The sequence below is a fragment of the Microcoleus sp. PH2017_24_DOB_U_A genome (assembly GCF_020738205.1).
In the GTDB taxonomy this organism is placed as follows: Bacteria; Cyanobacteriota; Cyanobacteriia; order Cyanobacteriales; family Microcoleaceae; genus Microcoleus.
Window position 1 is genome coordinate 1 of record NZ_JAEQCT010000068.1, and the last position, 49,836, is coordinate 49,836.

Annotated in this window: 44 protein-coding genes; 24 read left to right on the forward strand and 20 right to left on the reverse strand. The window is 44.7% G+C overall.

Going from position 1 to position 49,836, the window contains the following annotated elements; genetic code table 11:
* Window positions 1-1,249: hypothetical protein (locus JGK07_RS19570; RefSeq protein WP_293203594.1), on the reverse strand; the 1,249-nt coding region annotated here is incomplete at its 3' end.
* A 670-nt stretch (window positions 1,250-1,919) separates the two neighbouring features.
* Window positions 1,920-2,423, reverse strand: a complete 504-nt coding sequence (locus JGK07_RS19575) for a thioesterase family protein (RefSeq protein ID WP_293183881.1) — start codon at window positions 2,421-2,423, stop codon at window positions 1,920-1,922.
* A gap of 288 nt (window positions 2,424-2,711) precedes the next feature.
* Here JGK07_RS19575 and JGK07_RS19580 point away from each other — a divergent pair, with 288 nt between their 5' ends.
* Window positions 2,712-3,566, forward strand: coding sequence for a universal stress protein (locus JGK07_RS19580; RefSeq protein WP_293183883.1), 855 nt, complete (start codon window positions 2,712-2,714; stop codon window positions 3,564-3,566).
* Window positions 3,567-3,664: 98 nt separating this feature from the next.
* On the opposite strand, the gene psbM is transcribed toward JGK07_RS19580, so the two are convergent.
* The 10 genes from psbM to JGK07_RS19630 all read right to left on the reverse strand — a co-directional run bounded on the left by psbM (window position 3,665) and on the right by JGK07_RS19630 (window position 12,999).
* Window positions 3,665-3,778, reverse strand: a complete 114-nt coding sequence (gene psbM / locus JGK07_RS19585; RefSeq protein WP_096829117.1) for a photosystem II reaction center protein PsbM — start codon at window positions 3,776-3,778, stop codon at window positions 3,665-3,667.
* 358 nt (window positions 3,779-4,136) lie between these two features.
* Window positions 4,137-4,433, reverse strand: a complete 297-nt coding sequence (locus JGK07_RS19590; RefSeq protein WP_293151570.1) for a 2Fe-2S iron-sulfur cluster-binding protein — start codon at window positions 4,431-4,433, stop codon at window positions 4,137-4,139.
* A 348-nt stretch (window positions 4,434-4,781) separates the two neighbouring features.
* Complete coding sequence (locus tag JGK07_RS19595) at window positions 4,782-6,683, reverse strand: TolC family protein (protein WP_293242740.1); 1,902 nt, start codon at window positions 6,681-6,683, stop codon at window positions 4,782-4,784.
* A gap of 140 nt (window positions 6,684-6,823) precedes the next feature.
* On the reverse strand, window positions 6,824-8,302 hold the full coding sequence (locus JGK07_RS19600; RefSeq protein WP_293183891.1) for a DUF512 domain-containing protein: 1,479 nt from the start codon (window positions 8,300-8,302) through the stop codon (window positions 6,824-6,826).
* A 363-nt stretch (window positions 8,303-8,665) separates the two neighbouring features.
* A complete protein-coding gene (locus JGK07_RS19605) occupies window positions 8,666-9,034 on the reverse strand; it encodes a clan AA aspartic protease (RefSeq protein ID WP_293183893.1) in 369 nt (122 codons plus the stop codon).
* Entirely contained in the window at window positions 9,031-9,306 is a 276-nt protein-coding gene (locus JGK07_RS19610; RefSeq protein ID WP_293183895.1) for a hypothetical protein, read from the reverse strand. The genes JGK07_RS19605 and JGK07_RS19610 overlap by 4 nt, the downstream gene beginning before the upstream one ends.
* Before the next feature lie 122 nt (window positions 9,307-9,428).
* Window positions 9,429-9,764 (reverse strand): hypothetical protein, encoded by a 336-nt coding sequence (locus tag JGK07_RS19615; RefSeq protein ID WP_293183897.1) that lies wholly within the window; start codon window positions 9,762-9,764, stop codon window positions 9,429-9,431.
* A 45-nt stretch (window positions 9,765-9,809) separates the two neighbouring features.
* Window positions 9,810-10,178, reverse strand: a complete 369-nt coding sequence (locus tag JGK07_RS19620) for a type II toxin-antitoxin system RelE/ParE family toxin (protein WP_293183899.1) — start codon at window positions 10,176-10,178, stop codon at window positions 9,810-9,812.
* A complete protein-coding gene (locus tag JGK07_RS19625) occupies window positions 10,171-10,413 on the reverse strand; it encodes a hypothetical protein (protein WP_293183901.1) in 243 nt (80 codons plus the stop codon). The genes JGK07_RS19620 and JGK07_RS19625 overlap by 8 nt, the downstream gene beginning before the upstream one ends.
* 27 nt (window positions 10,414-10,440) lie before the next feature.
* On the reverse strand, window positions 10,441-12,999 hold the full coding sequence (locus tag JGK07_RS19630; RefSeq protein ID WP_293242743.1) for a sigma 54-interacting transcriptional regulator: 2,559 nt from the start codon (window positions 12,997-12,999) through the stop codon (window positions 10,441-10,443).
* A 436-nt stretch (window positions 13,000-13,435) separates the two neighbouring features.
* Here JGK07_RS19630 and JGK07_RS19635 point away from each other — a divergent pair, with 436 nt between their 5' ends.
* Together JGK07_RS19635 and JGK07_RS19640 are read left to right on the forward strand one after the other, a co-directional pair.
* Entirely contained in the window at window positions 13,436-14,035 is a 600-nt protein-coding gene (locus JGK07_RS19635) for a sulfite oxidase-like oxidoreductase (protein ID WP_293190608.1), read from the forward strand.
* 761 nt (window positions 14,036-14,796) lie between these two features.
* Window positions 14,797-15,480 (forward strand): PEP-CTERM sorting domain-containing protein, encoded by a 684-nt coding sequence (locus JGK07_RS19640; RefSeq protein ID WP_293183908.1) that lies wholly within the window; start codon window positions 14,797-14,799, stop codon window positions 15,478-15,480.
* An 801-nt stretch (window positions 15,481-16,281) separates the two neighbouring features.
* On the opposite strand, the gene JGK07_RS19645 is transcribed toward JGK07_RS19640, so the two are convergent.
* A complete protein-coding gene (locus JGK07_RS19645) occupies window positions 16,282-17,079 on the reverse strand; it encodes a mechanosensitive ion channel domain-containing protein (RefSeq protein WP_293217148.1) in 798 nt (265 codons plus the stop codon).
* Window positions 17,080-17,231: 152 nt separating this feature from the next.
* On the opposite strand from JGK07_RS19645, the gene JGK07_RS19650 reads away from it, so the two are divergent.
* From JGK07_RS19650 to JGK07_RS19665, 4 genes are all read left to right on the forward strand, one after another.
* Window positions 17,232-17,843: a VTT domain-containing protein gene (locus tag JGK07_RS19650; protein WP_293190606.1), complete on the forward strand. Its 612-nt coding sequence runs from the start codon at window positions 17,232-17,234 to the stop codon at window positions 17,841-17,843.
* A gap of 135 nt (window positions 17,844-17,978) precedes the next feature.
* Window positions 17,979-19,256 carry an adenosylhomocysteinase gene (gene ahcY, locus JGK07_RS19655; RefSeq protein WP_293242746.1) on the forward strand — a complete coding sequence of 426 codons (1,278 nt, stop codon included), beginning with the start codon at window positions 17,979-17,981 and terminating at the stop codon, window positions 19,254-19,256.
* 300 nt (window positions 19,257-19,556) lie between these two features.
* On the forward strand, window positions 19,557-20,171 hold the full coding sequence (locus JGK07_RS19660) for a DedA family protein (RefSeq protein WP_293242749.1): 615 nt from the start codon (window positions 19,557-19,559) through the stop codon (window positions 20,169-20,171).
* A 160-nt stretch (window positions 20,172-20,331) separates the two neighbouring features.
* Window positions 20,332-21,756, forward strand: coding sequence for an NADP-dependent isocitrate dehydrogenase (locus JGK07_RS19665; RefSeq protein WP_293242752.1), 1,425 nt, complete (start codon window positions 20,332-20,334; stop codon window positions 21,754-21,756).
* Window positions 21,757-21,981: 225 nt separating this feature from the next.
* Here JGK07_RS19665 and JGK07_RS19670 read toward each other — a convergent pair whose 3' ends face one another.
* Complete coding sequence (locus JGK07_RS19670; RefSeq protein ID WP_293242755.1) at window positions 21,982-22,596, reverse strand: glutathione S-transferase N-terminal domain-containing protein; 615 nt, start codon at window positions 22,594-22,596, stop codon at window positions 21,982-21,984.
* Between the two features lie 163 nt (window positions 22,597-22,759).
* Here JGK07_RS19670 and JGK07_RS19675 point away from each other — a divergent pair, with 163 nt between their 5' ends.
* The 5 genes from JGK07_RS19675 to JGK07_RS19695 all read left to right on the forward strand — a co-directional run bounded on the left by JGK07_RS19675 (window position 22,760) and on the right by JGK07_RS19695 (window position 26,949).
* On the forward strand, window positions 22,760-23,146 hold the full coding sequence (locus tag JGK07_RS19675; protein ID WP_293190604.1) for a DUF2358 domain-containing protein: 387 nt from the start codon (window positions 22,760-22,762) through the stop codon (window positions 23,144-23,146).
* 247 nt (window positions 23,147-23,393) lie between these two features.
* The gene (locus JGK07_RS19680) at window positions 23,394-24,575 is read left to right on the forward strand and encodes an RtcB family protein (protein ID WP_293197933.1); all 1,182 of its coding nucleotides are present in this window, start codon (window positions 23,394-23,396) and stop codon (window positions 24,573-24,575) included.
* Window positions 24,576-24,713: 138 nt separating this feature from the next.
* Window positions 24,714-25,856, forward strand: a complete 1,143-nt coding sequence (locus JGK07_RS19685) for an AAA family ATPase (RefSeq protein ID WP_293183932.1) — start codon at window positions 24,714-24,716, stop codon at window positions 25,854-25,856.
* Between the two features lies 1 nt (window position 25,857).
* Window positions 25,858-26,613: a hypothetical protein gene (locus tag JGK07_RS19690; protein WP_293197935.1), complete on the forward strand. Its 756-nt coding sequence runs from the start codon at window positions 25,858-25,860 to the stop codon at window positions 26,611-26,613.
* Between the two features lie 99 nt (window positions 26,614-26,712).
* Complete coding sequence (locus JGK07_RS19695; RefSeq protein WP_293225319.1) at window positions 26,713-26,949, forward strand: DUF4070 domain-containing protein; 237 nt, start codon at window positions 26,713-26,715, stop codon at window positions 26,947-26,949.
* Between the two features lie 143 nt (window positions 26,950-27,092).
* Here JGK07_RS19695 and JGK07_RS19700 read toward each other — a convergent pair whose 3' ends face one another.
* The 3 genes from JGK07_RS19700 to JGK07_RS19710 form a co-directional block, all read right to left on the reverse strand.
* Window positions 27,093-27,743, reverse strand: coding sequence for an RNA ligase family protein (locus JGK07_RS19700; protein ID WP_293183938.1), 651 nt, complete (start codon window positions 27,741-27,743; stop codon window positions 27,093-27,095).
* Window positions 27,744-27,927: 184 nt separating this feature from the next.
* Window positions 27,928-28,290 carry a DUF4278 domain-containing protein gene (locus JGK07_RS19705; RefSeq protein ID WP_293206709.1) on the reverse strand — a complete coding sequence of 121 codons (363 nt, stop codon included), beginning with the start codon at window positions 28,288-28,290 and terminating at the stop codon, window positions 27,928-27,930.
* Between the two features lie 348 nt (window positions 28,291-28,638).
* Window positions 28,639-28,983: a BON domain-containing protein gene (locus tag JGK07_RS19710; RefSeq protein WP_293126189.1), complete on the reverse strand. Its 345-nt coding sequence runs from the start codon at window positions 28,981-28,983 to the stop codon at window positions 28,639-28,641.
* Between the two features lie 144 nt (window positions 28,984-29,127).
* Between JGK07_RS19710 and JGK07_RS19715 the strand changes: the two genes are divergently transcribed.
* The 12 genes from JGK07_RS19715 (at window position 29,128) to JGK07_RS19770 (ending at window position 45,952) form a co-directional block, all read left to right on the forward strand.
* Window positions 29,128-29,613, forward strand: coding sequence for a chemotaxis protein CheW (locus JGK07_RS19715; protein ID WP_325315537.1), 486 nt, complete (start codon window positions 29,128-29,130; stop codon window positions 29,611-29,613).
* A gap of 213 nt (window positions 29,614-29,826) precedes the next feature.
* Complete coding sequence (locus JGK07_RS19720; protein ID WP_293291011.1) at window positions 29,827-31,242, forward strand: CheR family methyltransferase; 1,416 nt, start codon at window positions 29,827-29,829, stop codon at window positions 31,240-31,242.
* A 29-nt stretch (window positions 31,243-31,271) separates the two neighbouring features.
* A complete protein-coding gene (locus JGK07_RS19725) occupies window positions 31,272-33,026 on the forward strand; it encodes a methyl-accepting chemotaxis protein (protein ID WP_293183944.1) in 1,755 nt (584 codons plus the stop codon).
* Window positions 33,027-33,118: 92 nt separating this feature from the next.
* Entirely contained in the window at window positions 33,119-34,753 is a 1,635-nt protein-coding gene (locus JGK07_RS19730; RefSeq protein WP_293183946.1) for a CHASE3 domain-containing protein, read from the forward strand.
* Window positions 34,746-36,338 carry a methyl-accepting chemotaxis protein gene (locus JGK07_RS19735; RefSeq protein ID WP_293183948.1) on the forward strand — a complete coding sequence of 531 codons (1,593 nt, stop codon included), beginning with the start codon at window positions 34,746-34,748 and terminating at the stop codon, window positions 36,336-36,338. Before JGK07_RS19730 ends, JGK07_RS19735 begins: the two co-directional genes overlap by 8 nt.
* Window positions 36,339-36,621: 283 nt before the next feature.
* Window positions 36,622-37,602 (forward strand): transposase, encoded by a 981-nt coding sequence (locus JGK07_RS19740; protein ID WP_293217136.1) that lies wholly within the window; start codon window positions 36,622-36,624, stop codon window positions 37,600-37,602.
* A 196-nt stretch (window positions 37,603-37,798) separates the two neighbouring features.
* Complete coding sequence (locus tag JGK07_RS19745) at window positions 37,799-38,005, forward strand: hypothetical protein (RefSeq protein WP_293206718.1); 207 nt, start codon at window positions 37,799-37,801, stop codon at window positions 38,003-38,005.
* A gap of 274 nt (window positions 38,006-38,279) precedes the next feature.
* Window positions 38,280-38,948, forward strand: a complete 669-nt coding sequence (locus JGK07_RS19750) for a chemotaxis protein CheW (RefSeq protein WP_293183950.1) — start codon at window positions 38,280-38,282, stop codon at window positions 38,946-38,948.
* A gap of 221 nt (window positions 38,949-39,169) precedes the next feature.
* Entirely contained in the window at window positions 39,170-42,175 is a 3,006-nt protein-coding gene (locus JGK07_RS19755) for a hybrid sensor histidine kinase/response regulator (protein WP_293183952.1), read from the forward strand.
* 499 nt (window positions 42,176-42,674) lie between these two features.
* On the forward strand, window positions 42,675-43,694 hold the full coding sequence (locus JGK07_RS19760) for a chemotaxis response regulator protein-glutamate methylesterase (RefSeq protein WP_293225323.1): 1,020 nt from the start codon (window positions 42,675-42,677) through the stop codon (window positions 43,692-43,694).
* A 412-nt stretch (window positions 43,695-44,106) separates the two neighbouring features.
* The gene (locus tag JGK07_RS19765) at window positions 44,107-45,438 is read left to right on the forward strand and encodes an adenylate/guanylate cyclase domain-containing protein (RefSeq protein WP_293197944.1); all 1,332 of its coding nucleotides are present in this window, start codon (window positions 44,107-44,109) and stop codon (window positions 45,436-45,438) included.
* A gap of 142 nt (window positions 45,439-45,580) precedes the next feature.
* Window positions 45,581-45,952, forward strand: coding sequence for a four helix bundle protein (locus JGK07_RS19770; protein WP_293183958.1), 372 nt, complete (start codon window positions 45,581-45,583; stop codon window positions 45,950-45,952).
* Between the two features lie 199 nt (window positions 45,953-46,151).
* Here the strand turns inward: JGK07_RS19770 and JGK07_RS19775 are convergent, their stop codons facing one another.
* From JGK07_RS19775 to lpxA, 3 genes are all read right to left on the reverse strand, one after another.
* Window positions 46,152-47,417 (reverse strand): DNA cytosine methyltransferase, encoded by a 1,266-nt coding sequence (locus tag JGK07_RS19775; RefSeq protein WP_293183960.1) that lies wholly within the window; start codon window positions 47,415-47,417, stop codon window positions 46,152-46,154.
* Window positions 47,418-47,440: 23 nt separating this feature from the next.
* A complete protein-coding gene (lpxB, locus tag JGK07_RS19780) occupies window positions 47,441-48,613 on the reverse strand; it encodes a lipid-A-disaccharide synthase (protein WP_293183963.1) in 1,173 nt (390 codons plus the stop codon).
* Between the two features lie 169 nt (window positions 48,614-48,782).
* Window positions 48,783-49,577, reverse strand: a complete 795-nt coding sequence (gene lpxA, locus JGK07_RS19785) for an acyl-ACP--UDP-N-acetylglucosamine O-acyltransferase (protein WP_293183966.1) — start codon at window positions 49,575-49,577, stop codon at window positions 48,783-48,785.
* Window positions 49,578-49,836: the final 259 nt, after the last annotated feature.

Sequence of the window (49,836 nt, forward strand, 5' to 3'; positions counted from 1 at the left end):
GCATTTCCGAGACTTGAGAATTGAGTTGCTCTTCCAATTGCGATCGAGTTTGACGCCCATTTTCTAACTGATTTTCTAAGTCGGATATTTGAGATTGCATTTGAGCTTGATTGTGGTTGGCTGTCTCGATTTGAGTTTGCAATTCTAAGACTTGAGAATAGAGGTGCGAGCGTTCTGTGTTTGCAGTTTCTAAATCTGATTGCAGTTGCGATCGCTCTTGGTATAGACTTTCTAACTGCTGTTCTAATTCGGATACTGAAGATTGCAGTTGAGCTTGGCTCTGATTTGCTGTATCGAAGAGATTTTGCAATTCCGAGAGTTGAGAGTAAATGTGCGATCGCTCTTTGTTAGCCGTTTCTAATTGAACCTGCAATTCTGACAACTGAGACAGCAACTGTTCCCGCTCTCGAACAACCGTTTCTGATTGACTTTGCAGCTCAGATAATTGAGAGTTTAACTGCATTTTATCCTGATTCGCTGCTTCTAACTGCGTTTCCAGCTCTAATGCTTCAGGTTGCGGTTGATTTGGTTGTTGGCGGGCGGTTTCCAATTGAGAGTTGAGGATTTCTCGTTCTTGCTCTGAACTCTCTAGTTGAGCTTGCAATCCCGAAAGTTGAGACTGAAGTTGCTCCCGCTCTTGAATTGAGCGATCGAACTTAATTTGAATTTCTGACAACTGGTATTGTACCTGCAATCTGCCTTGGCTAGCAGTTTCCAACTGACTTTCAACTTCCGAAAGCAGAGCGTTAAATTGAGAACGTTCTGCATTAACCGCCTCTAACTCTGCTTGCATTTCCCGGATTTGGGCGTTAAGTTGCGATCGCTCGTGCTGAGCCAATTCTAACTGATATTGAAGTTCTGCCACTTCTGCTAACTGAGACTCAGCTTGTTGAGTATTTTCTAGCTGAAACTGCAAATCAGCAATCAGAGCATTAACTTGCGATCGCTCCTCAGCAATTCCTGCCAAAAATTCTTCCAATTCCGACACTTGATTGTTTAAAACATCTTGCTCGCGAGTCACAATTTCCAAGCGACTTTGCAGCTCAAACATTTCAGAATTTAGCTGAGTTTCATTCTGCATTTTCTGCCGCAATTCCGAAGTTCTAGCATCCAACTGCGACGCCAACTTCGATATGGCCTCCTGCGAACCCTGCATCCGCACCAAATTGCGTGAATTTCGCTTATTCAAAATAAGCCAGCAGACTAATGCCCCGCCTGCAAACCCTATCAATAAAAGTAATGCTTCCATTTGTTTATTTAATTGATATAAATTGAGTTATTTTGCTGTTTTTCCCAAAATGGGTATTCAAAAAACACTATCTTGTTCAAGGATATCACAATTTTAGCGCCTGTGTTTACCTGGCAAAACACTTTATATTTGTTTACATTGTTTGACATTGTTAAATGTTAACATTAATGTACAATGTTGTTGTGTAGAGCGCATTAATTGGGATATTTGGGCAGCGAATTAATACAATTTTGGAAAATTAATGCAACAATATTGGTAGGGTGTCTCGCCATGTATGGTTCCCAACAACAACAGAACATCAAACTATAGCAGTCTTTGCAGGAGTCGTAAAGTTTTTTACCCCACCCCAACCCTACCCTTATTAAGGGGAGGGAGTAAGAAATTCACAAATGATTTAGGATTTATATAGCGACGCAAAGCGCGGCAATAGTTGAGTAAACAAACTCAACTAATAGTGTTGTAACAAGGATTGTTTCAATTGGTACAAGTAGAAGTTTGGCATAAATATTTGATTGACAGGTCAATGGTAGATTAAAAGTTTATCTAACAAAAATAAAATAGAGATAATTTTAAGTAGAGCGAGCGAATCAGTGCAATCTTGTTTAATGACTGAAATTCAACCACTCTACTTATGATGTCTGGGCAAACTATTTTGGATAATGAACCAAAGTTAGGGTACAGGTTTCACAGAAAGCCTTGTCAAAGCTTCCTTTAGCGCCGGCGGCAATTGACGGATAATCTTGCCCTTGTCCCGATCGACACCTACTAAAGTTACCTGTGCTGTCACGTACAATTCTTGAGCGTCGGGCGATCGAATTTCGTAATCCCAAAGCAGCCGCACGCCCTCGGTAGCAGCCATCCGGGTTCTGACTGCCACAGATTGACCCATTTGTACAGAGCGGTGGTAGCGCAGTGAAAGCTCAACCACCGGCAATTCCACACCCTGCGCCACCCACTCTGCATACTCGATGCCGAGAGAGCGCAAACTTTCCACCCTAGCTTCCTCCATCCAAGTCAGATAAGTCCCGTGCCAAACCGCGCCACTGTAGTCAGTATGGTGGGGGTAGACTCGCACCAAATATTCAAACCAGCCCTCCGAGTCCATCATCCCCGACCGCTTTTGAATAGCGCCAGCCGCTGCAAGTTCTGGTTGAGTTCGATCGTTCTCTAACACGTTACAAATTGTTCCAAAACGCTACATTTCTACAAATCATAAAGCAAACTTCAGGCTTATGCTTAACATTAACCCACTAGAGTAATACCAATTTTTTATGAAGCTGCATATAATCCGATCCCCCCTAGCCCCCCTTAATAAGGGGGGGACAAGATTCCGCTCAAAGTCCCCCTTCTTAAGGGGGATTTAGGGGGATCAAGATATGTGCAACTTCACATTAAATTGGTATAACAACGCCCTAGTAAGAGCGCCCCACAACAAAACTCAACTGTTTTCACACCAAAAACCATGATAGAAAAAATTTTAGTAGCCGTCGCCGGTCGCGGCTTGTGCGAAGAGATGTTTAATATGTTGATGGACATCCCTTCCTTGCAACAAAGCTCTGTCACCGTTTTGCACGTCGTGCCGCAGCAAGTAACTTCCGATGGCATGGCCGACAAGTTGGAAGAAGGAGGGAAGATTTTAGCACAAGCAGTGCAGTCTTTGAAAATAGATCCCAGCAAAGTCAATCCGCGGCTGAAACAGGGAGACCCGAAAACCACAGTTTGCCAAGTCGCAGAAGAAGAACAATCCGACTTAGTAATTATGGGTTCGCGGGGATTTGGACGGCTGCAATCGATTTTGGAAAACTCAGTCAGTCAGTACGTTTTCCAGCTAACATCGAGACCGATGTTGTTAGTAAAAGACGACATCTACGTCAAAAAAATTAGGCGCGTCATGGTGGCGCTCGACAAGTCAGAATCTGCCAAACAGTCATTGCAGCTTGCGCTATCTTTGGTTAAAGAAGTGAGTGGCGGGCAGATAATTCTAGTACACGTCACCAAAGATTTGACGGGAAAATACACCGAAGATGTGACAGCAAATGCTGAAAAAGACCCCGTATTGGCTGAGGGAGTAGCACTGGCGAAACAAATGGGAGTTAGCTACCGTTGCGTGAGTGCTACAGGTAAGCCCGGTGAAGCAATTTGTCAGATTGCAGAGGAAGTGAATGCAGATTTGTTGGTCATCGGTTCCCCGGATCGGCGGCCAAACGTTGCTAAAAATTTCCTGGATCTCGATCGACTCCTAGGAAATTCCCTATCAGATTACGTGCGAGTCTACGCCAACTGTCCCGTCTTGCTAGCCCGGACGATCGTCAGCTAAACTCTCGACACTAACAGCTAACAAAAAAGCGCCCCAGCAAAAAACTGTTGGCGCTTTTTTTGACAATGCACAAAGCTAGACAAAAATAGCAGAAATTACTAATCTTTTCTGCCTTCGCGACTAGCTGTTTGAATGTACAAAATGATTAGAAAAACACTGGGAACCAATACAAACAGAATGGTTGCCACAAACCCTAGCTGATTAACTTCCATGAAGACCCCCGCCTCTATCGGAAAATATGAAAATACACACAACTAGAATACCACTCAAAGGCAAAAGGGAAACTGGAAGACAGAAGGAGCGCCACAGAGCCGGAGCCTCGAAGCTTGGGAGAGTCTCAGAGCATCCCATTTTCGCAAAAAGGATGTTTTTTTATAGTGCGAGCGTCCCCGCTCGCGTGCTGTGTAAAGCACGCGAGCGGGGACGCTCGCACTACAAATGCTTGCACGTTCGATGCACCCGGAGAGTCCGAGAGCAGGAGAATGTCTGCTTCTTCCCTCGAACCTCTTCCCTCATCGCTCTTTTTACCCGCTCGCGAAGCCTTCTTGCTTCTTGCTTCGCCAACCCCAGCTACGGCTTAGTCTTGACGCTCACCGGGCCGTTGACCATGGTTTGACAAGCCAACCGATAGTTTTCCGGCTTTTTCTTGAGCTTGCGGTTCTCAAAGTCAGTGCGGGGCGACAGATTTTCACTACCCTCGACAATTTCCACAATGCAGGTACCGCATTGACCGATGCCCCCGCAATTCATCATCTTTCCCGAAAACGTGTATAAGTCGATGCGGTTTTCTAGAGCTTTGAATCTCAAATTTGCTCCGTCTGCTGCGATGACTTCCTGATTTTCCTTCACAAACTTGATATTAGCCATTGCCGATCCTTTAACGCAGTTGACACAGAACTCTATTACAAAATATTAACTAATGTGTCGGTTATTAAGAATATTTAGGGCGCAGAAAGTAGAAATTGGTCGTGGGGCAACTCAAAATGCAAAAATCAGGAGCCAGATTTTTGCATTGGTGATTTTGACATGACGCTCGGCGTGCGGGGTCAGAAACTCGGTTTATTCCTAGATTTCACGCCGCCAAACGAATATTTTGCCCAGAAACCGGATTTCTGGGTTTTAGTTTTGAGTTGCCAAATACACGATGCCCAATGCCGTTGGCGGTAAAAGGTCGATCGCCCGAACGAACCCAATCCAACCCAACCCAACCCAACCTCAAGGAGCATCCGAGAGGTTATTAGTGGGAAGATTGCTCACAGCGCGCTGGAGAGACGATAGCCCCAGGTTGTAGTTGACAATTGCCGACAATCGGTTTCTCTCAGCCCTAGTCAAATCTGTTTCCGCCTGAATCACATCAGTCTGAGTGCCTACGCCAGCTTGAAACCGGAGTCTGGCCAGACGCAAAGCTTCCCTCGACTGCAAAACTCCGGCTTCAGAAGTTTCGATATTCTCAAAACTCGACTCCAAACCAAAATAAGCTTGTTCAACTTCTCGGCGCACCTGGTTGCGGATTTGGTCAAATCGACTTTCGGCGATCGAGATATCGGCATCCCGCTGTTTCACCCTCGCCTTCACCGCGCCCCCGTCGAAGAAATTCCAAGTCAGATTGGCTTGCACTGCATAGCCACTCGCCCAGCCGCGAGTTGAAAACGGTCTTGTATCGTCAGTAGTTAGCCCTTGAAAGTTGTAGGAACCAGTGACATTAACTTGAGGTAGCCCCCCCGCCCGAATCGATCGCCTTTGTTGCTGGCTGATATTCCTCTGTACTAACTGCTGTTCCAACTCAGGGCGATTCTTAAAAGCCTGCACGATACTCTCTTCCAAAGACAGCCTCCAGGAGCCAGCTTGCTCCACCGGGTCAGCCGCCGTCAAGTTCGCCGACTGACTGATATTCAAAATCTCAGCCAGCCGCCGCTGGGCCACCCGCTGATCGCGACGGGCCACGGACAGTTGCTGCACTTCGTTGGCCACATTTGACTGAGCCTGCAACACAGCAAAGCGGGTTCCCACCCCGGCGCGTTCCAAAGCTTCCGCATCCCGCAAACTTTGCTGGGCATTTCTCACCGAAGCTTGGCGGATAGCAACTTGTCCGTCGGAGTTTTGCAGGTTGTAGTAAGCCTCAGAAGTGTCGAAGCGGAGTTGCTCGGCTTGGCGTTCCAAATCCAGTTCCCGAAAGCGCAACTGTTCCCTAGCCGCGCGGATATTAGCCGTGCGGCGGCCGAAAATGTCTAGATCGTAGCTCAACTGTAAAGTGTTGTTGAGACCGATGGTGCCGAAATTTTGAAACTCGGGAGAATTGGTCGGAAGTTGGCGGCTGACGGGTAAATTTGCATTCTGGCGAAGTCGAGTCTGCACTCCAATCTGTCCGCTGGCGCTGACTTGGCGGGTTGCGGCCATTTGAAAAGTCAGATCTGGAAATAAAGCAGCCTGCTGTTCGCGCACGCCCGATCGATTTTGTTCGACTTGTTTCTGGGCGATTTGCAAAACTTGACTGTTGCGGCGGGCCAGATCGATCGCCTGCTGCAAAGTAATTGACTGAATTTCCTCGATTCTGACATCCTCGGGCTTTGTCGGAAACTGTAGCGGATTCGGGTTGGGTGCTAGGGAAGCCGGGGGCTTGGTGTCTAAAATGCCCTTCGGGGTCAGAGGCGGGAAAGTTTCATTCGGAGTGCCGCGGGGAACTGGTGCTGGCAAATTCGGCACCGGAACATTGTTGGGGTTGCTCGGGACAGGTTTCTGCCGATTGTTTGCCGGTGCTGGTTTTGGAGACTGCGCCAAATACTCCTGCTGCTGGGTTGATGGGGCAGCCGGAGCAGCCTGTTGGGGCTTTGATGCTTGGTCTGACTCGGTTGGGAGAGTTGCTGCCGTAGCTTTCCCAGGTTCCTGAGACTCCGAGGTTGGGGGGTTTTGGGCGATCGACTGTTGTGGATCTTCTGATGTTGGTTCTGAGGATGTGTTCGAGGTTGATCGAATATTCTGCGCTAATTCGATCGGATTGCTAAGGGGGGAACCGTCCTGAGATTGAGCCGGAGGCTGTGCTGAAGCACTCTGTCCGGCGTTGCTGAAAGTAATTGCAGCGCCCACTCCGACCACCACGATTTGACGAAAAACACGCATAATTTTTTAATTACTTTGCAATTCTAGAGACAATTTTAGAGCAAGATTGAGGTCTCAAGTTTCTAGTTTGGTTCCTGAACTCGACAGTTGCAAGTCACAATTACCGTACTTGTCTTGCTTGTAAAGGCTTGATTCAAAATTTACAATTGAACTTCAGCAGTTGCCAGACCGATCGCCCCCGAGATTAGTTCCTCTACGCCACTTACCGGCAAAATCCGGGTTTTCAGCGATTTTTCGAGCTGTTCTACGGTCATGTCGTCAAGAAAACGAGGTTCCCCCTGTTTTAGCATAACCGAGGGCAGGAGGATACCATCTCCCAAGTCTTTTCCCTGCAAAGCTTCGAGTAAATCTTGCCCGGTGAGCAAACCCGTAACAGTGATAGTTTGTCCCCAGTAGCGGCTGGACAGTGCCACCATGTTGACAGACAAGCCGGGAATTTGGTTTAGTTGTTGTGCGATCGGCAAAAAAGCCTTTTCAACAGCATTTCCCACCACCCAAACCAACCGGCGCGGCCCAATAACTGGCAGCGGTTGCAGCTTAGCAAAAGCCGTTTCAAACTGCCCAATAAACTGCCGAATCGAACCCACACCGTTACCAATTTGGGGATAATCTTCATAATCCGCCGCCGACGGCAAATCCAAACCCGCGATTAAAAACCACTCATCAGCCAGCCAAATACAGCGCGATTTTGAATTTCCCCTTACCACAGGGAAGTTTAAATCTTCTAAATCTTCTAACTCTTCTCCCCCCCTTAGTAAGGGGGGGCTGGGGGGGGTGAATTTTGAACTTTTTTTATTAGCCTTTTTACCGCCTTTCCCTTGACTCAAAACCGCTTGAATTTTCTGCACTTGCGCGATAACTTCCCGCGCTTTTTCCGCAGTTACAGCAATCAATTCATCTTCAGCAGGACGAAAGCGAGTCAAACCCACCGGCACCACAGCCACCGACGCTACAGCCGGGATATTTCCAGTATGAAACTTTGCCAAATCCAACAAAGTGCGTTCCAAATGTTCGCCATCATTAATCCCCGGACAAACCACAACTTGAGCGTGAATTTGCAAGCGGCGCTCTTGAAACCATTTAACTTGTTCTAAAATCTTCCCAGCCCGAAAATTTTTCAACAAGCGAATTCGCACATCCGGTTCCGTAGCGTGCACGGAAACATAAAGAGGAGAAAGTCGCATTTGTTCGATTCGGTTCCATTCTTTTTCAGTCAGATTGGTGAGAGTCAGATAGCTGCCATAAAGAAAGCTGAGGCGGTAGTCATCATCCTTGAGATATAAAGTTTCGCGCTTTCCCGGAGGCTGCTGGTCGATAAAGCAAAAAGGACAGCGGTTGTTGCACTGAATTAATCCGTCGAAGAGGGCGGTTTCAAATTCCACACCCAAGTCTTCGTCATACTCTTTTTCTATTTCCAACTTGTGAGTTTTGCCTTTAGCATCTAAAACTTCTAGTTCCAGAAATTCATCGGCGCACAGGAATTGATAGTCGATCAAGTCGCGGGGTTTTTGGCCGTTGATGGCGACGATGGAGTCTCCGGCATCAAATCCCATTTCCGCGCAGATGCTGTCGGGGATAACTTTGGTAATTAGGGCTGGTCTGGTTGATAATTCGCTCATAAGTTCGCGATGATTTTTTATATTTAATAAATTATTTTTGACAATTTTTGGGAGATTAGGACTTACGCACGGGTGGCGATCGACAACCTGGTTTTTATCCAAATACTTGCTTGAGGCCCTCTATCTCGGTTGAGAACCCGGTTTCTTTGTTTGGAGTGGGTCGATAACTATAGCGGTTCTCAGAAAGATGAGGTATGTTGTTGGGCTTGGGCCCTCTTAGTTGAACTGGTTATACAAGCTGTCAGTCATACCTCATCTTTTTGAGAACCGCTATATATATTTGAATGTGTAAATATTATTATCACAATTAGCGTCCTTTGTCAACTTTGTTGCCCAGCATCGAGCGTAGTAATTTGTTAGACTTTATATTTTTTTGAGAGTTACGATACCGCTGTCTACAATCTGAATTGTTAGCTCGTAGCCATCCATCAATGACATACCAATAAGTGGATCTGAATCAGCTTCATCAATTGGTATAGTAACTGGCTGACTATCCCAGAGAATAGTTGCTTCATAGATATCAAATATACTCTCACTGCCGTCAGCTAGTATTGCCCGTCCTCGTCTCTGCCAAGGCAATCCTAAAATAACAACCAAATCTGGTGGTAGAGATAGCCAGCCATTAAAACCCGTATCTACAACAGCATCTCGCTCGTATAGTTCACCGTTATTGCTGTAGATGGATATGCGAAGAATTGGTTCATAATCGCCGTTAACTACTCCTGTAATCATTTGGCTTTTTGGATGCGACCGGCACCAAAACGACGCACATAGGTTGAACCAACGCGCACGATCCATATCTGAGCAGTGGGGTACTTTGTTCGGAGTCGGCTACAGGCAACTATCTCGTTACTATCGATCTCCCATGCAGATGTCTCAATATCGATCGCCACAATTTTACCTTTGTTACTCGGCTCAACTTGCGATCGCACTATGCGATCGTATATCTCATCGCCAAGTCGTGCAAACTCTTGCTTGCTATAACGGGGTTTCAGAATAGTCATCGCAGTTCTCTGTGGTTGTCAACTTAATTATACACTTTTAACTTTCAGACGATGTTTACATTTACCAAATCAACTGAATTAGCTTTAATATAATGCTTAATGTTGGGCAACAGCATAAAGCATTATATTTTTTCCATACACTGCCCTGCAATTTGCACGCGAAAAGTTATTCCCGATCGCATTGGCTGCCATCCGAGTTGCATCGCTTGCCGTATCCATTGTGCTACATCAGAGGGTGTTACTGGTATTACTTTGTTGGATCGAAGACAATCTTGAGGGTGAGGTCGATCGGTAATAATAACTAATACCGAACCAGAATTTTCAGCGTGTTCGACAGCAACATGAAGCTTTCCGCAACCGTAGTCTGCTTGCATATTACTAGCTTGTCTGCGGATGAGCCAGATGAAAGGCTCCCCGTCAACAAGGATTTTTCTTGTTCCTTTTTTCGGTATTGACATAGTTTGCTTCAAGCTGGCTTACTTGCGTGATTAAAACGAAAAAACTCAAGCATCTGTTTCTTCAGGAGTTGTGCTGAACCCTTTGATAATTTGACGAATCTCCTCTATCTCAATGTCTTCGCGCTCTGATTTTGAGTAAATGTCCAGTAAAACAATCAGCGTGGTTGATGAAATCCAGTAAATTAGGCGATAACCACCACTCTTACCTTTTTGAGTATCGCTGTTTCTAATCCGCACCTTCATAACTGGGAAGCCAATGTCAGGGATTCTATCTCCCAGAAATTCTCCAACTTGTAATTGTTCAAGCACAGGTTGAATATTGGTTGGAATTTGGCGGTATTTCTTGGCGAGGTTTTTCAGTTTTCGCTGAAATTCAGGTGTGAGACGAATCTCAACAAGGGGAGAATTAGTCAACGTCGATTCCCTCCCACAGTTGAGAAAGGGGTAAGGTTTGTCCGGTTATTGCTTGCTCCCAAGATTGGCGAAAGCTGAGACGTGAAAAATCTGTATCTTCCTCTGTTGTTGCAGCTTGAGTTTCCAGAGAATGGGTGCGTTGAATAATATCGGATAGTGTTTTAAGTAGTTCAAGTTGTTCTGTCAATGACAGTGACTGAGCAAGATCGATCGCTTGTTGAAGTTGTGAAGTCATAGTAAATCCTCCTTGTTTTATTTTACATTAATTTCCCACGATCGCATACCACAAACTCACCATCAAACACAAACTCGCTAAATGCTGCGGCATCAAAGATTTAATCGATCGCTTGGCAATTTTCTGAGTCACAAATATCGTCACCAACAATGACACAATTAAAGTTAGACCTTGCAAGAAACTAATCACCGCCGGATCTCCCACAAAACTCGGCAAATCATCTCTAATTTGTCCGAAAGTCGCAAAAGCTACGGGAATCACTCGCCCGCCTTCCTGCAAACCCAATCGCCAATAGTGAGCCAAACTACCGCCCCAAACTAGAGGTAGATATCCGTAGGCGAGACAGACAAATGAAAGGGGTTTAGTAATTTTAAATGGGAGAGTTTCTGCTTTTCCCAATCGATAAATTGCTTGCATGACTGCATAGGCAAATAACGGAATCATCGGCGGAATAATTAACACCGCGATTGACATTCCTAAATGTGGTAAAAATTGTTCTAAATTGATGCCCAGCCCCAACAAAATATTTATCTCCGGCAAGCGGTGGATATAAATTCCGCCTAATAATAGAAATAATAGTGCAACTTCATAACCGTGGGGAACGTGGGTAGTCCACAATTCAATTCCGGGAGGGCGCAGATTTAATTCTACCGATCGATGCGGACAAGCTTTTAAGCAAGTCATGCACAACACGCAATCTTTATTATCGGTTAATTGCGCGGGATGGGAATAAACCGGACATCCATTAGTAGTTAATCCTTCCCCAAAACCTTCGCCTCCTTTATAGCAATGGTAGGTGCTGCATTCCGCCGCGCAGGTTCCTTGTTGGGCGCGCAGTTCGATAATTGAGAGTTTAGCAAATAATCCATTCATGCCGCCGATCGGGCATAAATAACGGCACCAAAACCGCCTCTCGAATATCAGCGAAAAAATTACCGCGCCCGCCGTAATTAGCAATAACAAACAACTGGATAAATAGGCGGTATTTTCTAAATTCCACAACTCTTCCCACAGAAATATCAAAGTAAACATTCCGAATAGAAACCAGCCGCCCCATTTTTCAGCTAATTGGCGCGGCCATTTATTGAGAGTTCGCGGAAAAATTTTCAGCGAGAGCTTTTGGACGATTTCTCCATAAATCATAAAGGGGCAAAAAGCACACCACAATCGCCCGAGGATAGGGAATAATAATAAAATTAACGGCCACCACCAAGCCCAAAAGATATTTAGGGCAAAATTATGCTGTCGATCTTGGGGAGCAACAAACAGGATAGTTACCACTAATGCAAATACCCAAGTGGTAAACCAATAATTTACGCGATCGGGATACCAATCGCTCCGTAAAAATTGCCGAAATTTGGGATATATTTTGAATAAATTGAGTCGAAATTTTTGTTGCTTTGCCGCCTGCGCCCAAAAGACTTCTTCCGTTAATACCTGACTTCCTTGTGCTTGAACTAAAGCGCGATCGACCATTCCCTGCAATTCCTGCAAGTTTCCCGGAAAATCGTAGGCTTGCAAGCGGCGAATTGCTTCCGGCGTGACTTGGGGCTTGACTAATTTCTTTTGGCGACAAAAGATGTTGAGATAATAGTTGACTTGTGCTTCTAAATCTTCTTTACGCACCCGCAATGACGGTACTTTAATCTTGTGTTGCGTTAGCTTATCTAGCTGGGGTTGGACGATTTCTGAGATTAAAATTATTCGGGCATTGCTAGAACGCGGTTGCGGCGGTATTTGTCCTTCTCTGACAACTGGGGTATAGGTTCCCTGGGTTAATAGTTGCTGAATTTGGGGGCTTAATTGAGCGGGTAATTCTTGAACGTCATTTAAAATTAACGTCCCTTCTCCCAACCATTCCAACAGCCCTGGCTTACCGCCCAAACGCCCGAATAATTCTGCTCCATTGCTCTGAAGCAAGGCACTTTTGATCTGAATAATTGGCTCGCTGCGACGACTTGAACCGAAATGAATTAAAGCAGCTAAATTATCTTTTTCTAAACCAGGTTCGCCAGAGATTAACACCGATCGCTCGTCACTCGATGCAGCCCGAATTTGTTGGCGCAATTTTACCGCATAACGGCTATTCCCAATGACTCCCCGTTTCGCCTGCGGTACTAGATAGCTACGAAGGGCATTTTGACGCTCTCTTTCGTAGGCGATTTCTGCTTCTAGCTGCTCTAATTTCGCGGCCAAGCGTTGAGCGTAGGCTTCGGTGATGCGTGGATATCTTTCGAGCAAACTGCGCCAGCGATCGGCACTAATGACCCAAAATTGAGATTCTGTACGAGTAATAATTCTACTATCTGCCGGTTGCGATCGCCCGAGGGCGGATAAATTCGCGATCGCCCCCGGTAACAAACTACTCCCCCACATTAAACCCGGTTGTTTGCGGCGGTAGCGATCGGCTTGTCCTCTTTCTAGGATGTAGAGATTGGTGACTGGTGTATCTTCGATTACCACTCGAAATCCCGGGGGAAAAGTTGACATGGACATTTCCAGCGCGATCGCCTGTAAGATATCGCGGGATAATATGCCTAATTCCGTGTTCTCTTCGAGCCAGTTAACTAATGTTTCGGTAGACATCGCTTAGCGCCGGCGAAAGCCGAATCGTGGTAGTTGGTGTAGGATATATCATTGTGCTACATCAATCAATATTAACTGCTGGAACTAGCCTTTTGAGTTTTAGTGTGGTGTGAATTTTCTCTCTTTAGCATAGCCGATCGACACTCCCAGTTCTAATATATTTTTTCTACGCATCCTCGGGCAATCTGCACGTGAAAACGTTTCCCCAGTCGCTGAGGTTGCCATCCTAAAACGATCTCGCAAACTCCACTTGCGGCAGCAATATTTTAATAATTCGCCAATGTTCATCAGCATCATTTCGGTGGCGAAAACGGGAAAAAATCAAGCGTTGCAATTTCGGTCAAAGTCGGTAAATCATCCACCGGTAAAGCTGTTGTTTGTAGTTGTCTCTAAGTTATACTGAGGATTGCAGTCATTTACTGTAGAGCTTGAATAAATGCAGGGCAAATTTTTTCGCAAGCCAGAATCAGATAACAGCGATCGCGTCCCCCCGGGTCAATACCTCGCCAACGGCTTTCCCGTTCTGACTTACGGCGATACACCCTCCGTCAGCATTGAGACTTGGGAATTTAAAGTCTGGGGATTGGCAAAACCAAAAACCTTCACTTGGTCTGACTTCCAGGCCATGCCCCAAAGTAACTTTACTGCGGATTTTCACTGCGTCACCCGCTGGTCAAAACTAGACGTGCAGTGGACGGGAGTCAAAGTCACGGATTTTATGAACAGCATAGAAGTCGATCCTAAAGCCCTCCACGTCCTGGAACACTGCTACGGCGACTACACTACTAATATTGCGATCGCCGACTTCCTCCGAGAAGAAAACTTTTTCGCCCACACCGTCTTCGGCGAACCGCTATCCCCCGATCACGGCGGCCCGATGCGGTTGGTAGTTCCGCACCTCTACGCCTGGAAAAGCGCGAAATGGATTAACGGCCTGGAGTTTACAGAAACCGAACAACTCGGTTTTTGGGAACGCAACGGCTACCACCGCAGGGGCGAACCTTGGGCTGAGGAACGCTACAGCGGTCTTTTTTGATGCGATCTGACGATCTATCGCGAATAGGGCTTGCCAAGCGCATCTATATATGGTATTTTCTGATGGAAATCTGCTTTTTGGCAATTTTCAAAGCAGAAAGCCCCTCTCGATCGCATCTTTGGGATCCATCACGGCGCGGGTTCTCTGTAGTTCAACCACAAGACCTAAACCCAACGATCGCAGTTTGTCAGTAATTTACCCGAGCGATCGACTACTTTAATTCCCATACGCGAGTCGGAAACAACAAATATTCCTAGTTTCTGGATTAATAGAAAACTTTTATAACTGTTAGATTCCCAGACAGTGACCCTGCCCAAAAACAGGTACCGTCCCACGTGCACGAGCGTCAGGGTACAAGCCAAAATTTTCTACCCGAGTTCAATCTCCCAGATTCAATCGTGCAACTAAATCTAAAATCTAAAATCTAAAATAGACTGACAGTGTTTGTACCTAAGTGTTGGCTGTTAAAGATTTAGACTTGGAAGAAAATTAAAAATTAGGATAAACTCACCGAAATCTATGTTGGGGGTTAGCGCTCGCATGACCGCGAGTGCAAGGTTTATAGCCCTAATTTTTATAATTTTTGGTGTGTATTTTTAGGGAGCGATCGCCCGCTTACCGATTGGCTCGACAGCATTTATAAAGGTATTGTAAAGGCTTGATAAAGAGTTGGTCAAAATTCACATAAAGTGAAAAAAACAAACACAAACTATCAGATAATGAAATTATTAATTAATTATTGCAACACAAGGAATCAGGTCATGAATACCAAACTCTTATCCGCCCTAACAGCTACCGCAGTCGCCACCGCTTTGTTAGGGGCAGGATCTCCAGCCCAAGCCTTCTCCTTTGGTACCAACGGTATCACCTTCGCCAACAATACAGATGTCAAGTTTAACTTCAAAGAGTCTCACGGTGGCTACACTTCCTCTTTGGGAATTTACAGCGTGGGCTCGGTGACATCTCTAGTTAGCACGCTGTTTTCGGAAACTAAATCCTCTGACAATGGCGACCAGAACGAATGGAAAGGATCTTTGGGCAATACAGTCTTGGGTTCGGGAACAGCAGTATTCACATTCCTGGCAAATCAAGTTTACACTTTGGGACTCAACAGCGGCGATGGCGGCACTGTCTACTCGACCTCGGCATTGAACGCTGGCACCCAACAAGCCGTGTTTGGCGGATCCTCGTTGTGGACAGCGCTCGGCAGAGAAACAACAAACGCTTTCCAAGCTGCTGGAAGCTATACAAATGGAACAGCTTCTCTGTCTAACGGAGGCACTCTGATCTCCTTTGACGATCGCGGTGGCGGTAACGACGCAGACTTCCAAGACTTCACCGTCAGCGCAGAAGCAGTTCCAGAACCGATTACCATGACTGGTTTGGCTCTCGGTTTGGGCGGTTTGGTTGCAGCCCGCCGCCGCCGCGCTAGCAAGACAGTTTGATAATTTTTTGAAACGGAACGATCTGTTCGATTACGTTTGACAAAAAAAGCATAAAATTTTCAGGCGCGCTGATGGGAAATCGGCTCGCCTTTTGCTTGAAGAAAGAAGTCATTAGTCAGTAGTCATCAGGAATAAGGAAGAAAGAAGAAGGAAGAGGGAAGAGGATGTTTCGCAGGGAGAATCTCTGTTTTGCATTTGTAGTGCTGTCCCCACTCGCTTGCTTAGGATCGCAAATTAAATAACTTACAATTTTAATTGTTATTGTGGGATGGGCGTCCCGCCCGTCCAAAAAGCACGGGCGGGACGCCCATCCCACAAACTTGTGGAAGTTATTTAATTCTCATTCCTTATAAAACAATACGGTTGACTTAAGAACAATCTGACTTTCAAGAAATGCCTGTATTGCCTAGAAAATCCTGAGATGACATTCGTCAAAAAGCGTTAAGTCAACCGTATTGGCTTATAAAATACGCGATCGGGGACAGCACTAGAATAAAAAATGCTTTTTGCAAAAATTGAGATGCTCCCATCTCCCCATCTCCCCCTTTCCCTCTCTCCCCCTCTCCCACTCTCCCACTCTGGCAGTAGCTTAGGAATGAGAATTAAATAACTTACAATCTTTATTATTCTTGTGGAATGGGCGTCCCGCCCGTCCTTTCTGGACGGGCGGGACGCCCATTCCACAAACTTGTGTAAATTATTTAATTTGCGATCCTTAATTATGCGTCGCTAGCTGAATTTGACGCAGAGTTGTTCGAGGAGCGTAAGTCATACAACTTTACCGGTACGGGTTGAGGAATTTTAATCTCCGCTCGATCGCACGCGGCTAGAATCGCCACCACAGCCCTGGTTTTTGTCCGTCGCACCTGTGAAAAGTTCCGGCAGCGTCCAATGGCGGACAATCAGATGCAAAGAACCATCGTTAAGACCTGAAATATCTACTTCTGGGGTTGGTTGCGAAAAAACACCTTCGACTTCAGAAATAGCTTTGACCAAGGTTTCAATTGCCAAGGAAGGTTCGGTATCGTAGTCCAAAATTAAAGGCAAGTCAGTTCGCCTGTGTGGCATGGCAGTGAGTACCCGCACTGAATTGGTAAAGACGATCGCATTCGGCACAATCACTCGCTCTCCCTGATAAGTCATAATTTGAGTCGATCGCATCGAAATTTCTTCAACAGTACCTTCAAAGCCTTCTACAACTATCTGGTCGCCTAATTGAAACGGTTCGTGCAACAGCATCAAGATGCCTGCTAAAAAGTTTTTGAAGATATCTTGGAAGGCAAAACTAACAGCTACTGAACCCAATCCTAACAAACCGATGATGTCTCCGGGACGCAAAGCCGGGAAAGCAATGACGCAGGCGATCGAACTGCCAGCCGCCCAAGTGAGGGCAAAGGCTATCTGCACCAAGAGCGATCGCAAGGATAAACTTTTGACAGTCTGTTGAGTAGCTGCCGAGACTGCGAGGCTAACAAACTTTGCTGCCGTGTTCGTCAGCACAATAACTACCACAGCCGCTGCTATTGAAGGCATTGCCTCGATCGCTTGACCCAGCAGATTTAACAAGCTAGTTTGGATTTGTTGAATTATGGCGCCCATTGTTAAATTTGAACTAAAAATTTTTAGGTAAATATATCGATCGCTGGCTAATTTATTATTTTGCCTGACCCTCGTTTATGCTATATTCAACAGACAATGATATCCGAGATGTCATATGTACTGCTGAGTTCATTCCCCGGAAAAACAGAAAGATGAATTTTGATTTGCAGCAACTGATTAAAACCTTCGGCTATTTGGGAATTTGGGCTATTGTGTTCGCAGAATCCGGATTGCTGTTCGGTTTTTTTCTGCCGGGAGACAGCTTGCTATTTGCTGCGGGAATTGTGGCGTCGGGGCCAAACTCTATGAATATTTGGACGCTAATTTTTGGGTGTTTTGTCTGCGCGGTGGCTGGCGATAATGTGGGCTATGCAACTGGACACCGCTGGGGCCGTCGCTTATTTAACAAGGAAGATTCCTGGCTGTTTAAGAAAGAATATTTAGATAAAACCGAAAACTTCTACGAAAAACACGGCCAAAAAGCAGTTGTACTGGCGAGATTTATGCCAATTGTCCGCACTTTTGCACCGATAGTGGCGGGAGTGGCGGCAATGAAATACAAAACTTTTATGTTTTACAACCTGATCGGCGGGTTTGTGTGGACGGTGGGGCTGACTCTACTCGGTTATTTTTTGGGAAAGATGATTCCTCCGGACAAAGTTGACCAATATTTACTGCCGATTGTTGGTGTAATAATTGTACTTTCTTTTGTGCCTTCAGTTATTCATATAATTCAAGAACGCCGCGCTAATAAAAAAGATTGATGGCGAGGAGTGCGAGACTGGTGTGTGTCAAAAAGGTCGATCGGGCACAATATCTATAAATCGGGGAACTTGCAGCGACCTAGGTTAATCTGGTACAACTAACAAAGTTGAATGATTTCTGAGAAATTACGTAAAATGGTTGCAACATCAGTTCAGATTAAACACGAAGTCAAAGACTTATCCCTCGCCCCGTTGGGCAAGCAACGTATCGAGTGGGCCGGCCGCGAAATGCCGGTATTGCGTCAAATTCAAGAACGCTTCGCTAAAGAAAAGCCCTTCGCAGGCATCCGTATTTCAGCTTGCTGCCATGTCACCACAGAAACAGCTCATTTGGCGATCGCGCTGAAAATGGGCGGTGCAGACGCTGTACTCATCGCTAGCAACCCCTTGAGCACCCAAGATGACGTAGCAGCTTGCCTAGTTGAAGACTACGGCATTTCCGTCTTCGCCCTGAGAGGAGAAGACGCGGCTACCTACGAACGTCACGTTAACACAGCCCTAGATCACCGTCCAAACATCATCATCGATGACGGCAGCGACGTGGTAGCAGCCCTGATCCAGCACCGCCCCAACCAAATTTCCGACTTGATCGGCACCACCGAAGAAACCACCACAGGCATCGTGCGCCTGCGCGCTATGTTGAAAGACGGTGTGCTGACTTTCCCCGCAATGAACGTCAACGACGCCGACACCAAGCACTTCTTCGACAACCGCTACGGTACCGGTCAATCTACTCTAGACGGCATTATCCGCGCTACCAATATTTTGTTAGCCGGTAAAAATATTGTAGTTGCAGGCTACGGTTGGTGCGGCAAAGGCACGGCACAACGGGCTCGCGGCATGGGCGCCAACGTAATTGTCACCGAAATCGATCCGATTCGGGCGATCGAAGCAGTGATGGACGGTTTCCGCGTCATGCCAATGGACGAAGCAGCCACCGTCGGAGATATTTTCATCACCGTCACCGGCAACAAACACGTCATTCGTGCCGAACATTTCGACACCATGAAAGACGGCGCAATGGTTTGCAATTCCGGTCACTTCGACATCGAAATTGACCTCAAATCCCTCGGTGCAAAAAGCACTGGCGTGAAGACAGTACGTTCTTTCACTCAAGAATACCGTCTCAATAACGGCAAGTCGATTATTGTCTTGGGCGAAGGCCGTTTGATCAACCTAGCCGCCGCCGAAGGACACCCTAGCGCCGTGATGGATATGAGCTTTGCTAACCAAGCTTTAGCCGCCGAACATCTTGTCACAAACAAAGGCAAACTAGAGCCAGGTATTCACTCAATCCCTGTGGAAGTTGACAGAGAAATCGCGCGTCTCAAATTGGAAGCAATGGGTATTTACATTGATACCTTGACTCCCGATCAAATTGAGTACACCAACTCTTGGACTTCGGGAACTTAATCATAGTTTAGAGTTGTAGGGGCAATCCCATTGCTGACAACTTAATGTTAAACCGACAGTCTTTCTTGTTTGTGTCGAAGTCTAGATCCCCCCTAACCCCCCTTAATAAGGGGGGAACCGGAATCTTCTCAAAGTCCCCCTTCTTAAGGGGGATTTAGGGGGATCTAGACTCAGGTAAAAACGACATTTCTCAGGGCTTTCAGTCTTAAGTTGTCACCAATGGGCAGAGCCTAGGAACGAGCAAACTACTGACTAATGACTACTGACTACTGACTACCTATTACCAATTATTAAATCAAAATGGTTGAATGGATAACTAACACAATGCAGTCGATGGGCTATCTCGGCATTGCACTGTTGATGTTCTTAGAAAATTTGTTCCCGCCGATCCCCTCAGAATTGATCATGCCGCTGGCAGGATTCACCGCATCGAAGGGCGATATGGACTTAACCCTGGCGATCGCAGCAGGGACAATCGGCACCATTCTCGGAGCACTTCCCTGGTACTATGCCGGCAAATTATTGAGCGAAGAACGCTTGAGAAATTTAGCAGACAAATATGGCAAATGGATTACAGTATCCGGTGCAGATATTGACAAATCAAATAGATGGTTTAACAGACACGGCAACAAAGCCGTATTTTTGTGTCGCCTGGTACCGGGAGTTCGCACCCTAATTTCCCTGCCCGCTGGCATCAACAATATGGCTTTGTTGCCGTTTTTAGTCTACTCAACAATCGGCACAATTTTGTGGGTGAGTTTCCTCACTTTTGCCGGATATAAATTAGGTGAAAATTATGCACTTGTAGATGATTACCTCGCTCCCGTTTCCAAAATAGTTGCCGTGACTATTGTCATCGGCTTTATTTTGTGGGTTGTGAAAAAGAATATGCAGAAGGAAAAATATCGCAAATAAAGACATCATCAAAAGAATCTGCGTTTATCTGCGTTCATCTGCTTTGCTGTGCGGTAAAAAATAAAGTCATCCAAATTTTTGGCAATTATTTAGAAAAATTTGAGGTTTAGACAGATAATCGTGGCAAAATAAGGAGAATTGCTATCCGCACTGTTAAGATATGTACGAAAAGATTGTAGCCCCCACAACTGGTTCTAAAATTACATTCAAAGACGGTTCGCCGATCGTCCCCAACGACCCAATTATCCCCTTCATACGCGGTGACGGTACGGGCGTAGACCTCTGGCCAGCATCCCAGAAAGTCATGGATACTGCCGTAGAAAAGGCTTACGGAGGCCAGCGGAAAATTAACTGGTTCAAGATTTACGTAGGCGACGAAGCCTGCGATGTCTACGGTACTTACCAGTATTTACCCCAAGATTCCCTAGATGCCATCAAAGAGTACGGCGTCGCCATCAAAGGCCCGCTGACAACCCCAGTAGGTGGCGGAATTCGATCGCTCAACGTAGCATTGCGCCAAATATTTGACCTCTACGCCTGCGTGCGGCCCTGCAAATATTACGATGGCACCCCATCGCTGCACAAAACTCCCGAACTGCTAGATGTAATTATTTACCGGGAAAATACAGAAGATATATACCTGGGAATTGAATGGAAACAAGGCAGCGAAATCGGTAACAAACTAATTGAATACCTCAACAATGAGTTAATTCCTGCAACGCCAGAACACGGCAAAAAACAAATACGCCTCGATTCTGCGATCGGCATTAAACCAATTAGCAAAAGTGGTTCTCAGCGTTTAGTGCGGCGGGCAATTACCCACGCTTTGCGGTTGCCAAAAGATAAGCAGCAAGTAACCTTGGTGCACAAAGGCAACATCATGAAATACACCGAAGGAGGTTTCCGAGATTGGGGTTACGAGTTGGCAACCACCGAATTTCGTGCTGATTGCGTAACAGAAAGAGAGTCCTGGATTCTCGGCAACAAAGAGCACAATTCCGAGATTAGCTTAGAAGAAAATGCCCGCCAAATAGATCCGGGCTACGATGCTTTGACACCCGAAAAACAAGCCGTAATTTGTAAAGAAGTTGCCGATGTTCTGTCCGCAATTTGGGAAAGTCACGGTAGCGGGCAGTGGAAGGAAAAAATTATGGTCAATGACCGAATTGCTGACAGTATTTTCCAACAAATTCAAACTCGACCAGCCGAATATTCGATTTTGGCAACGATGAATTTAAACGGCGATTATTTGTCAGATGCTGCCGCAGCAATTGTCGGCGGATTGGGCATGGGCCCCGGTGCGAATATTGGTGATGAATGTGCTGTTTTTGAGGCGACTCACGGCACTGCACCTAAACACGCCGGTCTCGATCGAGTTAATCCCGGTTCCCTGATTTTGTCGGGAGTGATGATGTTAGAATATATGGGATGGCAGGAAGCGGCAGATTTGATTAAGAAGGGTTTGGGCGCGGCAATTTCTAACGGTGAAGTTACCTACGATTTGGCAAGGTTGATGGAGCCGCCTGTACCTGAGTTAAAGTGTTCGGAGTTTGCTGAAGCGATTATTAAGCACTTTGCTGATTAGGTTTGAGGGATTTTTTTGAACGGGCTAGAAGCCCGTTCCACAAAGAAAGAGTGAAGTTGATTGTGGGGTGGGCTTCTAGCCCGCCCAAAACCAGAATATTTGATTGTGGGGTGGGCTTCTAGCCCGCCCAAAACCAGAATATTTGATTGTGGGGTGGGCTTCTAGCCCGCCCAAAACCAGAATATTTGATTGTGGGGCGTTGCTCCTAGCCCGCTACAAAAAGTGCTATTTTTGTATAGCTGGAACAGCCATACCGCGCTCAACGGCGGGACGCTTCTGCAAGTTTTCTACCCAACGTTTGAGGTGGGGATGGTTGTCGAGGGTTAATCCTTGAAATTCGTAAATAGCCACCCACGGATAAGTCGCGATATCCGCGATCGAATAGTGGCCGCAAATGTATTCGTATTTTGCTAGTTGAGAATCTAATACTCCGTAGAGGCGCAAGGTTTCTTTTTCGTAGCGTTGAATTGCATAGGGAATTTGTTCGGGTGCAAAACGTCTGAAGTGGTTTAGTTGTCCGAACATTGGCCCGACGCTGGCCATTTGAAACATCAGCCACTCCATGACTTGAAAGTATTTGTGTTTGTCTGTGGGCAGAAATTGGCCTGCTTTTTCGGCTAGATAGATCAGGATGGCGCCTGACTCGAAGACTGTAATGCTGTTATCGCGATCGACTATAGCGGGTATTTTGCTGTTGGGGTTGATGGCGATGAATTCCGGGCTAAATTGGTCGTTTTTGCTGATGTCTATGACGTGCACGTTGTAGGGTAAACCTATTTCTTCGAGCATGATCGAGACTTTGCGGCCGTTCGGTGTGGTAAAAGTGTAGAGGTCGATCATAATTGACAGTTGATAGTTGACAGTTGACAGTTGAGGACAAGGTTTTTAAGACTGGAATTTATACCCTGTTCTAAAAACTTGGGGAATCCTGGGAACCCGGATGGGAAACCCTATTTTTTGGTATGATTATATTATAGTGATTTAAGGCGTATGATTAATAATAATGAATATTCTGGAAATTCTTAAAGATGACTACCGCAGATTTCCTGAAAATCAGACTTACAGCATTTATGCAAAAGATGTTTATTTTGAAGACCCAGTAAATCGATTTACTGGAGTCGATCGCTACCGAAAAATGATCGGGTTTATGGGAACTTTTTTTCAACAGATTAAACTCGACTTGCACGATATTTCTCAGTCTGGAGATACTGTACAAACTCGCTGGACTCTGAGTTGGATCGCGCCGCTACCTTGGAAACCGAAAATGGCGATCGCGGGTAGAAGCGAACTGAAGGTTAACGGCGACGGTTTAATCGTTTCCCACATCGATTACTGGAACTGTTCGCGGTTGGATGTGCTGAAACAACTAATATTTGCGATCGACAAATAACCGCCTGTAAGTAGCCTGTAGGGTGTGCACTGCGAGCGGGTTGAGCTTGTAGGGCGCTCTTTTGGAGGACTGAAGTCCTCACTACAAACTTTCTGCCTGCGATCGGGGTTTTTAACGGATATTCGAGGTTTGAAGTAAGTTTTTTGGTTGAAAACCGCGTTTTGGGCGATCGGGCTATTGACCTTAGCCGATATTTGTGCTACAAATATACTACACAGTAGATCGAGTTAAATATATTTAAACAAAAATGCCCTACGAAAAATTAGAAATATCCACCCCAAAACCAGTATTATCCTGGGCAAATCACGCCCTGGGCGACAAAGAGACCAAGATGGCAACCAATGTAGCATCTTTGCCCTTTGTATTCAAACACGTCGCATTAATGCCCGACGTACATTTAGGAAAAGGAGCTTTAGTCGGTTCAGTAATTGCCACAAAAGAAGCAATTATTCCGGCTGCTGTGGGCGTGGATATTGGTTGCGGGATGATGGCCGTAAAAATGCCATTCAGCGCCAACAAATTAGAAGGCAAACTCAAACAAATTCGCCTCGATATCGAAGCAGCAATTCCCGTCGGATTTGCAGAAAATAAAGAAGTCGAAAAATCTGTCACCAACTGGCAAAGATGGGGCGATTTCAAGGAACTGCATCAAGGAGTCCAGCACCAAGATAATAAAGCTTTAAAACAGTTAGGTTCCCTCGGCGGCGGCAATCATTTTATTGAGGTTTGCGTTGACACCGAAAACTCGGTTTGGCTGATGCTGCACTCTGGTTCGCGCGGTATCGGCAATCTGCTAGCCCAACACCACATCGACACTGCCAAAGACTTAGCTAAACTCGCAGAAATTAGTTTGGCTGACAAAGATTTAGCTTATTTTGTAGCGGGTACGCCGGAGTTTGCTGCTTATTGGCACGATTTGCAGTGGGCACAGGATTATGCGAGTTTTAATCGCGATATCATGATGAATCGGTTTAAGAAAATTGTGGAAAAGCATCTCGCGGGTGGCAAAGTTACGAAGCCGCTGTTGCAGGTGAATTGCCACCACAATTATGCGGAAAAAGAGGTGCATTTTGGGGAAGATGTGTATGTGACTCGCAAAGGTGCTGTGCGCGCGCAAGTTGACGATTTGGGGATTATTCCAGGTTCGATGGGGGCGAAATCTTTTATTGTTAAAGGTAAGGGAAATGTGGAAAGTTACTGTTCTTGTTCTCACGGTGCGGGGCGATTGATGTCTCGCAGTAAGGCGAAGAATGTATTCACTCTCGATGATTTTGTGCGGCAAACTGAGGGGGTTGAGTGTCGAAAAAATGAGGAATTTTTAGATGAAATTCCGGGGGCTTATAAGCCGATTGAGGAGGTGATGAGTCAGCAGTCGGATTTGGTGGAAGTTGTGGCGACTCTGAAGCAGGTAGTTTGTGTCAAGGGTTGATGGGGGAAGTGGGGAGAGATTTTCAGCCTATTTTAGGGTTGAAGTTTTGCGATCGTCTCCTCTTTCTTCCATGCTACAATATTGCTCAACTGCAACAATTTAAATATTTTTAGCAATTTGAACAAAAAGAATTAACTTATGAAAATTATTTCACTCCAATTAAAAAATCATTTTTTGGGTTGGGATTTTGATGAAATTAAATTTTCATCCAATTTAACTCTTTTAGTTGGCATATCAGGTGCAGGCAAAACCCAAATCTTGCGTGGAATTATCGATTTAAAACGTATAGCCAATGGAAAAGCTATCAATGGATTGGAATGGAAAATCATATTTTCTACTGTAAACGGCACTGAATTTATTTGGGAAGGTGGTTTTGATACTGTTGAAACCAATGAACTAAATTTTGACGATCCTGAAAAAGAAAACCCAGATGAAAATGAAAAACCATCATTTATTCATGAAAAACTGATTTCAAAAAATGAGGTATTATTTGAGCGGAATAAAGAGGATATAAAATTCAAAAATAGCCAAATACCAAAGCTTTCTTCACATCAATCAATGATGTATTTATTAAAAGAAGAAACTGTTATAAAAGAAGCTTTTGATGCTCTAAATAAAATAGAATATCGCGACCATACAATCAACGGTCTGCGTCTTAGAAGCTCAAAGCAATCTTTGCACTCGATTAAAAACAAATATCAAACCTTACAGAGCATAGTAAATAGCGATGAGGATATTAGAACTAAGCTATATCTGATTTATGAAAATAAGTTAGATATTTTTGAAGCAATTAAGTCAAGATTCATTGATGTTTTTCAACAAATCGAAGATGTCAGAGTTGAGCCTTTTAAAACAGACGACTTGTTCAAAGGATTTGCTGATATATTTGTCCCTGTTATTTCTATCAAAGAGAAATCTGTGCCTAAATGGATTAGGGAAGATAGGATGTCTTCGGGTATGTTACGTACAATTATTCATCTTGGCGAAATTTTTCTGTCAAATGAAGGTTCGGTAATATTGATTGATGAATTTGAGAATAGTTTGGGAATTAATTGTATTGATATCTTAACTGATGACCTGATTCACGAAAATAAAACCTTGCAATTTATTGCCACAAGTCATCACCCTTATATTATAAATAATATTCCCTATGAATATTGGAAAATTGTTACTCGACAAGGCGGACACATTAGAACCTGTAATGCCTCGGATTATCATCTAGGTAAATCTAAACAAGACGCATTTATTCAGTTAAACAAAATTCTCGAAAAACAATCGTAGTATGAATTTGTATTTTGTATTTGAAGGAAAGACAGAACCGATTGTTTATAAAAAGTGGTTATCTGTGCTGCTTCCAGAGTTGACGGAAGTGGATAGTTTTGATGCGGTAATTCAGAATAATTATTATTACGAAAGTGATATGGGCGTTCCTAGTTGCTATAGAGTTACTGCTAATGCTATCCAAGAAATAAACCTATTTCCTCAATATAATTACTTGGTTTTATTCACAGACGCAGATCGTTTTACAGTTTCGGAGAAACAAGCGGAAGCTGATGAGCAAATTAAGTCGGAATTAAAAGATAAACCTTTTCAATCTCTACCGGTAAATTGTCAACTCGAAGTTATTGTGCAGAAAGTTTGTCTGGAAACTTGGTTTTTAGGAAATCGAAAATTTTTTGTGAGAAATCCACAACATAATGAAATTTTGAAGCAATATATTAAATATTTTGATGTCAGTCAAGATAATCCTGAAGATTTAGCGAGTGAATTTGTTCAAGATGGGGAAAATACAAAGGATATTTTTGGATATAAAACAAAAGCTTTGTTTCATGAAGGTTATCTTAGAGAAATTTTTAAAGAACGTAGTTTGGCTTCAAAAACGCATTTTTCTTATAGTAAACCTAGACCGAGAGAAGTGCAAGAAGAATATTATCTTAAACAACTGATGGCAAGAGTTGAGGCAAATTCAGATCATTTACTGAATTTTCAAGATTTTATAAGTTTTTGTTTAAGAATCAAGGAGCAATTAAATAAATAATACATAATCTATTTATATTTTAGCCGTTTCGATGTGAGTATTTAATTATTATAGTGGGCTTTTATCCACTTAAGTATTGCCCCAATTAAGTTCTATTTTTTGGCTGTTTGTTGGCGTCAGGGTGTCATGCGTTCGACGCGGTTTCGTTTCTGGTGGCAAATGATGCCGATCGCTCTGATTAAACCTCGTCTATTCTACGATTACATGACTGTTTTAGGCCTAGGCGAACATTTCTTTAATTACCGTCATGAAGTGAAAGCGCAACTGCTGCAACAGCTAGAAACCATCGATCGCCCAAAACAGCAAAAAGTGCTGGAACCAGTTTCAATTGTTTAAATCGGTTTCGCCCTTGAGATCGTGTTCGATTTAGCGATCGTCAGATCTCGATCGAGGCGGGGCGGGTTGACAAGATTTCGGATTTGTGCTGGATATCTTGGCGAACCCGCCCTACAAAATCGTGGTATCGATCGAACGCTATTTTATTCCCAATATGTCTCCCAATCATTTTTAAACGCTTGTTGCAGTTTTTTCATGTAAGCCATAGTTTTAATCTTGACCATCCAGATACTGTTAGCCTTATCCTTTCCTTTACAAACAACTCCTTCGGCTACACCGTATTTTCCTTGACGGACTTCATCGATAAATTTGCCTGTCAACTTTCCGCGATACACAACTCTGGCAATGTTTACTAAACTGAAATCTCGAAGGAATTGCTCTGGATCGACAATACCTCGATCGCCCTGCACGTCTAACAGCACCAAATTTTTGGGTTCCTCCTGTTTGTGCATTCCTGCAAATGAGCTAGCACCAAAAAACTCTGTAAATACCGTGATTTCTGGGCTGTGATATTCTGGGTTCGCCTGAAATACAACTTCCAGAGATTTCGCGAAGTCTCTGACGAAAATCTGCGGCGCTTCCTCCAAACCCGGATGTGCAGCGTTAAATTCTGCAATTCCCCGATCGTCTAAATCAAATCTGTCGCGACGTGTTCCAAACGCATACCAGCCCAGTTGCTGTTCCCAAACCCAATGCAGATTAGTGCCATCGTACTTTTCAAAGGCTGTGCACTTATCTAATGGAGCGTTTTTGCTGTCGGGAATTTTGGGATAGGCAAGTTGGATTTTTGTCACTTTCTTGACTTGCTTTTGATGCTGAATTTAAGATCGTAGTTTATATTATCTTCGGTTAGTTAAGCGCGATCGAGGTTTTGGTAGTGAGGAATGCGAGTTTTTGGATTTATGCGGACTGAAGTCCTCACTACAAACCTATTTTTTGGTTATTGAACCGGGGATTGTAATTTTCCCAAGCTATTTCCTAACAGGCCATTTGCTGCCACTCTCTTTCTAGCAAGCGCAGTAATCTTTCATCACCTTTGGCTGTGGCTACTTGTTTCCGCCGATCGAGAATACTGCAAATATGCGATCGGTGAACTTGCGCCAAATCCGCAGCAGTTGGTGCAGATTCAACCGCCGCGCAAGGTGTTGTGACCTGCTGCTGGGCTTGAAAATCTCGCTTTGTGGTAGAGTTGATACCGCCGTATTTTTTGGGGACAGCCAGGTGTCTCGGATACCGATAGTTCCAGTCTTGACCCCGATATTTGCCCGCGACTTCCCCTTCGATCATATCCACTGTCGGAATGTCGTACTCGTAGTTGGCACCGCGATAAGTGAGTTTCATATTTTTCGATCCTTATATTGAGATAAAAACGATCGTCAGTCGATTTTAGATTTACTTCACAGATGAATCTGGTAGCTGGGACTTTCGTCTAAAATTTTGCGATCGACCCTCATGAGTGTCCCGGCTTGTACCCGTTTTTGGGCGGGGTCAGGTCAGGTTTGCTTTTTGTTACCTAAAACTTATTTAGTTTCTGTATTCAATTATACTGTTTTTTAACTAAAGCGCGCTTACTTACAAAAATTAATATTTTGAGGGTGAGAAGGCAGGAAAAAACCCGCCATAGCGGGTTTAATCGAGCTTTGACTAATTCGATCGTACTCAGAACGAAACGGATCGAGATCCGAAGAACTACCCGACTGTCACTTGATCGGTTTGCACGCCCGTCGCACCCTCTTCAGCAGAGGCAATGGCCACCAACTTGTCAAGAACTTCCTGACTGGGAACTTGACCCTTGAGAACAACCGTGCCGCTGAGCTGAGCAACCCAAACAGTCTCGATATCAGCAACTTCTGAATCGCCGTCAAAAGCCAAGGCCACCCGCTTCGCCAGGCCGCTTTCGTCAAAATTTCCGTCTGGGCCGACTTTAGCAGGAGCAATCGATTGTGCTTCGGCAGCTTGCTGTACTACTTCTGCCATCGGTTGAGCCTGCTCTTCAGGCTTTTCCATTCCAAACAGTCTTTTAAACCAACCCATAGAAGTTGAGTCTCCAGAAAATACACTTTTTCCAAGATAGCTCTAGAATTCCAAAAGAATCGTAATTGTTGCAAAACTAAGCGAAATTTCTGAAAATGCTTTTTCGACCGACTTTCAGAATCTAAAATCTCCAATGGTATCCCTATGTTGATGTTACTTTTTTATGTCGGGGACGATCGCTATGCCCTCGATAGCAGGCGCGTAGTCGAAGTAGTTCCCACTGTCACCTTGAAAAAACTCCACAACGCGCCGGAATACATTCCCGGCTTGTTTAACTACCGAGGACATCTCGTCCCGGTCATTGATTTGTGCCAAATGATACAGGGGACGGCCGCCCGCGCTTACTTGAGCACGCGCATTGTCTTAGTCAATTGCCAGTTTCCCAATACTTCTGAGGGGAACAACCACAGTTTGCACGGCCCCCTAATTTTAGGGCTGATGGCGGAACGGGTGACAGAAACTCTCGACAAACCAGAAACCGAATTTGTTAGTCCCGGCATTAAGATTGACAGCACTCCTTATTTGGGAGAAATGATTGCAGACGATCGCGGTATGATTCAATTTGTCAGGGTAGAACATCTGCTGCCTGAATCCCAAAAAACTTATCTGCTTCCCCAGCAGGAAGACTGAGATTTAGTCATTGGTCATTGGTTATTGGTTATTGGTTATTGGTTATTGGTTATTGGTTATTGGTCATTGGCAATGGGTAATTGGTCATTAGTCATTAGTCATTGGCAATGGGTAATTGGTCATTAGTCATTGGCAATGGGTAATTGGTAATTGGTAATTGGTAATTGGTAATTGGTAATTGGTAATTGGTAATTGGTAATTGGTAATTGGTAATTGGTCAACTGTCAACTGTCAACTGTCAACTGTCAACTGTCAACTGTCAACTGTCAACTGTCAACTGTCAACTGTCAACTGTCAACTGTCAACTGTCAACTGATTGAAGCTCTACTCAGACAAAAAATTGGTTTAGATGCCCTGACTATTGGGTCTAATACAATTACTAGAGCCGTTAACCGTCGGATGGAAGATTGCAGTTTAACGGATATCAGTATTTACTTGACAAAATTGCAAACATCCGCTCCAGAATTGGAAGAATTAATCGAAGCTGTCGTGATACCGGAAACTTGGTTTTTTCGCGATCGCGAACCTTTTGTTTTTTTGAGCCGCTACGCGCTTTCGGAATGGTTTCCACAAAATCCCGGCAAAACCCTGCGCGTGTTGAGCCTTCCTTGTTCGACGGGAGAGGAACCTTACTCGATCGCGATCGCCCTACTAGACGCTGGTTTAAATCCGATCAACTTCAGCATCGATGCGGCAGACATCAGCAAAGTTGCTCTCAAAAAAGCCCAGCGCGCAGTTTACGGCAGAAACTCTTTCCGCGACAAAAACTTGGATTTTCGCGATCGCTATTTTACTCCGGTGCCGGGAGATCTTTATCAGTTGAACGACTTGGTGAGAAGGAAAGTTAATTTTATTCAGGGTAATATTCTAGATAGCTATTTTTTATCTAACCAACTTCCTTACGATGCAATTTTTTGTCGCAATGTGTTAATTTATTTCGATCAAACAGGCAGAAATCAGACCATTCAACTGTTAAATCGATTGTTAAACAAAACAGGAATATTATTTTTGGGTCACTCAGAAAGCGGGCAGAAACTGCCTCCTCAATTTGTCTCGGTGCGTCATTCCCTAGCATTTGCTTACCGCAAAACAGATATTCCATACAGCCCGCAAGTTCAGGTCAAAAAAGAGCCGACTAATATCAGTTATTCGCGGATTGTTCGAGAGTTTAAACACGCGGGAAATAGGGAAAATCTTCGCAACGATCAGTTGCCAAGTATTAACAGTAAATCCTCTACTTCCCATCAAAAATATCCGAGAGAGAATGAGAATTCGGGGATTTTGCCAATTCGGGCGATCGCCCCACCACCAGATCCTGCTAAGTCTGCGAGTGCGGATTTAGACGCAGCGCGACGTTTGGCCGATCGCGGACAATTGCAGGAAGCGGCCAAACTGTGCGAAACTTACCTCAGTCAAAATCCCACGAATGCTGACGCTTACGTCTTATTGGGCCAAGTTTACCAAGCAAGGGGCGATCGCCAACAAGCTGAGCAATCTTTCCAAAAAGCAACTTACCTCAAGCCGGATCACTATGAAGGACTAATTCACCTAGCTTTGCTCAAAGAAGAGCGAGGAGATATTGCCGGTGCTGCGATCGTCCGCCGGCGCATTCAGCGAATGGAAAAATAGCCTGATAAGTAATAACTGAGAACGGAACTATGGACAATATTTTTAAGCATATGACTTTGCAAAGACGCATGATCGCTGCGTTTGTGTTCATGGGGGCGATCGTGCTTGTTGTAGCTTTAGTCGGCGCCAGCGGAAATTTTCGGCTATCCGGGCACCTGAAATCGATCGCCAACGATGCTTATCCCAGCACCGTCGCTTTGTGGAAAATCAACGAAGGACAAACACAGGTGCAGTCTTCCGATCGGATGCTGCTCAACGAAGCAATCAATGCTGACCAAAGACGCCGAGAAATCGCCAGAATAAATAATGCTTGGAATCAGATAAATCAAGGTTTTCAAGAGTACGATAAACTTGGGCGCAACGAGGAAGAAGACAAACTTTATCAAAAATTTAAACCGCTGTGGCAAAAGTGGACTGAGGCTCACAAAGAATTCCAAGAACTCAATAAAGAATATGAAAGAATAGGCATTGTCAATCCCCGGCAAATCCAAATTGATTTGCTCAAACAGGGTAAAACTAAATCACCTGAACTAGCAACTGCTGCATCAGCAGTTGAGGTGCTTAACAGAATGAACGACAAAGCTTTGAACGAGAAAGTAATTACATTTCAAGCTGCGACAGAGGGAATGCTGGAACTCCTGAACTACGATCGCCAATTAGCAGCAGACTCAGGCAAAGCTGCCACCGAAGATATCAGTCAAACTCGGTTCTGGGTGATTTTAGGCACGCTGCTGGGCCCTTTAACGGCCGTACTGTTTGGACTGTACTTTAGCAATACGATCGCCAAACCGTTAGGGGCTAAAATTGCCGGAGTGGTGGATGTAGCAGAGAAAATGTCGATCGGCGATTTAACAGGAGAAGTTCATGTCAGCGACACCAAAGACGAAATTAGCAAATTGGAGAACTCCTTCCGCAGCATGAATCGCGGTTTGGCCGGATTAATCAAACAAGTGCAAACATCGGGCATACAAATCACTTCATCAGCCACCCAAATAGCCGCTTCTGGCAAACAATTAGAAGCCACAGTCAACGAACAAGCAGCATCCACCAACGAAGTTGTAGCTACTGCCAAAGAAATCGCAGCCACCAGTGGTAAACTCGTAAAAACGATGGATGAAGTTTCCCACATGGCAGAGTCAACTGCCCGCGAAGCTAGCACAGGTCAAAAAGAGTTAGTTCGCATGGAGAATACCATGAAAGTCTTGGGAAATGCTACCATTTCTATCTCTAACAAACTCGGAATCATTAGCGAAAAAGCCAACAATATCAACAGCATTGTTACCACGATTACAAAAGTAGCCGATCAAACTAATTTACTTTCCTTAAATGCAGCGATCGAAGCCGAAAAAGCCGGAGAATACGGCATGGGTTTTGCCGTCGTCGCCCGCGAAATTCGCCGCCTAGCCGACCAAACAGCCGTTGCCACACTCGATATTGAAAACATGGTTAAAGAGATGCAGTCAGCCGTTTCTACTGGGGTGATGGAAATGGATAAATTCTCCCATGAAGTCAGCAAAGGGATGGAAGATATTCGTAACATCGGCGTGCAATTAGCCGAAATTATTCAGCAAGTACAATCTCTCACTCCCCGCTTCGATTCGGTAAATAGAGGCATGGAAGCTCAATCGGAAGGAGCTCAGCAAATTAGCGAAACTATGGCGCAGTTGGCCGAAACTTCCCTGCAAACGGCTGATGCTTTGCGGGAAATCAATAGTGCGATCGGCCTTTTGAACGAAGCAGCCCAGGGGATGCGCCACGAAATTTCGCGATTCAAAGTCAATTGATAGTTACTCACACCCAATATTCGTCAGTATCTAAACTCTAAAATATCAAATTTTATTCATTATTTGTAGCAGGCAAAAAAGAGGTAAATTCAGTGCAGAAGAAGTCAACTATTCAACAAATTTTGTGGAGGGGGTTTGGTACAATCTTTACGTTAATACTTATAGCAAATATTGTATCACAACACACTAAAAATACTTTAGTTAAGTCTTTAGATAACGTTACTTCGAGCCATAAAATTTTGCAAGAATTGGCACAGTTAGATATGCTTTTGCTGGAAGCTGAGACTGGTCAGCGCGGCTATCTGTACACGGGAAAAGAGAATTTTTTAGAGCCATACAATGAAGCAAATGCAAGCATTAACGTGCAACTAGCAGAGTTGAGAGAGAAGATGAAAAATCCGACACAACAAGAAAAACTCGGTCAATTGCAAATCCTGATTAGAGAAAGAATCGATTATTTAGAAAAAACTATTCAACTCCGCAAATCTGGTCGAGAAGAGGAGGTAAAAAAAATAGTAAGTGCTGGAACAGGACTAGAAATTATGGCGAAGTTGAGGGGTAAAATCACAGAAATCAAAGAAACTGAAAATCGATTCTTGGATGAAAGAAAGAAATTCGCCCAGGAAGCTGAAATTTTTTCAACTTACTTTGCTGGGGCGAGCACTTTGATTATTGTCGGAGTTGGGGTGTTAATTTCTTGGGTAATTATCCGGAATATCGCGCAATCCTTGGGAATAGCAGTAAAAGTTGCAGAAGAGGTATCGGCGGGCAATTTAACTGCCAATATTTCAGCAAATTATCAGGGAGAAGTTGGCAAACTACTCGCCGGATTCCAAAGCATGACTCAAAGCCTAAGTTCCTTGATCGGGCAAGTACAAAATTCTGGTCTTCAAGTAACTGCTTCCTCTCATGAAATTGCTGCCTCTGGCAAGGAATTGGAGGAAGTAATCGCCAAACAAGCAGCTTCGATTAGAGAGGTGGAAGCTACTACAAAAGAGATAGCTGCTACTTCTCGACAACTGAAGCAAGCAATGCAGGGAATTACTTCTACCTTCCAAACTACCACAATAGCAGCAGAGGGCGGTCAGCGGAATTTAAGCCACATGGAAAATACCATGCGGGAATTATCAACCGCCACAACTTCTATTTCTAGCCAACTTAGCAACATCAGCGAAAAAGCTAATAATATTAGTCGAATTATTATTACAATAACCAAGGTAGCTGACCAAACTAATTTACTTTCTTTGAATGCTGCCATAGAAGCAGAAAAAGCAGGAAAATATGGTATGGGTTTTGCTGTAGTTGCTAGAGAAATTCGGCGTTTAGCCGATCAAACTGCTGTTGCTACTTTAGATATTGAAAAAATGGTTAAAGAAATGCAGGCAGCAGTTTCTACTGGGGTGACGGAAATGAACAAGTTTACTGAAGAAGTAAATGATAGCGTTGAGGATGTGGAAAGTGTGAGCTGGCAACTGACTGAAATTATCGAGCAGGTGCAGGCTATCACTCCGCGTTTTTCAGTGGTAAATCAGAGTATGGAGGCTCAATCGGAAGGCGCTCAGCAAATTAGCGAGGTGATGGTGTATCTGAGTCAATCGTCGTCGCAAACGGCGGGCGCATTGCGCGAAATTAACGGTGCTATCTCTCAATTAAATGAGGCATCTCAAGGTTTGCGTCAAGAAATTTCTCGGTTTAAAGTAAGCAATAAGGATGTAGAAAATGTTTAAAAATATCAGTTTTAAAAAGCGCCTGAATGCTGCATTTATTTTTCTAGCTGTGATTGTTTTAGCTGTGGCTTGTATTGGTTGGAGTGGCACTTATCGGCTAGGTGGACATATTGATACGCTAGCTAACAATAGCCTGCCGAGCGTTAGTGGATTGTGGAAAGTTAATGAAGGACAAACGCAAATTGAGTCGTCGGAACGGGCATTACTGGATCTGGAACTCAGCCCAGAGGAAAGGAGAAGTGAGTTGACGAGAATTCAGAAAGCTTGGGAGCAGATTAATGAGGGTTTCAAAGAGTATGAAACCACATCCAGAACTGCGGAGGAAGATAAGATATACAAAGAATTGCAGGCTAAATGGGATATCTGGAAGAAAAATCACGAAGCTTTTTTAGATTTAAATAAAAGATTTGAGAGTTTAGGAATTCTCAACCCATTTAAAAGGCAGATCGAACTGATTGGCCAAGGGAATACTAAGTCGCCCGATATCGAGGCTGCTAGAAGGGCTGGGGCGTTTTACAATCAATTGAGCGATCGCGCCAAAGCGAATCGATCCTCGTTTGAATCAGCTACTAACTTAATCTTGGAAGACCTCAAAATCAATGAAACAACGGGACAACTAGCTAAACAGCAGTCTAAAAACGATATTAGTCAAACCACATTCTGGGTAATTTTGGGCATGATTCTCGGGCCGCTAACGGCTGGACTGTTTGGACTGTTTCTCACGAGTACGGTATCCCAAACTCTGGAAAATCAAATAGATCTGTCGGGCCTCAGAATTAGTGGATCTACGAACCAAATTGCCTCCTCCGGCAAGGAATTGGAAGCGACGATGAATCAACAAGTGGCTTCGACTAATGAAGTAGTAGCCACGGCTAAAGAAATTGCTGCTACTGCTATGCAACTGGCGAGGACAATGGATGAAGTTTCGGAGATGTCCCACCAAGCTGCTCAATCTGCCGGCGGCGGTAAACAAGAAATTGGTCGCATGGAATCCACGATGAATAAATTAGCAGATTCTACCAGTGCGATCTCGGGTAAATTGGGAGTTATTAGCGAAAAAGCTAATAATATTAACAGTATTATCACGACGATTACGAAGGTGGCAGATCAAACTAATTTGCTTTCGCTCAACGCGGCTATTGAAGCGGAAAAAGCGGGAGAGTACGGGTTGGGTTTTGCGGTGGTGGCTAGGGAAATTCGCCGACTGGCAGATCAAACGGCGGTGGCTACTTTGGATATTGAAAATATGGTTAAAGAAATGCAGTCTGCGGTGGGTGTTGGCGTGATGGAAATGGATAAGTTTACTAATGAGGTGCGCCGCGGGGTGGAAGATGTGCAAACTATTAGTTTGCAGTTGGAATCGATTATCCAGCGGGTGCAAGCTTTGACTCCGCGTTTTGAAGAGGTGAATGAGGGGATGGATGCACAGTCTCAGGGTGCTGTGCAAATTAGCGAGGCGATGGTGCAGTTGAGTGAGGCTTCTTCGCAAACTGCGTCGGCGCTCCGGGATATCAATGGGGCGATCGGGCAAGTTAATGATGCTACACTCGGTTTACGCCACGAAATGCTAGCGTTTTTAAAGTAAATAGGGAGTCGGCGGATCGAGTCGGTTTTTTTAGCTAGTCAGACGGGAATCCCCACACTATATCGCTTCGATTAGTGTGGGATGAAAGGCGCGTGAACCGAGGATTCCACATCTTCATGTCCTCGTCAGCATAGCGGGCGAGCAATGAAGGTGTGGATGACGAGATCAACAAATCTTTATCTGCTAGCATCATTACTCGACACAATTATTAAATTACTACTTGACTTTATCTAGTATTTTCTGGTATTTTTATGACCAGCAAATGCGTAAAGGTCGTAGCGCAATGAAAGTAACGTATCAGTATCAGTTCTATCCCGACACCAATCAAAAATTAACCCTCAACCATTGGTTGAGAATTTGTCGCTATTGGTACAACAGACAGCTAGGCGATCGATTTGATTGGTGGGAAAGAAACCGCACTGCTATAAATGCTTGTCCATTGGTTGCTAGCATCTCTGCGCCTCGCGAAAAGCCCAACTACTACTCTCAAAAGCAACAATTGCCAGCCCTCAAAAAAGACCTAGTAAAAGTCTTCCACAGTGGTGAGCTATTGGACTTCAAGCAGGTAGATTCAACTATCCTGCAAGATGTTTCTAAACGAGTAGATAAAGCCTTTGAACGGTTTATAGTAGGGGATAGTAAAGGCGGTCGATCGGGTAAACCCCGATTCAAGACTGAAGCTGATTACCGGACGATGACTTTTTCTACGGCTAACAGCGATTGGATTAAGTTGGTTCGCAAGAATTGGTTTTATATCCGATTGCCGAAGTTGGGCGTGATAAAAGTTCGGAGGCACCGCCCAATCCCCGATGGATTTACCGTCAAGCAAATTAGTGTAACTAGAAAGGCTGATGGTTGGTTCGCCCAGATAATGCTTGAAGACGCTTCAGTACCCCAGTTTATTTCTGACAAAGTTACCCCAAACTGGGATAACTCAATTGGGTTAGATGCGGTGCTGCATGAAGATGTCTATTTAGCAACGTCATCGGGCGAAAAGTTGCCTTCATTGAAACCGCTTCGCAAAAACCAAGCTAAGTTAGACCGCATTTCAAAAAAGCGGAATAAGCGGAAGCGTGGCTGTAGCGCCCGACGGAAATTAGCAAAAAAAGAAGCGAGACAGCACCAAAAAATAGCGCGTTCTCGCCAAGACTTCCACTATAAAACAGCTCACAAACTTGTCAGGTCTGGAGCTAAATTCTTTTTTCACGAAGATTTGAACTTAAAAGGCTTAACGAAGCGGAATAAAGTTAAGCTTTCTGGATGAGGGTAACTACCTCCCAAACGGTCAATCAGCCAAATCAGGACTAAACAAGTCTTGGCTGGATGCTGCGTTTGGTCAATTTTTCAAGACGCTGGAATACATAGCCGAAAAAGCTGGATCAGCCGTCGTTCCGCAAAAACCTGCTTATACCTCAATGCTTCTGTGCTATCGGAATGAAATCGTTTTCACCGATTGCGGTATGCGAAGCTATTGGGACGAGCAACATTCTTTAATGGTCGATCGCGATATCAACGCTTCGATTAATTTGAAGAAATTGGGGTTGGACATTTTCCCCAAAATAAAACGCCGTAGTGGGAATCTTTCTGTAGTAGGAACTATAGATGACAGTACCGCGAAGGAAATTTTGGATACCCTTCATCGGGCTGCAAAGATGCCCACGTCATAGCACCACGAGGCTTGACGTGGGAGTATGTCACAAGAATAACAGGTGTAGCAAGGCTCAGTCTAAAATCTATTTTTTTGTACAATAGTTATTGTAGGGTGCGGTCGAGGGCTGAATGTGACGATCGCAAAACTAAACATTTCTCCCCGCTGGCCACCCTACGGTTAGTTAAATCAACTGGTGCGCGGTGCACACCCTACAAACTACTACAAACTACAAACTGGTGCGCGGTGCACACCCTACAATCTAAAATCTAAAATCTAAAATCTAAAATCGAATGACTGATGATTGCTGGAATCGGATCGGAGTTGGGGGCGATCGCACTTGTCCTCAATTAAAAACATTTATTCACTGCCGCAACTGTCCAGTCTATTCCGACGCGGGCCGGAGTTTGCTGGAACAGGAATTGCCGACTGGATATCTGGAAGAGTGGACTAATTTATTGCGATCGAGTCAAGGAGTAACTAACGCCGTCACGGCTGCGGGTACTATATCTGTAGGTATTTTTAGGCTTAACGGCGAATGGTTGGCTTTACCGGCGGCGCTGTTTAAGGAAGTGACGCAGATTTCTGTTATCCACACTTTGCCACACCGCAGTAATAATATACTTATCGGCTTGGTGAATATTCGCGGTGAAATCCAGTTGTGCGTTTCCCTAAAAGCACTTTTGGGATTGGAAGCAGCAGATGCTAGCCGACAAAATATTAGTCCTGTTGTTTACGAAAGGATGGTAGTTGTTGAGAGAGAAGGCAGCCGCTGGGTGTTTGGAGTGGATGAGATTTACGGCATTCACCGCATTCTCCCGGAACAAATCAGAAATGTTCCATCTACTGTTTCTAAAGTGCCAGAAACTTATACTAAAGGGATTATCAGTTGGCAGGGGCAAAGTGTTTGTTATCTCGATGATGATTTGCTGTTTTATACGTTGAATAAGAAGATTATCTAATGAATTGGGAATAGGGCATGGGGCATTGGGAATTGGGCATGGGGCATTGGGAATTGGGCATTGGGTGAATGGAATCTGGCGAATAAAAGCGGGCGAAGGTCATTCGCGCCTACACAGACGAAACCCGCCTCCGCGGGTTGAAGAACGGGCGAAGGGAATTCGCGCCTACATGAACAAAACCGGGCGAAAGTGGGTTGGAATAAATTAAGGATTAATAAAAAATGAGCAATCAAGATATGAGCAATTTCTCCATGATGGATTTATTTCGCATGGAGGCGGACACTCAAGTAGCAGTATTAAATGAGAACATTTTGGTATTAGAAAATAACCCTAATTCTCCGGCTGAACTGGAATCTTTGATGCGGGCGGCCCACTCGCTCAAGGGCGCGGCGCGGATTGTGGGACTGGATGCTGCTGTGCGAATCGCTCACGTGATGGAGGATTGCTTTGTGGCGGCGCAGGCTGGCTCGATCGCCCTAGACTCACCTGATAAGATTGATGTGATGCTGCGGGCGATCGACCTTTTGGCCCAAATCAGCCAGATTCCGGAAACCGAGATCGAAAATTGGCTCCCGGTTAATCGATCGCAAATTGAAACCTTAGAAACTGCCATCTTAGCAATTATCAATAACGAACAATTAGATTTGGGCAGCCCAGATGAAGCAGAAACAATAGAACAAGAGACCATTGTTGAAACAGAAATTCTGCCGGAATGGGAGCCGCAATTACCTGTTGATTTTACCGCAGAAATAACAGACCACGTACAATTCAATTCTGATATTCCTCATGAAATATTGCCCGATTTGCCACAGGTTGAAAGTCCAGAAACTCGGTTGCTTAAAACTGATTTATCGATGTTAGCTTTATTTGCCGGAGAAGTAGAAGCACAATCAATACTATTAAACCAAACTTTACTCTCGCTCAAAAATAACCCCAATGAATATTTAGACTTAGACTCCCTTGTTAAATCCGCTCATTTAATAAAAGGTGCTGGCAGAATAGTTCAGTTCCATGAAGTTGTTAAACTTGCGAAGGCGATAGAAGATACATTTGTGGCACTTCAGAAGCACAAATCTAGCTTAAATGCCAGTCAAATTGACACCCTGCTCGCCGGAGTAAATTTTCTGGTAAATATGCAGGAAATTCCGGTACTGAAAATCGAAGCTTGGCTGGCAGAAAAAGAGGCAGAAATAGATAATATTGTCGCAGATATAAGTAAGATTCTTGAATTATTAACAACTAAACAATCGGCAACAACTGCCGCAGTTGTTTCACAAAAATCTGCCGAAGCAACGAGTCCCCAAACAACCCCGACACCACAACCAAAACCTCAAGATAATGCTTCCCAACGCACAAAGAATAGCGGTCAAATTTCCCCCGTCGCCAATTCTACAGCAGTAGCTGTAGAGCAACGACCGACTAAAATTGTTAGCGCAAAACCTGCACCTTCAAATCTCAGGGAAAACGCTCAAAAGCCTAAAACCGCTGACCGCGTAGTACGAGTAAATGCGGAAAACTTAAACCGAATTATGGGTTTGGCAGGCGAATCTTTAGTAGAAGCAAAATGGCTGCAACCGTTTGCTGATTCATTATTAAAACTGAGAAAAAACCAAGGACAGCTTTATAATTTGTTGGAGAAATTGCAGGAATCTTTAAGCGATTCTGTTCTAGATCAGCGATCGGAAGATTATCTCGGCAGTGCTCGCAAAAAAGCTAATGATTGCCGCCATATTTTGTCCGATCGCCTCAACGAACTAGAACTGTTTGCCCGCCGTTCTGCCAACTTGTCCGATCGCTTGTACCGAGAAGTTATTGCCAGCAATATGCGACCGTTTGCTGACGGCGTTTCAGCTTTTGGGCGAATGCTGAGAGATTTGGCGAGACAGTTGGGTAAGCAAGTGAAATTTGAAGTTGTTGGCAAATCTACTCAGGTAGATCGAGATATTTTAGAAAAATTAGAAGCACCGCTAACACACATTTTGCGTAACGCTATCGACCACGGTATTGAACTCCCAGACGCACGTTTGGCTGCGGGAAAATCGGCTGAAGGTACGATCCGACTGGAAGCTGCACATCGGGGCGGGATGCTATCAATTACCGTCTCGGATGATGGAAAAGGAATAGAACCGGAAAAACTCCGCCAAAAAATTGTCACGAAAGGTATGGTAAGTGCGGAAATGGCTGCGAAATTGACTGAACCGGAATTGATGGATTTTCTGTTTTTGCCTGGTTTTTCTACTGCTAGTCAAGTGACGGAAATTTCGGGCCGCGGTGTTGGTTTGGATATTGTGCAAAGTATGGTGCAGGAGGTTGGTGGCATTCTCCGGGCGACATCTATGCCGGAAAAAGGTATGAGTTTTCATTTGCAGTTGCCGCTAACTCTGTCGGTAATTCGGACGCTGTTGGTGGAAATTTCGGGGGAACCTTATGCTTTTCCGCTGACTCGGATCGATCGCATTGTGATGGTTGAGTCTGCTGATATTGCGATCGCCGAAAACCGACAGTATTTTACTCTTGACAACCAAAATATTGGTTTGGTGACAGCTTATCAGGTGTTGGAGTTAGCTGCGCCACCTGAAAAGTTGGATTTGCTGCCGGTGATCATTGTGAGCGATCGCTCTAGCAGTTATGGTTTAGCTGTGGATAAGTTTCTGGGCGAACGCGATTTAGTTGTCAGGCCTTTAGATCCGCGTTTGGGTAAGGTAGCGGATATCAGCGCGGCTGCTTTTATGGAAGACGGTACGCCGGTGCTGATTATCGATGTTGAAGATTTGGTGCGATCGACTGATAAACTGCTGGCTGAAAGTCAGTTACAGAAAGTTAGTAAAACCGAACAAACTGCTGAATCAACAACTCGCAAGCGCGTTTTGGTAGTAGATGATTCAATTACTGTTCGAGAAGTAGAGCGCAAACTTTTAGAAAATCAAGGATATGAGGTAGAAATAGCTGTTAATGGTATGGATGGTTGGAATGCTCTGCGTACCGGGCAGTTTGATTTGGTAATTAGCGATGTTGATATGCCGCGCATGACGGGGATTGAGCTGGTTAGTCAAATTAAAAATCATTCGGCCCTAAAGTCGATTCCGGTAATTATTGTTTCTTACAAAGACCGCGAGCAAGATAGAATCAGAGGATTGGAAGTGGGAGCGGATTATTATTTAACTAAAAGCAGTTTTCACGACGATACGCTGTTAAATGCGGTGGTTGATTTAATCGGTGAGGCTTGAAAAAAAATCTCGGGTTAAGTTTTTTTAATTAAAAACTAAAAATACGACCAAAATGTGGTATGAATAGTGGTAGGCTGCGTGATAGTTCGTAATTCAATCGGTAATTCAATACGCTTGGCCCCGAGCCCGGAGATCCCCCCTAGCCCCCCTTAAGAAGGGGGGAACCGGAAGCACTCAAAGTCCCCCTTCTTAAGGGGGATTTAGGGGGATCTCCGGGCCCGAAAAAGTGTTAACCCAACAGTATCGATCGCTAATTGAGAAGCGGTTTGCTGCCTCCGTCTACAAGTTTAGTTTTAACTGACCGACGAACACCATTCTCAGGAACAGGCAAGATGCCTGTTCCACAAAAAAATTCATCTCTTGTGGAACAGGCATCTTGCCTGTTCATAAAAGGCTTATTGACAATAGTGCAATATCTCAGTTTTAAAGAAAAGGCCGCAGCATAAAAAACTGGATCGGCAGGCTCCCGCAACTACCCGCAACTGAAAATTAATTAACTATGAGCAATTTCAACATGAAAATAGCGATCGTCAACGACACGTTGATTGCTGCTGAAGCTTTGCGCCGAGTTTTGGTGACGGTACCGGAGTATGAAATTATTTGGATAGCGGCGGATGGGGCCGAAGCTGTGTCCAAGTGCGCCCGCAATACACCGGATGTGATATTGATGGATTTGATCATGCCGGTGATGGATGGTGTTGAGGCGACGCGCCTGATCATGAAGCAATCTCCCTGCGCGATTCTGCTAGTGACATCTTCGGTGACAGGTAATGCGGGCAGGGTTTTTGAAGCTATGGGATATGGAGCTCTGGATGCTATTAATACGCCAATTTTGGGGTTGATGGGCAATTCCCCAAGCGGCGGTATGGAGTTGTTAAAAACTATTTCTAAAGTCGCTAGATTGATTGGTAAAAGTAACTCGACTTCTTTATTTCACAGCGCAACTCCTAAATGCTTGACTCCGCCGCTGCTGGCGATCGGCTCTTCGACTGGCGGGCCCCAAGCTTTGGCAACTCTGCTATCGGCTTTACCTGCCAATTTATCGGCGGCTGTGGCGATCGTCCAACACGTAGATGCTGAGTTTGCTCCTGGTTTGGCAGATTGGCTGAGTCAAAAAAGTAAGTTGTCGGTGAGTGTCGCAGTTGCCGATCGACCTTTGGAAGTCGGTAAGGTGATAATTGCCGCGACTAACGACCACTTAGTATTACAATCGAATTTAACACTTAAGTATACGAAAGAACCTTTAGAATATCCTTACCGCCCTTCAGTGGACACTTTTTTTGAGAGTGTCGCTCAATACTGGCAGGGCAAAGGGGTGGCAGTGCTGTTAACCGGTATGGGCAAAGACGGCGCTAAAGGGCTCAAAGTTTTGCGATCGGCAGGCTGGCACACGATCGCCCAAGACCGCGCTACCTCAGTAGTTTACGGGATGCCGAAAGCTGCTGCTGATTTGAATGCGGCTGTGCAGGTTTTGCCGATCGAGGCGATCGCCCCAGCCTGCATGAAATATCTCGTGTAGAAAATACTAGAGATGTTTGGGCCATAAGGCTTAAGTGGTTGAGCACAATGGCCGAGGTCGTGCCAGACTCTCAGCGATCATAATCAATCTATTGGGGTGATGTTTTGGGATCGCGATCGCGCGTGTATCTTGCCAGCAGTCTGTAATTTCACGGAATGCTGCGGTTACCGGGCACCTGCTAGCAAGCAGCAGTCGGCTGACCCAACAATTAGCGATCGTAGCCCTTGCAATCAATGTCAAGCGTGCTAGGCTGTGTAAAGATTTTACAAAAATCAGCGGATAAAACTTTACCAACCTGGTATTATCACCTGGTAAGCGTACTTAAATAATACCGGGTCGCTATTGACACTTAGAAAATATTTAAGTAAAAGTTTCGATCCTCTCCAGACAATGGCCGTTGCCCGATCTAGTTATGAAATTAACTCACTCTCAGGCTATTGAATTCGATTGCAGTTGTGCACTAAATCAACGAGAAAGTCAAATAGTCAACGGCAACGTGGTAAAGTTGAAGTTTGAGGATAGGGGAAACAATGGGAAAAACCCAGTTACCGCCAGAGATAGCGCCATTCTCAGTAACCTCAAATTGGAGAAAAGCCGTCACTCGATCGACTTAAATTTACCTTTAAATTCAGAAAGCAAAAAAATATCTAGCTTGACCGAATACACTGTTACAGTTTTACTGATTGACGATCAGGAAATGATCGGCGAAGCGGTGCGCCGAATGCTTGCTAATGAAAAAGACATTAAATTTTATTACTGTAACGATCCAGCTCAAGCAATTAAGAAAGCATTAGAGGTGAAGCCAACAGTAATCCTCCAAGATTTAGTAATGCCAGAAATAGATGGATTGCAGTTGCTGCGCTTTTTTCGAGGGAATTCGCTGACGCGAGACATTCCGATGATTGTTCTCTCCAGTAAAGAAGAAGCGGAACTAAAAGCGCAAGCATTTTCCTTGGGTGCTAACGATTATTTAGTAAAACTGCCCAATCCAGTCGAACTCATTGCTAGAATTCGCTATCACTCAAAAGCTTATATGCACCTGCAAGAAAGGAATCTCGCCTATCAAACCATGCAGGATTATCTAGTCAAATTAGAGATAGAACAAAAAAAATCTCAGGAGTTGCTGTTAAATATATTGCCAGAGGCGATCGCCGAAAGATTAAAAAAAGAACAAGGTGTAATCGCCGACGAATTCGCAGCAGTTAGCGTGATGTTCGCGGATATTGTTGGCTTCACCCAGTTGTCAGCATCAATATCGCCCAAAAAATTAGTACATTTACTCAACGATATATTTTCCAAGTTCGACGATCTCGCCGAAAAACACGGTTTAGAAAAAATTAAGACAATTGGTGACTCTTATATGGTAGTGGCGGGGTTGCCAAATCCGAGAGCAGATCACGGAGATGCGATCGCGGAAATGGCGATAGATATGCAAGAAGCCATAGTGAAATACAGAGAAGAGTTCGGTCTCACTATTAGCATCCGCATCGGCATTCATTCGGGCCCAGTGGTAGCTGGAATCATCGGGACAAAAAAGTTTATTTACGATTTGTGGGGCGATACGGTAAATACCGCTTCCCGCATGGAATCTCACGGTATCCCGGACGGAATTCAGATTTCCGACGCAACTTATTTGCTTATAGAAGACAAGTATGATTTTGAAAAACGCGGTTTAATCAATGTCAAAGGTAAGGGCCAAATGGCTGCTTATTTATTAAAAGGAAGATTGGAAGTTGATTTTTAATTGGGAATTGGGAATGGGTAATTGGGAATTGGTAATTGGGAATTGGTAATCGGTAATTGGGAATTGGTAATTGGGAATTGGTAATCGGTAATTGGGAACCGGTAACTGGTAATTGGTAATTATTGATTAAGGGGTGTGAGATATGAGTAGACCAGATTTTGAGGATTTGGATGTTTACAAGTTGGCTGAAAAATTGGCAAATGAGGTTTGGTTTATCGTCAAAGAATGGGACTATTTTACAAAAGATACTATCGGGAAGCAACTTGTACGCGCCGCCGATAGCGTTTGCGCTAATATTGCAGAAGGACGTGGTAGATATAATTATCAAGACAATCGGCGTTTTGTCAAGATTGCCAGAGGTTCTTTGTATGAAACAATCAGCTTTTTGAGGCTAGCATATGCCAGAAAATTAGTGGGAAGTGAACAGGTAAAAAGATTCCAACCAATAATTGATGAATTGTCACCGAAGCTGAATGCTTATCTACAGTCAATAGGTAACAATCAAGAAAAATAATTGATTAATAATCAGAGTATATATAGCAATTATCAAGTGAGGTACAGTATTGGTAATTGGTAATGGCTAATTAGCAAGACAAATAGCGAGTAGATCGCGAAAGTTTAGAACCGCTATGAAACACCAATTACCAATTACCAATTACCAATTACCAATTACCCATTCCCAATTACCAATTACCAATTATTAAATCTAACTCTTATGTTTCGAGATAATATTGTTCTGCTTCCGACCAATTTAGTTTAAGTAACGAATCTTCTCCACTTGAAAGCTTGAAACTCGGCTTAATTGGTTTTACGCCCAAAGCGCTAATAATCTGCGCTGCTACAGCTTTCGCCAATAGTGGCGGTACAGAATTTCCGACTTGGCGAAAACCGTGCCATTTTGTGACGTGAAATCTAAACCAGTCAGGATAGGAATGCAATCGCGCTGCTTCTCTGACTGTAATGCACCGAGGCGCGATCGGGTGAATTGGCCTTGGCGAAGTATAAGCGCCCCTCGCCCTGTCGGTTCCAGCCCTGAGAGTGTTGCAAACTCCGTCGGGGTGCAGCTTGTAAAAACGGCTGATCGGCTCTTTTTCGCCGTAGGCTGCGGCTGCAAATCTTTCCATACATTCGGCAGAATGTTTGGTGCGCCGACTGCATGAGAGGATTTGTCGATCGTACTGGCGATCGTAAGCATAATCATTATCAAAATCATCGAATCCGCGCAAAAAACTCGCGTAATCGCTGCTGCACTTTCCGTACTCCACCATTACCCAATCTCGGTGTAGCAACTCGCTATACTTTTCTACTTCCGGCAAATCTCCAATCGCATCCAAAACTGTCGGAACCGCAGGTAAATTAACTTTTTTATAGCGTTTAGGAAGTTTCTTTTTAGGCAAAAAAGTAGTTGGCTGAGGATAGTTTGGCAGATCGTAGTCTTTTTTGCAACCAATCAGAAACAATCGTTTGCGAGCTTGCGGTACTCCGTAGTGAGCTGCGTTAAGAACTTGATAGTTTTCTTCTACTTGATAGCCTGCTTCCAGAAAAGAGCTAATTAAAAGATTCAGGAGTTCTTTGTGTTCGCCTGCTACAATTCCCGGCACATTTTCCATTACAAAAAACTTGGGTTTGAGCTCCAAAACTAAGCGTTGAAAGTGGAAAATTAGAGAATTTCGCGGATCGCCGACATCGCGCTTCCCCATCAGCGAGAATCCTTGACAGGGCGAACCGCTGATTACTACGTCGATTTCGCGCTTGCCGATCGCAGATTTTTGCCGAATTTCTGCTCCCGTCAGCTCTGAGACATCTTTGCACAATACAGAACACATCGGGAAATTGAACTCGTGGGTAGCGCAGTGGATGGGGTCAATTTCGACTGAAGCAAGTACATCAAAACCTGCTTGTTCAAAGCCCAGCGTCATGCCGCCTGCGCCTGCAAATAAATCAACAGCGATCGGTCGCTTTTTCCGATAGCTTGACATAATATTTCAATACTAAAATTGTTTTAAGAAGCTGTATTTATTTTAACATTTTTGATTATTTCGGCAGCAGCGCGATCGCACACACCGACATCTCCCAGACTTTCGCGCATTTGGCGATAATCCGTCAAAGTTTGCTGGCGTCGATCGGCATTTTGCAGCAATTCCAGGGCGTGGAAAACTATATTTTCGGCAGTAGCCTCGTCTTGCAGCAACTCCGGAACGATCGCCTTCATTTGCACCAAATTGGGCGGAGAGATAAAAGGAATCGACAATTTCAGCAGGTGGCGAGCAATCATCGCCGTAATGCGACTGACGCGGTAGGCGACAACTTGCGGAACGCCGAGCAAAGCTAATTCCAAATTAACAGTACCAGATTTGGCGATCGCAAAGTCGGCAGCAGCCAAGATTTCCAGATTTTGATTTTCCAACAAAGTAGCCCGCAAACCGTAATTCTCGATCGCTTGTTCGATTTTGCTGCGGAAAGCTGCTTGAGAAACCGGAATCCAGAAATGAACCTCCGGGATTTTAGCTTGGATAATGCGAGCAGCCTCAAATATCACCGGCATCAGGTACTTGAGTTCTTGCTTTCTAGAAGCGGGAATTAGAGCGACTGAAACCTGTTCCGGCTCAATTCCCAAAGTTTTGCGGGCAACTTCCCGACTGGGCGCAGATTGCATTCTATCCAGCAAAGGATGACCAACCCAACTGACTTGAGAGCCTTTGGCGCGATAATAAGTAGCTTCCTGGGGGAAAATCGCCAAAATGCGATCGGCAATATTGACAATCAGATCCGTATTGCGAGGAGAAATCGAGCAAACCCATTCTTGAGGTGCGATGTACCAAACCACAGGTAAATCGGGCAAACAGCGGCGGATGTAGCTACCAATACCGAGATTGGGAGTCAAATAATCAATCAATACAACAACATCGGGACGGAATTTTTTGAGATATTGTTTAGCTTTTTGCTGAACTGCGATCGTTGGCAAAATATACGGCACAGATTCTATAATACCCATAGAACCAATACCCAGAGTATCGCCTAAAATAGTAGCGCCAGCTTGAGCCATACGAGGGCCGCCCAATGCGGTTATTTCCAACTCCAAACCAGCGGCGACAGCATGACGTTTTAAAGCTGCAACTAACAAAGCTCCTTGCAAATCGCCAGAAACCTCACCAGTGCTGATAAAAATTTTCATAAACTCCTCAATATCCTCGGTAAGGTGCGTCAGACAAAAACTGTTTGAGTTACCTATAGCTGGTGACTGACGCACCGTACAGCTTCCTTCTCTTCCTTCGTGTCCTTCGCGTCTTCGCGGTTCAATAATACTAATTCTTTGAGTCCGCAAGAATTAATATAAGGCTCATTCATTTTTTACCAGGAATCAAGCCTCGCCGCCCTTTGGTTACAGACTGTTGCACAAATCTCCGCAGGTGCTGCAAGTGATGATTTTCCGGTAACAAATCCAATTGTTCCAAAGCTTGATTGAGAGTGTAGCCAGAATGGTATAAAATCCGAAAAGTTTTCTTTAAAACTAGCAAATCTTCTGGAGTTAAACCTGCACGTTCGAGGCCTATTTTGTTGATAGCTCGCACTCGCGAAGGATTCCCTTCGACTAGCATATAGGGTGGCACATCTCGATCGATCCTGCTCAAGCCACCGATCATGGATAAGCGGCCGATGTGGACAAACTGATGAACGCCCAAAACCCCGCTGAGTCTGGCTTGAGACTCAATTTTGACGTGTCCCGCTAGGGCTACAGCGTTGGCAATGATTACTCGATCGGCAATATCGCAATTATGGCCCACATGAACGTAAGCCATCAACATATTATTATTGCCGAGCGTCGTGCTTTCCCCCGCTCCAGTAGCGCGGTTGATTGTCACGTATTCCCGAATCACATTGTTGTCGCCAATTGTCACCCTAGTCAGAGAACCCTCATATTTGAGATCTTGAGGTTCCAAACCAATGGCCGCACCAGGGAAAATTTGATTGCGAGCACCTATTTCTGTTAGCCCGTCGATAATTGCATGGGCACCAATCTTAGTCTCCGGCCCGATTTTCACTCTTTCCCCAATTACAGCATAAGCACCCACTTCTACAGTCGGGTGCAGTTCGGCGCGGGGATGAATCACAGCAGTTGGGTGAATCAAAGTAAGCATTTTTCAGTTTTCAGTTGTCAGTTTTCAGTTTTCATGCCAAATCAAGCTTAAATACCCCGTTTATTTCTTAGTCCGCGGAGGCGGACTTCGCTTGTGTAGTAGCGATTTCAATCGCCGAATCATCAAGGAGTAACAAACCAGAATTTAGTATCAGTAGTCCCTTGATACTCCCCAGCCCGCTCCGGGACGGGGATTCTTGAAGAGTCCAAATGCGAACTTTCAAAGGCGAAATCAAAGCGCCTCTACTGACTCCTTCAAG

Coding starts and splice junctions, on each gene's coding strand:
- JGK07_RS19580 (WP_293183883.1), top strand. CDS start 2,712: ATGATAGAAAAAATTTTAGTAGCCGTCGCCGGTCGCGGCTTGTGCGAA.
- psbM (WP_096829117.1), bottom strand. CDS start 3,778: ATGGAAGTTAATCAGCTAGGGTTTGTGGCAACCATTCTGTTTGTATTG.
- JGK07_RS19590 (WP_293151570.1), bottom strand. CDS start 4,433: ATGGCTAATATCAAGTTTGTGAAGGAAAATCAGGAAGTCATCGCAGCA.
- JGK07_RS19595 (WP_293242740.1), bottom strand. CDS start 6,683: ATGCGTGTTTTTCGTCAAATCGTGGTGGTCGGAGTGGGCGCTGCAATT.
- JGK07_RS19600 (WP_293183891.1), bottom strand. CDS start 8,302: ATGAGCGAATTATCAACCAGACCAGCCCTAATTACCAAAGTTATCCCC.
- JGK07_RS19605 (WP_293183893.1), bottom strand. CDS start 9,034: ATGATTACAGGAGTAGTTAACGGCGATTATGAACCAATTCTTCGCATA.
- JGK07_RS19610 (WP_293183895.1), bottom strand. CDS start 9,306: ATGACTATTCTGAAACCCCGTTATAGCAAGCAAGAGTTTGCACGACTT.
- JGK07_RS19615 (WP_293183897.1), bottom strand. CDS start 9,764: ATGTCAATACCGAAAAAAGGAACAAGAAAAATCCTTGTTGACGGGGAG.
- JGK07_RS19625 (WP_293183901.1), bottom strand. CDS start 10,413: ATGACTTCACAACTTCAACAAGCGATCGATCTTGCTCAGTCACTGTCA.
- JGK07_RS19630 (WP_293242743.1), bottom strand. CDS start 12,999: ATGTCTACCGAAACATTAGTTAACTGGCTCGAAGAGAACACGGAATTA.
- JGK07_RS19635 (WP_293190608.1), top strand. CDS start 13,436: ATGCAGGGCAAATTTTTTCGCAAGCCAGAATCAGATAACAGCGATCGC.
- JGK07_RS19640 (WP_293183908.1), top strand. CDS start 14,797: ATGAATACCAAACTCTTATCCGCCCTAACAGCTACCGCAGTCGCCACC.
- JGK07_RS19645 (WP_293217148.1), bottom strand. CDS start 17,079: ATGGGCGCCATAATTCAACAAATCCAAACTAGCTTGTTAAATCTGCTG.
- JGK07_RS19650 (WP_293190606.1), top strand. CDS start 17,232: ATGAATTTTGATTTGCAGCAACTGATTAAAACCTTCGGCTATTTGGGA.
- ahcY (WP_293242746.1), top strand. CDS start 17,979: ATGGTTGCAACATCAGTTCAGATTAAACACGAAGTCAAAGACTTATCC.
- JGK07_RS19660 (WP_293242749.1), top strand. CDS start 19,557: ATGGTTGAATGGATAACTAACACAATGCAGTCGATGGGCTATCTCGGC.
- JGK07_RS19665 (WP_293242752.1), top strand. CDS start 20,332: ATGTACGAAAAGATTGTAGCCCCCACAACTGGTTCTAAAATTACATTC.
- JGK07_RS19670 (WP_293242755.1), bottom strand. CDS start 22,596: ATGATCGACCTCTACACTTTTACCACACCGAACGGCCGCAAAGTCTCG.
- JGK07_RS19675 (WP_293190604.1), top strand. CDS start 22,760: ATGAATATTCTGGAAATTCTTAAAGATGACTACCGCAGATTTCCTGAA.
- JGK07_RS19680 (WP_293197933.1), top strand. CDS start 23,394: ATGCCCTACGAAAAATTAGAAATATCCACCCCAAAACCAGTATTATCC.
- JGK07_RS19685 (WP_293183932.1), top strand. CDS start 24,714: ATGAAAATTATTTCACTCCAATTAAAAAATCATTTTTTGGGTTGGGAT.
- JGK07_RS19690 (WP_293197935.1), top strand. CDS start 25,858: ATGAATTTGTATTTTGTATTTGAAGGAAAGACAGAACCGATTGTTTAT.
- JGK07_RS19705 (WP_293206709.1), bottom strand. CDS start 28,290: ATGAAACTCACTTATCGCGGTGCCAACTACGAGTACGACATTCCGACA.
- JGK07_RS19710 (WP_293126189.1), bottom strand. CDS start 28,983: ATGGGTTGGTTTAAAAGACTGTTTGGAATGGAAAAGCCTGAAGAGCAG.
- JGK07_RS19715 (WP_325315537.1), top strand. CDS start 29,128: ATGTTGATGTTACTTTTTTATGTCGGGGACGATCGCTATGCCCTCGAT.
- JGK07_RS19725 (WP_293183944.1), top strand. CDS start 31,272: ATGGACAATATTTTTAAGCATATGACTTTGCAAAGACGCATGATCGCT.
- JGK07_RS19735 (WP_293183948.1), top strand. CDS start 34,746: ATGTTTAAAAATATCAGTTTTAAAAAGCGCCTGAATGCTGCATTTATT.
- JGK07_RS19740 (WP_293217136.1), top strand. CDS start 36,622: ATGAAAGTAACGTATCAGTATCAGTTCTATCCCGACACCAATCAAAAA.
- JGK07_RS19745 (WP_293206718.1), top strand. CDS start 37,799: ATGCGAAGCTATTGGGACGAGCAACATTCTTTAATGGTCGATCGCGAT.
- JGK07_RS19750 (WP_293183950.1), top strand. CDS start 38,280: ATGACTGATGATTGCTGGAATCGGATCGGAGTTGGGGGCGATCGCACT.
- JGK07_RS19755 (WP_293183952.1), top strand. CDS start 39,170: ATGAGCAATCAAGATATGAGCAATTTCTCCATGATGGATTTATTTCGC.
- JGK07_RS19760 (WP_293225323.1), top strand. CDS start 42,675: ATGAGCAATTTCAACATGAAAATAGCGATCGTCAACGACACGTTGATT.
- JGK07_RS19765 (WP_293197944.1), top strand. CDS start 44,107: ATGAAATTAACTCACTCTCAGGCTATTGAATTCGATTGCAGTTGTGCA.
- JGK07_RS19770 (WP_293183958.1), top strand. CDS start 45,581: ATGAGTAGACCAGATTTTGAGGATTTGGATGTTTACAAGTTGGCTGAA.
- JGK07_RS19775 (WP_293183960.1), bottom strand. CDS start 47,417: ATGTCAAGCTATCGGAAAAAGCGACCGATCGCTGTTGATTTATTTGCA.
- lpxB (WP_293183963.1), bottom strand. CDS start 48,613: ATGAAAATTTTTATCAGCACTGGTGAGGTTTCTGGCGATTTGCAAGGA.
- lpxA (WP_293183966.1), bottom strand. CDS start 49,577: ATGCTTACTTTGATTCACCCAACTGCTGTGATTCATCCCCGCGCCGAA.